58 protein-coding genes, 1 tRNA gene and 1 pseudogene (2 of these 60 running past the window's edge) are annotated in these 55,390 nt (G+C 68.7%); 34 read left to right on the plus strand and 26 right to left on the minus strand.

Annotated features, from left to right (window positions below):
• From purH to ACWCO2_RS05845, 4 genes are all read left to right on the plus strand, one after another.
• Window positions 1-1,537: the 3' portion of a bifunctional phosphoribosylaminoimidazolecarboxamide formyltransferase/IMP cyclohydrolase gene (gene purH / locus ACWCO2_RS05830; protein WP_450126557.1), read on the plus strand. Its footprint begins 29 nt before the window's first position; the window shows 1,537 of its 1,566 coding nt (coding positions 30-1,566); its start codon lies off the left edge, out of view; its stop codon occupies window positions 1,535-1,537.
• Between the two features lie 575 nt (window positions 1,538-2,112).
• Window positions 2,113-2,832: a hypothetical protein gene (locus tag ACWCO2_RS05835; RefSeq protein ID WP_450126558.1), complete on the plus strand. Its 720-nt coding sequence runs from the start codon at window positions 2,113-2,115 to the stop codon at window positions 2,830-2,832.
• On the plus strand, window positions 2,832-4,505 hold the full coding sequence (locus ACWCO2_RS05840; RefSeq protein ID WP_450126559.1) for a DNA polymerase Y family protein: 1,674 nt from the start codon (window positions 2,832-2,834) through the stop codon (window positions 4,503-4,505). The genes ACWCO2_RS05835 and ACWCO2_RS05840 overlap by 1 nt, the downstream gene beginning before the upstream one ends.
• 75 nt (window positions 4,506-4,580) lie before the next feature.
• Entirely contained in the window at window positions 4,581-7,883 is a 3,303-nt protein-coding gene (locus ACWCO2_RS05845; protein ID WP_450126560.1) for an error-prone DNA polymerase, read from the plus strand.
• A gap of 365 nt (window positions 7,884-8,248) precedes the next feature.
• Here ACWCO2_RS05845 and ACWCO2_RS05850 read toward each other — a convergent pair whose 3' ends face one another.
• Window positions 8,249-9,217 (minus strand): helix-turn-helix transcriptional regulator, encoded by a 969-nt coding sequence (locus ACWCO2_RS05850; protein ID WP_450126561.1) that lies wholly within the window; start codon window positions 9,215-9,217, stop codon window positions 8,249-8,251.
• A gap of 61 nt (window positions 9,218-9,278) precedes the next feature.
• Here ACWCO2_RS05850 and ACWCO2_RS05855 point away from each other — a divergent pair, with 61 nt between their 5' ends.
• The gene (locus ACWCO2_RS05855; RefSeq protein WP_450126562.1) at window positions 9,279-10,418 is read left to right on the plus strand and encodes an epoxide hydrolase family protein; all 1,140 of its coding nucleotides are present in this window, start codon (window positions 9,279-9,281) and stop codon (window positions 10,416-10,418) included.
• A gap of 141 nt (window positions 10,419-10,559) precedes the next feature.
• Here ACWCO2_RS05855 and ACWCO2_RS05860 read toward each other — a convergent pair whose 3' ends face one another.
• Window positions 10,560-11,843 carry an ArgE/DapE family deacylase gene (locus ACWCO2_RS05860; protein ID WP_450126563.1) on the minus strand — a complete coding sequence of 428 codons (1,284 nt, stop codon included), beginning with the start codon at window positions 11,841-11,843 and terminating at the stop codon, window positions 10,560-10,562.
• Between the two features lie 57 nt (window positions 11,844-11,900).
• On the opposite strand from ACWCO2_RS05860, the gene ACWCO2_RS05865 reads away from it, so the two are divergent.
• The 3 genes from ACWCO2_RS05865 (at window position 11,901) to ACWCO2_RS05875 (ending at window position 13,739) form a co-directional block, all read left to right on the plus strand.
• Window positions 11,901-12,368 carry a universal stress protein gene (locus tag ACWCO2_RS05865; RefSeq protein ID WP_270948471.1) on the plus strand — a complete coding sequence of 156 codons (468 nt, stop codon included), beginning with the start codon at window positions 11,901-11,903 and terminating at the stop codon, window positions 12,366-12,368.
• Between the two features lie 67 nt (window positions 12,369-12,435).
• A complete protein-coding gene (locus tag ACWCO2_RS05870) occupies window positions 12,436-13,026 on the plus strand; it encodes a pentapeptide repeat-containing protein (protein WP_450126564.1) in 591 nt (196 codons plus the stop codon).
• Between the two features lie 80 nt (window positions 13,027-13,106).
• Window positions 13,107-13,739, plus strand: a complete 633-nt coding sequence (locus tag ACWCO2_RS05875) for a LysE family translocator (protein ID WP_450126565.1) — start codon at window positions 13,107-13,109, stop codon at window positions 13,737-13,739.
• Between the two features lie 244 nt (window positions 13,740-13,983).
• Here the strand turns inward: ACWCO2_RS05875 and ACWCO2_RS05880 are convergent, their stop codons facing one another.
• Window positions 13,984-14,631 carry a GNAT family N-acetyltransferase gene (locus tag ACWCO2_RS05880; RefSeq protein WP_450126566.1) on the minus strand — a complete coding sequence of 216 codons (648 nt, stop codon included), beginning with the start codon at window positions 14,629-14,631 and terminating at the stop codon, window positions 13,984-13,986.
• Window positions 14,632-14,696: 65 nt separating this feature from the next.
• Here ACWCO2_RS05880 and ACWCO2_RS05885 point away from each other — a divergent pair, with 65 nt between their 5' ends.
• The 3 genes from ACWCO2_RS05885 to ACWCO2_RS05895 all read left to right on the plus strand — a co-directional run bounded on the left by ACWCO2_RS05885 (window position 14,697) and on the right by ACWCO2_RS05895 (window position 16,235).
• Entirely contained in the window at window positions 14,697-14,852 is a 156-nt protein-coding gene (locus ACWCO2_RS05885; protein WP_450126567.1) for a hypothetical protein, read from the plus strand.
• A gap of 300 nt (window positions 14,853-15,152) precedes the next feature.
• Window positions 15,153-16,010 carry a helix-turn-helix domain-containing protein gene (locus ACWCO2_RS05890; RefSeq protein ID WP_450126568.1) on the plus strand — a complete coding sequence of 286 codons (858 nt, stop codon included), beginning with the start codon at window positions 15,153-15,155 and terminating at the stop codon, window positions 16,008-16,010.
• Between the two features lie 24 nt (window positions 16,011-16,034).
• On the plus strand, window positions 16,035-16,235 hold the full coding sequence (locus ACWCO2_RS05895; protein ID WP_450126569.1) for a DUF397 domain-containing protein: 201 nt from the start codon (window positions 16,035-16,037) through the stop codon (window positions 16,233-16,235).
• A gap of 69 nt (window positions 16,236-16,304) precedes the next feature.
• On the opposite strand, the gene ACWCO2_RS05900 is transcribed toward ACWCO2_RS05895, so the two are convergent.
• On the minus strand, window positions 16,305-18,968 hold the full coding sequence (locus tag ACWCO2_RS05900; protein ID WP_450126570.1) for a glycohydrolase toxin TNT-related protein: 2,664 nt from the start codon (window positions 18,966-18,968) through the stop codon (window positions 16,305-16,307).
• 273 nt (window positions 18,969-19,241) lie between these two features.
• Between ACWCO2_RS05900 and ACWCO2_RS05905 the strand changes: the two genes are divergently transcribed.
• From ACWCO2_RS05905 to ACWCO2_RS05925, 5 genes and pseudogenes are all read left to right on the plus strand, one after another.
• Window positions 19,242-20,504: an MFS transporter gene (locus tag ACWCO2_RS05905; RefSeq protein ID WP_450126571.1), complete on the plus strand. Its 1,263-nt coding sequence runs from the start codon at window positions 19,242-19,244 to the stop codon at window positions 20,502-20,504.
• Window positions 20,505-20,515: 11 nt separating this feature from the next.
• A complete protein-coding gene (locus ACWCO2_RS05910) occupies window positions 20,516-21,487 on the plus strand; it encodes a DMT family transporter (protein WP_450126572.1) in 972 nt (323 codons plus the stop codon).
• Between the two features lie 6 nt (window positions 21,488-21,493).
• Window positions 21,494-22,336 carry a bifunctional methylenetetrahydrofolate dehydrogenase/methenyltetrahydrofolate cyclohydrolase gene (locus tag ACWCO2_RS05915; protein WP_450126573.1) on the plus strand — a complete coding sequence of 281 codons (843 nt, stop codon included), beginning with the start codon at window positions 21,494-21,496 and terminating at the stop codon, window positions 22,334-22,336.
• A 72-nt stretch (window positions 22,337-22,408) separates the two neighbouring features.
• On the plus strand, window positions 22,409-22,690 hold the full coding sequence (locus ACWCO2_RS05920) for a DUF3017 domain-containing protein (protein ID WP_450126574.1): 282 nt from the start codon (window positions 22,409-22,411) through the stop codon (window positions 22,688-22,690).
• Window positions 22,691-22,766: 76 nt separating this feature from the next.
• A pseudogene (locus ACWCO2_RS05925) lies at window positions 22,767-23,321 on the plus strand (GntR family transcriptional regulator); the annotation flags it as partial.
• 269 nt (window positions 23,322-23,590) lie between these two features.
• Here ACWCO2_RS05925 and ACWCO2_RS05930 read toward each other — a convergent pair.
• A complete protein-coding gene (locus tag ACWCO2_RS05930; protein WP_450126575.1) occupies window positions 23,591-24,418 on the minus strand; it encodes a DUF4253 domain-containing protein in 828 nt (275 codons plus the stop codon).
• A gap of 127 nt (window positions 24,419-24,545) precedes the next feature.
• Entirely contained in the window at window positions 24,546-25,580 is a 1,035-nt protein-coding gene (locus ACWCO2_RS05935; protein ID WP_450126576.1) for a medium chain dehydrogenase/reductase family protein, read from the minus strand.
• 75 nt (window positions 25,581-25,655) lie between these two features.
• Between ACWCO2_RS05935 and ACWCO2_RS05940 the strand changes: the two genes are divergently transcribed.
• Entirely contained in the window at window positions 25,656-25,883 is a 228-nt protein-coding gene (locus ACWCO2_RS05940) for a TetR-like C-terminal domain-containing protein (protein WP_450126671.1), read from the plus strand.
• Window positions 25,884-25,946: 63 nt separating this feature from the next.
• Here ACWCO2_RS05940 and ACWCO2_RS05945 read toward each other — a convergent pair whose 3' ends face one another.
• The 3 genes from ACWCO2_RS05945 to ACWCO2_RS05955 form a co-directional block, all read right to left on the minus strand.
• Window positions 25,947-26,147, minus strand: coding sequence for a DUF1918 domain-containing protein (locus ACWCO2_RS05945; protein ID WP_450126577.1), 201 nt, complete (start codon window positions 26,145-26,147; stop codon window positions 25,947-25,949).
• Between the two features lie 57 nt (window positions 26,148-26,204).
• On the minus strand, window positions 26,205-26,633 hold the full coding sequence (locus ACWCO2_RS05950) for a hypothetical protein (protein ID WP_450126578.1): 429 nt from the start codon (window positions 26,631-26,633) through the stop codon (window positions 26,205-26,207).
• Between the two features lie 143 nt (window positions 26,634-26,776).
• Window positions 26,777-27,604, minus strand: coding sequence for a metal-dependent hydrolase (locus ACWCO2_RS05955; protein ID WP_450126579.1), 828 nt, complete (start codon window positions 27,602-27,604; stop codon window positions 26,777-26,779).
• Window positions 27,605-27,809: 205 nt separating this feature from the next.
• Between ACWCO2_RS05955 and ACWCO2_RS05960 the strand changes: the two genes are divergently transcribed.
• The 6 genes from ACWCO2_RS05960 (at window position 27,810) to ACWCO2_RS05985 (ending at window position 31,540) form a co-directional block, all read left to right on the plus strand.
• On the plus strand, window positions 27,810-29,030 hold the full coding sequence (locus tag ACWCO2_RS05960) for an NADP-dependent isocitrate dehydrogenase (protein ID WP_450126580.1): 1,221 nt from the start codon (window positions 27,810-27,812) through the stop codon (window positions 29,028-29,030).
• Window positions 29,031-29,229: 199 nt separating this feature from the next.
• Window positions 29,230-29,538: an SH3 domain-containing protein gene (locus tag ACWCO2_RS05965; RefSeq protein WP_450126581.1), complete on the plus strand. Its 309-nt coding sequence runs from the start codon at window positions 29,230-29,232 to the stop codon at window positions 29,536-29,538.
• A 74-nt stretch (window positions 29,539-29,612) separates the two neighbouring features.
• Window positions 29,613-29,687, plus strand: a tRNA-Val gene (locus ACWCO2_RS05970).
• A gap of 67 nt (window positions 29,688-29,754) precedes the next feature.
• On the plus strand, window positions 29,755-30,099 hold the full coding sequence (locus tag ACWCO2_RS05975) for a hypothetical protein (RefSeq protein WP_450126582.1): 345 nt from the start codon (window positions 29,755-29,757) through the stop codon (window positions 30,097-30,099).
• Window positions 30,100-30,502: 403 nt separating this feature from the next.
• The gene (locus ACWCO2_RS05980) at window positions 30,503-30,976 is read left to right on the plus strand and encodes an RICIN domain-containing protein (RefSeq protein WP_450126583.1); all 474 of its coding nucleotides are present in this window, start codon (window positions 30,503-30,505) and stop codon (window positions 30,974-30,976) included.
• A gap of 324 nt (window positions 30,977-31,300) precedes the next feature.
• The gene (locus ACWCO2_RS05985) at window positions 31,301-31,540 is read left to right on the plus strand and encodes a hypothetical protein (protein ID WP_450126584.1); all 240 of its coding nucleotides are present in this window, start codon (window positions 31,301-31,303) and stop codon (window positions 31,538-31,540) included.
• Window positions 31,541-31,807: 267 nt separating this feature from the next.
• Here ACWCO2_RS05985 and ACWCO2_RS05990 read toward each other — a convergent pair whose 3' ends face one another.
• Entirely contained in the window at window positions 31,808-32,047 is a 240-nt protein-coding gene (locus ACWCO2_RS05990) for a hypothetical protein (RefSeq protein WP_450126585.1), read from the minus strand.
• Window positions 32,048-32,664: 617 nt separating this feature from the next.
• On the opposite strand from ACWCO2_RS05990, the gene ACWCO2_RS05995 reads away from it, so the two are divergent.
• Window positions 32,665-33,069: an SSI family serine proteinase inhibitor gene (locus ACWCO2_RS05995; protein WP_450126586.1), complete on the plus strand. Its 405-nt coding sequence runs from the start codon at window positions 32,665-32,667 to the stop codon at window positions 33,067-33,069.
• A gap of 315 nt (window positions 33,070-33,384) precedes the next feature.
• Here ACWCO2_RS05995 and ACWCO2_RS06000 read toward each other — a convergent pair whose 3' ends face one another.
• Complete coding sequence (locus ACWCO2_RS06000) at window positions 33,385-33,777, minus strand: hypothetical protein (protein WP_450126587.1); 393 nt, start codon at window positions 33,775-33,777, stop codon at window positions 33,385-33,387.
• Window positions 33,778-34,221: 444 nt separating this feature from the next.
• On the opposite strand from ACWCO2_RS06000, the gene ACWCO2_RS06005 reads away from it, so the two are divergent.
• Complete coding sequence (locus ACWCO2_RS06005; RefSeq protein WP_450126588.1) at window positions 34,222-34,503, plus strand: hypothetical protein; 282 nt, start codon at window positions 34,222-34,224, stop codon at window positions 34,501-34,503.
• Between the two features lie 282 nt (window positions 34,504-34,785).
• Window positions 34,786-35,103 (plus strand): hypothetical protein, encoded by a 318-nt coding sequence (locus tag ACWCO2_RS06010; protein WP_450126589.1) that lies wholly within the window; start codon window positions 34,786-34,788, stop codon window positions 35,101-35,103.
• A 97-nt stretch (window positions 35,104-35,200) separates the two neighbouring features.
• On the opposite strand, the gene ACWCO2_RS06015 is transcribed toward ACWCO2_RS06010, so the two are convergent.
• The 4 genes from ACWCO2_RS06015 to ACWCO2_RS06030 all read right to left on the minus strand — a co-directional run bounded on the left by ACWCO2_RS06015 (window position 35,201) and on the right by ACWCO2_RS06030 (window position 37,438).
• Entirely contained in the window at window positions 35,201-35,482 is a 282-nt protein-coding gene (locus ACWCO2_RS06015; protein ID WP_450126590.1) for a hypothetical protein, read from the minus strand.
• Between the two features lie 54 nt (window positions 35,483-35,536).
• Complete coding sequence (locus ACWCO2_RS06020; RefSeq protein ID WP_450126591.1) at window positions 35,537-35,842, minus strand: hypothetical protein; 306 nt, start codon at window positions 35,840-35,842, stop codon at window positions 35,537-35,539.
• A 184-nt stretch (window positions 35,843-36,026) separates the two neighbouring features.
• A complete protein-coding gene (locus ACWCO2_RS06025; protein ID WP_450126592.1) occupies window positions 36,027-36,326 on the minus strand; it encodes a MoaD/ThiS family protein in 300 nt (99 codons plus the stop codon).
• Window positions 36,323-37,438, minus strand: a complete 1,116-nt coding sequence (locus ACWCO2_RS06030) for a WD40/YVTN/BNR-like repeat-containing protein (RefSeq protein ID WP_450126593.1) — start codon at window positions 37,436-37,438, stop codon at window positions 36,323-36,325. Before ACWCO2_RS06030 ends, ACWCO2_RS06025 begins: the two co-directional genes overlap by 4 nt.
• Before the next feature lie 285 nt (window positions 37,439-37,723).
• Between ACWCO2_RS06030 and ACWCO2_RS06035 the strand changes: the two genes are divergently transcribed.
• From ACWCO2_RS06035 to ACWCO2_RS06045, 3 genes are all read left to right on the plus strand, one after another.
• Window positions 37,724-38,461, plus strand: a complete 738-nt coding sequence (locus ACWCO2_RS06035; RefSeq protein WP_450126594.1) for a GntR family transcriptional regulator — start codon at window positions 37,724-37,726, stop codon at window positions 38,459-38,461.
• Window positions 38,458-39,474 (plus strand): nucleoside hydrolase, encoded by a 1,017-nt coding sequence (locus tag ACWCO2_RS06040; protein ID WP_450126595.1) that lies wholly within the window; start codon window positions 38,458-38,460, stop codon window positions 39,472-39,474. The genes ACWCO2_RS06035 and ACWCO2_RS06040 overlap by 4 nt, the downstream gene beginning before the upstream one ends.
• 182 nt (window positions 39,475-39,656) lie before the next feature.
• Entirely contained in the window at window positions 39,657-40,334 is a 678-nt protein-coding gene (locus tag ACWCO2_RS06045; RefSeq protein WP_450126596.1) for an HAD family acid phosphatase, read from the plus strand.
• A 762-nt stretch (window positions 40,335-41,096) separates the two neighbouring features.
• Here the strand turns inward: ACWCO2_RS06045 and ACWCO2_RS06050 are convergent.
• The 4 genes from ACWCO2_RS06050 to ACWCO2_RS06065 all read right to left on the minus strand — a co-directional run bounded on the left by ACWCO2_RS06050 (window position 41,097) and on the right by ACWCO2_RS06065 (window position 43,619).
• A complete protein-coding gene (locus tag ACWCO2_RS06050; protein ID WP_450126597.1) occupies window positions 41,097-41,453 on the minus strand; it encodes a hypothetical protein in 357 nt (118 codons plus the stop codon).
• Between the two features lie 59 nt (window positions 41,454-41,512).
• Entirely contained in the window at window positions 41,513-41,746 is a 234-nt protein-coding gene (locus ACWCO2_RS06055; RefSeq protein WP_450126598.1) for a DUF397 domain-containing protein, read from the minus strand.
• Between the two features lie 333 nt (window positions 41,747-42,079).
• Window positions 42,080-42,946 (minus strand): helix-turn-helix domain-containing protein, encoded by an 867-nt coding sequence (locus ACWCO2_RS06060; RefSeq protein WP_450126599.1) that lies wholly within the window; start codon window positions 42,944-42,946, stop codon window positions 42,080-42,082.
• 178 nt (window positions 42,947-43,124) lie between these two features.
• Window positions 43,125-43,619, minus strand: coding sequence for a hypothetical protein (locus ACWCO2_RS06065; protein ID WP_450126600.1), 495 nt, complete (start codon window positions 43,617-43,619; stop codon window positions 43,125-43,127).
• 124 nt (window positions 43,620-43,743) lie between these two features.
• Here ACWCO2_RS06065 and ACWCO2_RS06070 point away from each other — a divergent pair, with 124 nt between their 5' ends.
• From ACWCO2_RS06070 to ACWCO2_RS06080, 3 genes are all read left to right on the plus strand, one after another.
• Window positions 43,744-44,421, plus strand: a complete 678-nt coding sequence (locus ACWCO2_RS06070; RefSeq protein ID WP_450126601.1) for a response regulator transcription factor — start codon at window positions 43,744-43,746, stop codon at window positions 44,419-44,421.
• The gene (locus ACWCO2_RS06075; RefSeq protein WP_450126602.1) at window positions 44,418-45,746 is read left to right on the plus strand and encodes a sensor histidine kinase; all 1,329 of its coding nucleotides are present in this window, start codon (window positions 44,418-44,420) and stop codon (window positions 45,744-45,746) included. Before ACWCO2_RS06070 ends, ACWCO2_RS06075 begins: the two co-directional genes overlap by 4 nt.
• A 155-nt stretch (window positions 45,747-45,901) precedes the next feature.
• Window positions 45,902-46,696, plus strand: coding sequence for an exodeoxyribonuclease III (locus tag ACWCO2_RS06080; protein ID WP_450126603.1), 795 nt, complete (start codon window positions 45,902-45,904; stop codon window positions 46,694-46,696).
• A gap of 7 nt (window positions 46,697-46,703) precedes the next feature.
• On the opposite strand, the gene ACWCO2_RS06085 is transcribed toward ACWCO2_RS06080, so the two are convergent.
• The 3 genes from ACWCO2_RS06085 to ACWCO2_RS06095 form a co-directional block, all read right to left on the minus strand.
• On the minus strand, window positions 46,704-47,150 hold the full coding sequence (locus tag ACWCO2_RS06085) for an SgcJ/EcaC family oxidoreductase (RefSeq protein ID WP_450126604.1): 447 nt from the start codon (window positions 47,148-47,150) through the stop codon (window positions 46,704-46,706).
• A 119-nt stretch (window positions 47,151-47,269) separates the two neighbouring features.
• Entirely contained in the window at window positions 47,270-47,854 is a 585-nt protein-coding gene (locus ACWCO2_RS06090) for a dihydrofolate reductase family protein (protein WP_450126605.1), read from the minus strand.
• 15 nt (window positions 47,855-47,869) lie between these two features.
• Window positions 47,870-48,445: a dihydrofolate reductase family protein gene (locus tag ACWCO2_RS06095; RefSeq protein ID WP_450126606.1), complete on the minus strand. Its 576-nt coding sequence runs from the start codon at window positions 48,443-48,445 to the stop codon at window positions 47,870-47,872.
• A 93-nt stretch (window positions 48,446-48,538) separates the two neighbouring features.
• Between ACWCO2_RS06095 and ACWCO2_RS06100 the strand changes: the two genes are divergently transcribed.
• Window positions 48,539-49,108 (plus strand): TetR/AcrR family transcriptional regulator, encoded by a 570-nt coding sequence (locus ACWCO2_RS06100; RefSeq protein WP_450126672.1) that lies wholly within the window; start codon window positions 48,539-48,541, stop codon window positions 49,106-49,108.
• Between the two features lies 1 nt (window position 49,109).
• Here the strand turns inward: ACWCO2_RS06100 and ACWCO2_RS06105 are convergent, their stop codons facing one another.
• From ACWCO2_RS06105 to ACWCO2_RS06120, 4 genes are all read right to left on the minus strand, one after another.
• Window positions 49,110-49,628 carry a hypothetical protein gene (locus ACWCO2_RS06105; protein WP_450126607.1) on the minus strand — a complete coding sequence of 173 codons (519 nt, stop codon included), beginning with the start codon at window positions 49,626-49,628 and terminating at the stop codon, window positions 49,110-49,112.
• Entirely contained in the window at window positions 49,625-49,849 is a 225-nt protein-coding gene (locus ACWCO2_RS06110; RefSeq protein ID WP_450126608.1) for a hypothetical protein, read from the minus strand. Before ACWCO2_RS06110 ends, ACWCO2_RS06105 begins: the two co-directional genes overlap by 4 nt.
• Before the next feature lie 61 nt (window positions 49,850-49,910).
• Window positions 49,911-51,125, minus strand: coding sequence for an NAD(P)/FAD-dependent oxidoreductase (locus ACWCO2_RS06115; protein ID WP_450126609.1), 1,215 nt, complete (start codon window positions 51,123-51,125; stop codon window positions 49,911-49,913).
• A gap of 239 nt (window positions 51,126-51,364) precedes the next feature.
• Complete coding sequence (locus ACWCO2_RS06120) at window positions 51,365-52,855, minus strand: S8 family peptidase (RefSeq protein ID WP_450126610.1); 1,491 nt, start codon at window positions 52,853-52,855, stop codon at window positions 51,365-51,367.
• A gap of 173 nt (window positions 52,856-53,028) precedes the next feature.
• On the opposite strand from ACWCO2_RS06120, the gene ACWCO2_RS06125 reads away from it, so the two are divergent.
• Window positions 53,029-55,390, plus strand: the 5' portion of a protein-coding gene (locus ACWCO2_RS06125; protein ID WP_450126611.1) for a bifunctional FO biosynthesis protein CofGH. 224 nt of this gene lie beyond the right edge of the window; only the first 2,362 of its 2,586 coding nucleotides appear in the window; its start codon is at window positions 53,029-53,031; the stop codon falls past the right edge of the window.

The raw sequence follows: 55,390 nt of genomic DNA on the forward strand, positions 1-55,390 counted from the left end.
AGTTCGCCGCGCGCTGATCGGCGTGTCGGACAAGTCGGGCCTGCTGGAGCTGGCCACCGGGCTGCACGCCGCCGGCGTGGAGATCGTGTCCACCGGTGGCACCGCCCGCACCCTCGCGGCCGCGGGCGTGCCGGTGACCCCGGTCGAGGAGCTCACCGGGTTCCCGGAGGCGCTCGACGGCCGGGTCAAGACCCTGCACCCGCGGGTGCACGCCGGGCTGCTGGCCGACCTGCGCCGCCCGAAGCACGCCGACCAGCTGCGCGAGCTGGACATTGCCCCGTTCGACCTGCTGGTGGTGAACCTCTACCCGTTCGTGCAGACGGTGGCCTCGGGCGCCGCGCAGGACGAGGTGATCGAGCAGATCGACATCGGCGGCCCGGCGATGGTGCGCGCCTCCGCCAAGAACCACGCGAACGTCGCGGTCGTGGTCGACCCCAGCCGCTACGAGTGGGTGCTGGAGCAGGTCCGGGAGGGCGGCTTCACGCAGACCGACCGGGTCGAGCTGGCCGCCGCCGCGTTCCGGCACACCGCCTCCTACGACGTCGCGGTGGCGTCCTGGATGAGCAAGGTGCCGACCGGGGACGACTCGGTGTTCCCCGGCTGGATCGGCGAGACCTGGGAGCGCCGCTCCGCGCTGCGCTACGGGGAGAACCCGCACCAGCCCGCCGCGCTGTACGTCTCCGGCGGTGAGGCCACCGGTCTCGCGGCCGCGGCCCAGCTGCACGGCAAGGAGATGTCGTACAACAACTACGTCGACTCCGATGCGGCCTGGCGCGCGGCGCACGACCACGACGAGCCGTGCGTAGCGATCATCAAGCACGCCAACCCGTGCGGCATCGCGGTGGCCGACGACATCGCCGCGGCGCACCGCAAGGCGCACGAATGCGACCCGGTCAGCGCGTACGGCGGCGTCATCGCGACGAACCGCGAGGTGTCGCTGGCGATGGCAGAGCAGGTCGCCGAGATCTTCACCGAAGTCGTCGTGGCACCCGGCTACGCCGACGGAGCGGTGGACGTGCTGAGCAAGAAGAAGAACATCCGGATCCTGACCGCGCAGCCGCCCAAGAGCGGCCGGATCGAGATGCGGGCGATCTCCGGCGGCATGCTGGTGCAGGGCTCTGACGCCATCGACGCCGAGGGCGACGACCCGGCCAACTGGACGCTGGCCGCCGGCTCCCCGGTGGACGAGGCGACCCTGGCGGACCTGAAGTTCGCTTGGCGCGCCTGCCGCGCGGTGAAGTCCAACGCGATCCTGCTGGCCGACGGCGGGGCCACGGTCGGTGTGGGCATGGGGCAGGTGAACCGGGTCGACTCGGCGCGCCTGGCGGTCTCCCGTGCGGGTGACCGGGCGAAGGGCTCGGTGGCCGCGTCCGACGCGTTCTTCCCGTTCGCCGACGGTCCGCAGGTCCTGCTGGACGCCGGGGTGCGAGCCATCGTGCAGCCGGGCGGTTCGGTCCGGGACGCGGACACCATCGCGGCGGCGGAGGCGGCCGGTGTGCCGCTCTACTTCACCGGGACGCGCCACTTCGCGCACTGACCCAGGAGTACCTCGAGCGGTGCGGACGACCACGGTCGTCCGCACCGTTTGCTTTTCCGGACTGTTGAGCGCGGCGGTGTGCTGGTGAGCCTGGTTCGGTCGGGACGTGCGCATGGGAACCTCCTGGGTGGGCGTGCGGAATCCGTTCGCCGCGCGGCTGGCTCAGCAGGCCGGTGTTGGGGCATGAGGCCCGGCCCGGTGAGCTCGGTGCGGCTGTTCCCGGGCCGCTGCTGGGGTGGTCCGGGCGGCCGTCCGGACGGGCCCGGAAACGCGGTCGTTGATCGAGTTGTAGCGGCTTTTTCCCGTTCGCTCAGCTGAATTTCGGGCGATCGAACAAATGTTCACCCAATCTGGCTACGGGCCTTGACGCGGAGCTCCGGCCGGGGTTTACTTGTCTTATTCGAACTGAGGTTCGAGTTCGGATCGGCCGATGTCGGGGTCGACTGATCCGTTGGAACCGGCGCTGCGTTCGGGTGCAGGCGCAGTGCTGGCTCCACCGCTGTCTTCCCCGCAGCGGCTTGGTGGGTGCCCGCGCCGGGGTCGGGCATCCACGTGCACGATGTGGGGAGGCAGCGATGTCCGCGATGGCGTCTTCGACGCCGCCGGGCGCGTCCGCGGTTTACGGGGTGTCCGTGGGTGTGCCGGTGGTCGAAACGGGTGGTGTTCCTGGTGCGGGCCGGGTGCTGCCCACGCGGACGGAGCTCGCTGCCGTGCTGCCATGGCCAGGTTTGCGCCGTGGCAGCACGGTGGCGGTGCACGGATCTGTTTCTCTTCTCTTCACGCTGCTCGCCGAAGCGACTGCCAACGGCTCTTGGGCCGCGGTGGTGGGGCTGGCCGGCATCAGCCTGGTCGCTGCGGCTGAAGCAGGTGTGGAACTCTCCAGGCTCGCGGTGGTTCCGCGGCCGGGCGGCGACCCGGCGGGTGTGGTCGCTGCGTTGCTCGACGGGGTGGACCTGGTCGCTGTCGGTGGTACTCGGCGGATCGCGGATTCGGATGCTCGGCGACTGTCGGCGAGAGCGCGAAACCGCGGTTCGGTGCTGCTGCCGTTCGGCCCGTGGACAGGTGCCGATGTACAACTGCGTTGCGCTGATGCCAGTTGGCGAGGACTCGGTCAGGGCCATGGCTACCTGCGAGAACGTGCTGTCACGGTGCGCGCGGGCGGACGTGGTGCGGCGTCCCGGCCGCGTTCGAGTCGACTCCTCCTGCCGGCGCGCAACGGAGCTGTCGGAGTTCCGGTGGACGAGCCCGTGGAGATCACGCGGCCGCGGCTGCGTCCGGTGGTGGGGTGCTCGTGATGTCCCCTCGTCGACTCGTCGTGTGGTGCCCGGATTGGCCGGTGGTCGCCGCCGCTCGCGCGGCCGAACTCGGTTCGTTGGTGCCCACCGCGGTGTTCGCGGCCAACCGGGTGGTGGCCTGCTCCGCGACGGCCCGCGATGGCGGAGTGCGCCGCGGCATGCGTCGTCGCGAGGCGCAGAGTCGTTGCCCGGATCTCGCTGTCTGCGAACACGATCCGGATCGGGATGCGCGGTTGTTCGAGCCGGTCGTGGCCGCGGTCGAGGACATGATGCCGGGCGTGGAGATCGTGCGCCCCGGCCTGGTGGCGGTTCCGGCGCGGGGTCCTGCGCGCTACTTCGGATCCGAGGCGGGCGCCGCTGAGCGGGTGATCGACAAGATCGCCGCGCAGGTCGGGGTCGAGTGCCAGGTGGGCATCGCGGACGGGCTGTTCGCGGCGGTCCTGGCCGCTCGGCGCGGCCAGCTGGTCGGGCCCAGGTTGAGCCCGGAGTTCCTCGCGCCGCTGGCCGTCGACGAGATCGACCAGCTCGCCGACCGGCTCACCGGTCGGCAGGTCGCGGAGCGGGCGGAGCTGGTGGATCTGTTGCGGCGCTTGGGAATTCGCACGTTGGGCGAGTTCGCCGCGCTGGATCCGTCGGATGTAGCGACGAGGTTCGGCAGGTCCGCGCTGGTGATGCACCGCGCAGCCGGTGGTCGGGAGGAGCGGCCGGTGCTGCGGCGGCAAGCCCCACCTGACCTGGTGGTGTCCGAGGAGCTCGATCCGCCGGTGGATCGGGTGGACCGGGCGGCTTTCGCGGCCAAGGTGCTGGCGGATCGGTTGCACGTCAGGCTCGGCGATCTCGGTTTGGCGTGCACGCGACTGGGGATTTCGGCGCGGACCGAGCACGGCGAGGAGCTGGAACGGGTGTGGCGGTGCGCGGAGCCGTTGACCCCGGCGGCCACCGCGGATCGGGTGCGCTGGCAGCTCGACGGTTGGCTGAACGGCCGCAGCGGATCGCAGCGTCCGACGGCCGGGGTGAGCGTGCTGAGCCTCCGGCCGGAGGAGGTCGTCGGAGCGGATGGGCTGCAGCTCGACCTGCTCAGCGCCGCGACCGGCGAGGCGGATGCCCGCGCTGGCCGCGCGTTCGCCCGGGTGCAGGGCATGCTCGGGCCGGAGGCGGTGCTGACCGGGGTGCTCGACGGCGGCCGTGATCTGCGCGATCAGGTGCGGTTCGTGCCGTGGGGCGACGAGCGCCGTCCCGTGCTGGTGTCGGACCACCCGTGGCCGGGGCGGATCCCGTCTCCGTCTCCCTCGGTGGTGCCGGATTCTCCTTGGCCCGCAGTCGTTCTCGACGTCGAGGGGCAGCCGGTGGGGATCACCGACCGGGATCGGTTGACCGCCGCGCCGAGCCGCGTCGAGGTGGCGGGTGGCCGGTCCCGCGCGGTGTCCGGCTGGGCCGGGCCGTGGCCGGTGGCCGAGCGCTGGTGGGCGGAGCTGCTGGCCGATGGGGCCGGGCAGCCGGCCCCGGCGACGCAGATGCCGCCGCGGTCGCTGGTGCGGGTCCAGGTGGTGCTCGAAGCCGACTCCGGCACGGTTGAGCCGGGAGCGCCGGGCGCCGATCTAGAGGCGGGTGAGGTGGCCTTGCTGCTGGTGCACGAGCAGGGCCGTTGGTGGGTTCAGGGCGCCTATCGATAGTGGCGAACGCTCGTTCGAGTGGTTAGTCGGTATTTCGGTGGCATCGCCGAATCGAACAGGAGTTCACTGGTTGTCATGAGTTGGTTCAACCCGCCCCAGACCTGGTCGGAACTGGAGACCGCGCTTTCCGGCCGGCCCTCTTCCGCCGATGGGCGGGGTCCGCGCGACGAGCGGAACCCCGGCGACGGGAACGACAGTCCGGCGTGGACTCGGCGACGTGCCGGGTACCGGGCCGACGTCGTTCCCGCGGTGTCGTCGGTCCCGTACGCGGAGCTGCACGCGCATTCCAACTTCAGCTTCCTGGACGGGGCGAGCCATCCGGAGGAGCTGGTGGCGGAAGCGGCGCGGCTGGGGTTGGAGGCGATCGCGCTCACCGATCACGACGGGCTGTACGGGGTGGTGCGCTTCGCCGAGGCCGCCGCCGAGCACGGGGTGCGCACGGTGTTCGGCGCGGAGCTGAGCCTGGGGCTCTCCGAATCCCAGAACGGGGTGGCCGATCCGGAGGGCCAGCACTTGCTGGTGCTGGCTCGGGATCTCGACGGTTACGCGAGCTTGTGCCGGGCGATCAGCACGGCGCAGTTGGCCGGGGAGGAGAAGGGACGTCCGGTCTACGAGTTGGAGGAGCTCGCCGACGCGGCCGAAGGGCATTGGCAGGTGCTCACCGGCTGCCGGAAGGGAGCGGTGCCGGCCGCGCTCGCGGCGGGCGGGTTCGACGCGGCTGCGGCGGAGCTGGACATGTTGGTCGCGTTGTTCGGCCGGGACCACGTCGTGGTGGAGCTGACCGACCACGGCCTTCCCACGGATTCAGAGCGCAACGATGCGCTGGCCGAGCTCGCTGACCGCGCCAGCGTGTCCACAGTGGCCAGCACCGGGGCGCACTTGGCCCGGCCGGAGCGGGCCAAGTTGGCCGGTGTGGTCGCTGCGATCCGGGCTCGTCGCAGCCTGGACGAGATGGACGGCTGGCTGCCCGCTTGGGCGGGCAACTACCTGCGTTCCGGGGCCGAGATGGCCGAGTTGTTCGCGCGGTACCCGGGGGCCGTGCAGCGAGCTGCCGAACTCGGCAAGGAGTGCGCCTTCGACCTGCGGTTGGTGGCTCCGCAGCTGCCGCCGTTCGATGTGCCTGATGGGCGAACCGAGGTGAGTTGGCTGCGCGAGCAGACTTACCAGGGCGCGCTGCAGCGGTACGGCCTGCCGCAGCAGAATCCCGCAGCCTACCAGCAGATCGAGCACGAGCTGGCGGTGATCGAGGAGCTGGAGTTCCCCGGCTACTTCCTGATCGTGCAGGACATCGTGGAGTTCTGCCGCAGCCGGGGAATTCTGTGCCAGGGCAGGGGATCGGCGGCGAACTCGGCGGTGTGCTTCGCGCTGCGGATCACCAACGCGGACCCGGTGCGCTACCAGCTGCTCTTCGAGCGGTTCCTGGCGCCGGAGCGGGACGGGCCGCCGGACATCGACCTGGACATCGAGTCGGACCGCCGCGAAGAGGTGATCCAGTACGTCTACCGCAAGTACGGCCGGATGCACGCCGCCCAGGTGGCGAACGTGATCAGCTACCGGCCGCGGTCAGCGGTGCGCGACGTCGCCCGCGCGCTCGGCTATTCGCCCGGACAGCAGGACGCCTGGAGCAAGGAGATCGAGCACTGGGGCCCGTTGCCGGAGGATTCCGAGATCCCAGCGCCGGTGCGGGGGCTGGCCGGTGAGCTGATGGGGTTTCCCCGGCACCTGGGCATCCACTCCGGCGGGATGGTGATCTGCCACCAGCCGGTCGGCGAGGTCTGCCCGGTGGAGTGGGCGCGGATGCCTGGCCGCACGGTCCTGCAGTGGGACAAGGACGACTGCGCGGAGGTCGGTCTGGTCAAGTTCGACCTGCTGGGGCTGGGCATGCTCTCGGCGCTGCGCTACGCCACCGAGATGGTCCGCGAGCACCACGGTCGCGAGGTCGATCTCGGCGAACTGGACCTGGCCGACGATGCGGTCTACGAGATGCTGCGCCGGGCCGATGCGGTCGGGGTGTTCCAGGTGGAGAGCCGGGCCCAGCTGGCCACGCTGCCGAGGTTGAAGCCGCGGAAGTTCTACGACCTGGTGGTCGAGGTGGCGTTGATCCGGCCGGGGCCGATCCAGGGCGGTTCGGTGCACCCCTACATCCGGCGCCGCAACGGCGAGGAGGAGTGGGACTTCGAGCACCCGTTGATGAAAGGCGCGCTGTCGAAGACCTACGGGGTCCCGTTGTTCCAGGAGCAGCTGATGCAACTGGCGGTGGACGTGGCGGGGTTCTCCCCGGCGGAGGCCGACCAGCTGCGCCGGGCGATGGGGGCCAAGCGGTCCGAAGAGCGGATGGCCCGGCTCAAGGGGAGGTTGTTCGAGGGGATGGCGGCCAACGGCATCTCCGGTGAACTGGCCGAGCAGATTTATCGACGGATGCTGGCCTTCTCCAACTACGGCTTCCCGGAGAGCCACGCGTTGAGCTTCGCGCTGCTGGTGTTCGCCAGCGCGTGGTTCAAGCACTACTACCCGGCGGCTTTCTGCGCGGCGCTGCTCAAGGCGCAGCCGATGGGCTTCTACTCGCCGCAGTCGCTGGTTGCAGACGCCCGGCGGCACGGTGTGCGGGTGCGTGGCCCGGACGTCAACGCAAGCCGGGTGGAAGCCGATCTGGAACCCGATGCCGCCAGTGAGGGGCGGCAGGCGGTGCGGCTCGGGCTGGCTTCGGTGCGCGGAATCGGCGACGGTGCCGAGAAGTTGGCCGCCGAACGTGCGGAGCGCGGTCCGTACACCGGCATGGCAGATGTGGCTCGACGCGTGGGGTTGACCGCAACGCAGATGGAGGCGTTGGCAACGGCCGGCGCGTTCGGCTGCTTCGGGCTGTCCCGGCGCGAGGCGCTGTGGAACGCCGCTGCCGCAGCCGGGGACCGGCCGGACCAGTTGCCAGGAACCACGGCTTCGGCGGCGGCTCCGGCATTACCGGGCATGGACGGCGTCGACGTGGCTGCGGCGGATGTTTGGGCCACTGGGGTTTCTCCGGACAGCTTCCCGCTGCAGTTCGTTCGCTCCAGGTTGGACTCGATGGGCGCGCTTCCGGCCGATCGTCTGTCCGAAGTGGAGCACGGGACCAGGGTGCTGGTCGGTGGTGCGGTGACGCACCGGCAGCGACCAGCCACCGCGGGCGGGATCACGTTCCTGAACCTGGAGGACGAGACGGGCATGGTCAACGTCATGTGCTCGCCGGGTTTGTGGGCGCGGTACCGCAAAGTCGGGCGCTCCAGCGCGGCATTGCTGGTGCGCGGAATCGTCGAGCGAGCGGAGGGGGTGATCAATCTCAGAGCTGACCGGCTGCAGAAGTTGGAGGTCCGCATCCCCTCGACCTCGCGCGACTTCCACTAGCGGCCAACACAACTCGGCGTCGACCGGCCCGACCGGCAGCGGACGAACACCACTCCCTCCCAGGGTGTTGCATCCGGCCATTGCGCGGGCGATCGAACGACGCCGGGGTCCGGACGCGGCGAACCCACCGTCGCCGCGTCCGGACCCACCGCTAAGAATCTGTTTTTGAACTCGTTTTGCGTGGCGGTGCGGGTAGCGGAACCTCAGACGTTCCCTGGACTGCGGGTGCCCTGACTTATGTATGCCAATTACACGGCGTCAGGGCCGTCCTCGCCAGGAAACGTCTGAGAACCCGCGGCGGTGCCAGTTGCGAGGGTGGGCTATGCGGCTTCGGCGCATCAAAGGCAAAGGATCAAAACAGGCACTCAGGTGCGCTCACCCGAGTTTCGGGAGATCGCATTGGTGAATCGATTGGCCAGTTTGTGCAGGTGTTCAGCGAGTTCTGGAGGTGATTCGACTTCGAAGTCGGCATCGAGCATGCCCACCACGAGCGCGACGAGGTCGTACGAGTCCGAGGCGAGTTCCAGCCGGCACGTGCTTTCGTCCACCGGGGTCACGATGCCGTCGATTCGGCTGTTGATGTTCGCTGCGGGCGCGTGCACGAGCAGGTGCGAGCGCAGCGGCCACATCTCGAATCCCATGGTTCTGCGCAGGTATGCCGCGACATCGCCGTCCGGTGGTTCGCGGTGTGCGAAGCGCGGTCCGTTGGGGGTTCGCAGGGTCATCCGGTCGACCCGGAAGGTGCGCCAGGCGGTTCGTTCGACGTCCCAGCCGACCAGGTACCACTTCCGGCCCCAGCAGACGAGGCGGTGCGGTTCGACGTTGCGCCGGGACGCGGTGCCGTTGTGGTCGAGGTAGTCGAACCGCAGTGTTTCAGCGGCCCGGACGGCGGCCGAGACCGCAGTGAGCACCGCTGCCCGCACTCCCGGCTCGTTGCCGGGGGACATGGTCACGACTGCGTTCCTCAGCGTGGTGACCCGGTGCCGCAGCCTGGACGGCAGGACCTGTTCGAGCTTGGTCAGGGCCCGCAGCGAGGCTTCTTCGGCCCCGGTGACGTGGCCGGCCGCTGCCGTGTGCAGGCCGACCGCGACTGCGACCGCTTCATCGTCATCGAGCAGGAGCGGCGGCAACGCCGCACCGGGACCGAGCCGGTACCCGCCGTTCGGGCCGATCGTGGTGTGCACCGGGTAGCCCAGCTCGCGCAGGCGATCGACGTCGCGCCGCACGGTCCGGGTGGTGACCTCGAGGCGTTCGGCGAGCTCCGTGCCGGACCAGTCGCGGCCCATCTGCAGCAGCGACAGCAGTCGGAGCAGACGGGCGAGTGTTGCCAACATTCGCCCACCTTGCCAGTGGAGTAGGACCGGAGCTGTCCTGCTCGGGCGCGAGCCTGCGCGCATGAACGCACCAGAACCGTTTCGGATCGATGTTCCGCAGGAAGCCCTGGATGACTTGCGGGGGCGGCTGGCCCGCACCCGCTGGCCGGGGGAGATCCCCGGCGTCGGCTGGTCGTACGGCGTGCACCAGGACTACCTGGCCGACCTGGTCGAGTACTGGCGCACGGATTACGACTGGCGCGGGCACGAGGCCCGGCTCAACTCGTTCCCGCAGTTCACGATGGTCATCGACGATCAGCGGGTGCACTTCCTGCACGTCCGTTCCCCGGAGCCGGACGCGACGCCGCTGATCATCACGCACGGGTGGCCGAGCACGGTCCACGACTTCGTGGACGTCCTCGGGCCGTTGACCGATCCGAGGGCGCACGGTGGTGATCCGGCGGACGCCTTCCACGTGGTCGCGCCATCGCTGCCGGGGTTCGCCTTCTCCGGGCCGACCACGCGAACGGGCTGGGGTGTGCACCGGATCGCGCATGCCTGGATCGAGCTGATGCGGCGGCTGGGGTACGACCGGTTCGGGGCGCAGGGTGGTGACTTCGGCAGCATCGTGTCGCCGGAGCTCGGCCGGATCGCGCCGGAGAACGTCCTCGGCGTGCACGTGAACGCGCTGGCGGACGCCTCGATGACGAGTGATCCCGGCGATCTGGAGGGGCTGTCGGCGGCAGAGCGCGAGCAGGCCGTGCAGAACCAGGCCCTCTGGTACCAACACTCCGGATATGCGGTGCAGATGTCCACCCGGCCGCAGACGTTGGCCTACGCGCTCAACGATTCTCCGGCCGGTCAGCTGGCGTGGAACCTGGAGTGGTTCGTGGACTGGGATCCCACGCGCACCGAGCAGACTCCGATCGACCGGGATGCGATCCTCACCAACGTCACGATCTTCTGGCTGACCGGAACAGCGGGATCAGCGGCGCGCCTCTACCTGGAGTCCGCCGACGCGTGGGGTCGGCGCCCCGAACGCACAACGGTCCCGACCGGAGTGGCGAACTTCGCCGGAGACGGTGCGATCCGAGGCCTGGCGGAGCTCTCCCACGAGATCACCCGCTGGAGCTGCTTCCCCGCGGGCGGGCACTTCGCCTCGCTCCAAGCTCCGGATCGGCTGGTGGACGACATCCGAGCCTTCTTCAGAACCCTGCGCTAGCACTGTGTTCCGCGGCCTTCGGCGCCCGCACGGCCGAGCGACGGCCCCGGCTTCGCCTCAGCCAGGGCCGTCGTGCAGTCGCTGCATTCGGTCGTCCGCACGAGGCTGATACCGCCAAGTCAGCGCGGTGCGTGCGGGACGTCAGGCGATGCCGCAGCGGCGGATCGCCAGCAGGGCGTAGGTGCGGGTGGCCTGCTCCAGCTCCTCGACCGCGACGTGCTCGTCGTGGGCGTGCGCGTAGCGGATGTCGCCGGGGCCGTACTGGAGCGTCGGGATGCCCGCGCCCGCATAGAGCCGCAGGTCCGTGCCGTACGGCGCACCCAGCGCCGTCGGGCGGGGAGCTCCGGCTGCGGCTGCGGCTGCGGCGTCCTGGGTTTGGCCGAGCAGCTCGTGGCCCTCGGGCAGCCGTCCGCTGGCGAAGATCCCGCCGGGCCAGCTGACCTGGACCGGGTGCTCGGCCAGCCAGGGATCGGCGGCGCAGGCTCGTGCGATGGCGTCGGTGAACTCGGCCTTCGCGGACTCGACCGACTCGCCGATCCGGACGCCGTAACGGCCTTCGGCGATCGCCAGGTCCGGCACCGTACTGGCCCAGTCGCCGACCCGCGCCATGCCGATGGACAGCGGGTACGGCACTTCCAGGTGCGCGACCAGCGGATCGGGGTCCGCGTTGCGGCGGGCTTCCAGTTCGCGCAGCGCCGGCAGCAGGCTGGCGAGCTTGTCGAGCGCGTTCACACCCCGGTAGCGGGTGGAACCGTGCGTGCTCTGACCGGCGATTTCGAGGCGGAACGTGAGCGACCCGCCGTTGGCGGCCACGATCGTGCCCGAGCTCGGCTCGGCCAGCACGCACGCCGCCCCGCGATGCCCGCGCCTCAGCGTGGCGAACGCGCCGAGCCCGCCGTCCTCCTCGCCGACGACGGCGTGCACCGCCACCGGCCGGGCGAGCTCGATCCCGGCCGTCCGCAAGGCCTGCAGCGCGCCGAAGACCGCGGCCAGCCCGCCCTTCATGTCGCAGGTGCCCCGGCCGGCGGCGATGCCGTCCTGGACGCGCAGCACGTACGGGTCGCGAGCGGGCCAGCGGTCGAGGTCGCCGGGCGGTACGACGTCGGTGTGCCCGCAGAAGATCAGCGCGGGCTCCGGGCCGTCGCCCCGCACACCGACGCAGCCGTAGGCGATGTCGCGCTCGGCTTCCTGGCCGGGGAAGCCGTCCTGCTCGGCGAGCTCGCGGACGTCGATGCGCCAGTGGTCCACCTGGTGCCCGAGCGCGCCCAGCCGGTCGGCGCACCACTGCTGGGCGTCGTGCTCGCCGCTGGTGCCGCCCACGCTGGGGATCGCGACGAGTTCGCGCAGGTCGTCCAGAACGCCGTTGAGGTCCACCGCGTCGAGCGCGCGACGTTCGAGGTCGGAGGGGGTTCGAGCGCTTTCCACGTTTCGAGTGTGTCGCATGCCTCCAACGCCCCAGGCCGCGCCCACTACCATCTCCGCGTGGCCGAAGGCGACAGCGACAACACCGAGCGGGAATTCGAGATCGGCAAGGACGGTTTGGGCGGCATCGTCGTGGGCATGGACGGCAGCCCGGCGAGCTTCCACGCCGCGGCCTGGGCTGCAGGCCTGGCGCGACGTGAGCGCGCCCGCCTGGTCCTGGTCTACGTCGAGGCAGTGGGCGGCGTCGCCTACTGGTCACCGATGGGCGTGGCGGTCGCCAGCGAGGCGGCCGAGAGCCTGGTGGAGGAGTTGAAGAAGGAGGTCGTGTCGCACCTGAAGTGGGTGGACATCGACTGGGACTTCGTGCACCACCGCGGCGACCCGGCGGTGGGCCTGGAACAGGTCGCCGAGCAGTACCGGGCGGACCTGATCGTGGTGGGCCGCTCCCGGCGCCGCGGTGGTCTGCTCGGCACGGTGCCCGCGACGTTGGTGGTCGAAGCGGTCCGGCCGGTGGTCGTGGTGCCGTGACCCTCGTCGGGTGATCGCGGTCGGAGCTGGAAGCGGCCCTGTCGGGCAGGCGTGGCAGGCTGGACCGATGACTGACGTGGTGGGTGAGGACTTCCAGGACGCGGTGCTCACGGACCAGGAGTGGGAGGGGCGCTCCTTCGCGGGCTGCGACTTCACCGACGCCGACCTGACCGGCCTGAGCACCCGGAACTGCGTGTTCACCGACTGCGTCTTCACCGGAACGGACCTCAACGGCTCGCGCCACGTCGCCACCGCGTTCCGCTCCTGCAAGTTCGAGCGCACCGTGTTCGGCAAGTCCACTTTGGACGGGTGCAGCCTGCTGGGGTCGAGCTTCGTGGACTGCCGCCTGCGCGCGTGGCAGTTGCGCGAGACGGACCTGACGCTGGTCGGCATGGGCCGGGCGGACCTGCGGGGCCTGGACCTGCGCGGAATCCGCTTCCGCGAAGCCAACTTGGCCGACTGCGACCTGCGCCGCTGCGACCTCCGCGAAGCCGACCTCACCGGTGCCCGCCTCCTCGGCGCCCGCCTGGCCGAGTCGGACCTTCGCGAAGCCCGCATCGACGCGGACGCCCTGGTCCAGGCGAACCTCAAGGGAGCCCGCATCGACACGATGCTCGCCCTCGCGTTCGCCGCAGCCCACGGCCTCCGCATCGACTGAGAACCTGTGGTCCGCGGGGTCGTTCCTGCTGATCAGCGCGTCGGAAAACCGCTTCAGCCGGAGGTGGTTCCCGTGGTTGCATGGTTGCCGCCGTTCGACTGCTCGCGTTCGCCGCGGGGCCGTTCCTGCTGATCGTGATTCCCGGTCCGAGCGTGCTGTTCGTCGTCGGGCGAGCCCTGGCGCAAGGCCGCCGCGCCGCGCTCACCACGGTCGTGGGCAACACGCTCGGGGCCTATGTGCTCGTCGTCGCCGTCGCGTTCGGGGTCGGAGCTCTCGTGGAGCGTTCGGCTCTGAAGCTGGTGGGCGCCGCGTACCTGGTGTACCTGGGCATCAAGGCGATTCGGCAGCGCAGGGCGCTGCACGCTTCGTTCACCAGCGGTGGGCCCTCCGCGCACGGCGGCCTGCGCACGTTGTGGGACGGCTTCGCCGTCGGCGTCGCCAACCCCAAGACGATGGTGTTCTGTTCTTCGCCGTCGTGCTGCCCCAGTTCGTTGACCGCGATCAGGGGGCACGTCGCGGTGCAGATGCTGCTGCTCGGCCTGATCTTCAAAGTCCTCGCGGTGGTCTCCGAAGCGGTGTGGGGGCTCGCCGCCGCCACTGCGCGGAACTGGTTCGCGAGCTCACCGCAGCGGCTCGCCGCCGTTGGCGGGGTCGGCGGACTCGCGATGATCGGCCTCGGCGTCTCCATCGCGGTGACGGGCCGCAAGGACTAGAAGAGCGCAGGAGCACGAGACCCCCGAACTCGTGCTCCTGCGCTGGCCCCCCGGATCAGGGCTTCCCGCAGGCGAGGTCGCGTCGCGGACGAAGGGCAACTGAGGCGCCGAAGCCGTGAACACGGCGGTGCTCCGTATGGCAGCGGCGATCGCCGCATCCACCGCCGCCGTCACGGTCACCACCATCGCCGGCACGTCGTGAGCGGCGATGGTCGCTCTTACGGCCATCGCCACTCCCGACCCTTCAGCGGTCGATTCCGAGCAGTGGAAGGCAGGGCGTGAGCCCTTCGGCTTCGACTGGGACAGTGCGGTGCTGTGCCCAGTCTGCGCGGGTGAGCCGCAACCGGTGCTCGACGGCCAAGGTTCCGCGGACGGCGCGGCGCTGGCGGCCATCGGGCTGGTAGCCGAGCTTGCGGGACACGGACTGGGAGGCCGTGTTGTCCTCGAACGCCGATGAGACGGCTTCTTCCGCGTCGAGGCAGGCGAAAGCGAGGTGCAGCACGGCCGCGCGCATCTCGGTGCCGATTCCTCGCCCCTGGTAGCGCTGCCCGACCCAGGAACCCGTGCTCACCTCGCGGGTGATGGCCAGATCGCGAGCGCCGATACTTTGCTCCCCGACGACGACTCCGCCGTGGAACGCGGTGAGGTTGAGCGACCAGTCCTGCGGAGACCATGCGCCCAGATGCCGCCAGTGGCGCTGGATCAATCCCAGCGCGATCTGGCCGGGCGGCTTGTCCGTCCACGGATCGGAGAACGGCATGACATCCGGGTCGTGGACACCGCAGGAGGCCAGCTCGGCCAGCTCACCGAGTTCATCGGCCGACGGCAGGCGCAGTTCGAGCCGCGGCGTTGTCAGTTTGAGCCCGACGAGCGGGAAGTGATCGGCCAACATCCGTTCATCGTGGCGGCGAAGCGCCCGCGGAGCACCCGATTTTCCGCTCAGCGTAAACGAAACTCGTGAACCACCTGGATCTCCCCGACGATGTGCGCGTTGAACTCGTCCAGTTCCTCGGCGGGAACCCAGAACTCCAGGATCATCCCGCCGCCAGCCTGCTGTTGTCGGCCGACAACTGCTGCCCGCACAACATCGAAACCGTCGACCCGGTCGGATAACCGCCGCCAGGACGTGGATCCAAGCTCGCATGCCGCCGACCGTCTGCCGGAGCCCAGTGGAACGGATACGGCACCCTCATCACCACCTCATGCGAAAGACCTTCGGAACAAAGGGGAATTCTGAAGCGGATGCCTCATCGATGTGTCCCTGTGCGTCGATGAGGCAGCCGTTCGTCCACTGTGTCCATGAGATCGACCTGCTGCAAGCTCGATCATGTGATTACATGAGACTTCCGCCCGATCGTGCGACAGACCTGGTGTGATGACGTGAAGTAGCCTTGGAAAGTGGGGAGATCATCGATGACCGAGGCCGGGCCAGGGCCGAACGTGCGCCGCCGCCAGCTAGGGCGAGAGCTGCGCAAGTTGCGAGAAAACGCCGACATGGCCCTCAAGGACGCAGCCCGGTTCGCCGGTCTGACGAGCACGACCATTAGCCGGATCGAAGGCGGTAAGCAGACGATCCTGGCGCGCAACGTCCGTTTGCTCTGCCAGTGCTACGACGTCGGTGCGCCGATGCTCGACACGCTCCTCCGGCTCGCTGCGGAATCCAACGAGCGCGGTTGGTGGACGGACTTCAGCGATAGCCTTCCGGACTGGTTCGAGTCGTTCGTCGGGCTGGAGTCCGACGCCGACGAACTCTGGAACTACTCGCCCACGTTCATCGACGGATTGCTGCAGATCCCCGAATACACCGATGCGTTCTTGGCGCTCCGCACCGGTGGCAAGCAGGATGCCGGGCTGCTGCGCGGACTTCGGCAGGCACGGCAGGAGCACGTGTTCAGGAAGAGCAAGCCGATCAAACTGCGGATCGTGCTCGACGAAGCCGCGCTGCGGCGGAAGGTCGGCGGCGTTGAAGTGATGCGCGACCAGGTCAAGTACCTGGCCGACGTGGGGACGCGGTCGAACATCACGATTCAGGTCCTGCCGTTCGAGGTCGGTGCGTATCCCGGAATGCAGAGCCCGTTCTACATGCTGCGGTTCGCTGCGGACCTGGAAGGCATGGACGCGGTCTACCTGGAGAACCAGCGCGGGGCGGTCTGGATGGAACGACCAGCTGACATCAAGCACTACGCGCAGGTCTTCGAGCAGATGACCAAGGCTTCCCTCAGTCCGAAGAAGACCCTGGAGTTCCTGGATAGCCTGGCTACGTCCCTGTGAGCGCGTCCGAGGGAGTGGCAGGAAGTGACGGATATTTCCAGTGCGTTATGGAAGAAGAGCACTCGTAGCACCGAGCAAGGTCACTGCGTCGAGCTGGCGTTGAACGTGGTGGGTGTTGGTGCGGTGCGGGATTCGAAGGCTCCTGAGCAGGGGGCTCTCGTCTTCGCTCCGGAGCAGCTGCGCACCTTCATCGCCGCCGTCAAAGCGGATCGGTTCGGCCGCTGATCGTAGCGTCAAAAACGAGTGAGGGGTACCCGCGGGAAATCGCGGGTACCCCTCATTGTTCAGACGCGGTTACTCCATGGGCGGGCGTTCCGTGGCGGGCATTTCCGCCAGGGTGCCGTCCGCGAGGAGGTCGCTGATCGGTGCCGGGAGCACGAACGCCGTGCCGCCGCCCGGCTGCTCGAACCACGGGACCGCCGTGCCGCGCATCGCCTGGATCGGGCGCTGGATGCGGTAGGCGAAGTACGAGCGGTTCGACCACTGCGGCGGGAGCGAGCGGTGCGTGTACGGCGTGCGCATCGTGTACAGCACGTTGCCGTTCGGCTCGCCGAAGCGGTCCAGCTCGGTACCGGGCTGGAGCATGATCACGCGCCGGTCGCGGTACAGCGTCAGCGGCGGCTCGCCGTTGAGCGGCTGGATCTGCTGGCCACCCGGCGGACCTGCCTGGCCACCGGGCTGCTGGCCACCGCCCTGCGGCGGACGCGGCGGTCCGGGCGGCGGACCCTGCCGGTGCGGACCGGCCATGCCCGGGCCACCGGGGCCGGGACGGCGTTCCGCGCCACCCACCGGGCCCGGAGCACCTTGCTGCGGCGCGAGGTTTCCGCCCTGACGCGGCTGGCGCTTTGGCAGCGGCGGCGGTGCACCCGGTCCACCAGCCGGCGGCTGCTGGACGGGCTGGCCGACCGGAGGGGACGGCGGACCAGCGGCAGCCGGGCGGTCCAGCTGCGGCGCCTGCTGGAGACGGGGCGCCTCCTCGCTCGGCTGGGCTGCGGGCGGGGCCGCTTCCTGCTGAACCGGCGGCTCGGGCTGAGTGCTCGGGCCGGACGGCTCCTGGTTCGCGGTGAACAGCGGGTTGGCGGCCGCCGGTTCCGGCGTGCGTTGGGGCAGCTCCGGCTCCGGCGCCCGCTGCGGCTGTGGCAGGGCGTCGCCCGGCGTGCGCTGCGGAAGCCCGGGCTCCGGCGTCCGCTGCAGCAGGTCCGATGCCGGTGCCCGCTGGGGCAGATCGGATTCGGTGGCCCGCTGCGGAAGGTCGGACTCGGGCGTGCGCTGGGGCAGCCCCGACTCCGGTGCGCGCTGGGGCAGGCTCGGTTCCGGCGTGCGCTGCGGCAGGTCCGCTTCCGGACGCTGCGGCAGTTCTGCCTCCGGTGCCCGCTGCGGCAGGGCTGCTTCGGGCGTGCGCTGCGGGAGGTCGGATTCCGGGTGCTGCGGGATGTCGGACTCGTCGTCGGACAGGTCCGCTTCCGGCACGCTCGGCTCGGCCACCTGCGGGGCGTCAGCGGCCGGCTCCTCCAGGAGCAGGCTGCCGAGCAGGTAGGCCGCGGCGTGGTCGATGCGGGCGAACCGGACGTCCTCGCCCCGTTCGGCGGTGACGACCCAGTCCGGGCCCTCCTGGACCAGGCACCGGGCGTTCTCGCTGACGCTGCCGATCCGGTAGCTGCCGCTGTCCACCTGGAATTCGGTGAGCCGGTCGTGCAGCTTGCCCAGCACGGACTCGGTGTCGGGCAGTTCTTCCTCGTCGTCCAGCACGCGCCGCGATCCGCCGGTCTGCTCGACCTCGTCGTCCTCGACGACTGCGACAGCAGTGACCTCAGCGGCTTCCGGCTCGGCGAAACCGCGCGGCTCGTCGTCGAAGTCCTGCGCTTCGCCGGCGTAGCTCGGGACGCCGTCGGCGATCATCGGCTCTGCGTTGGCGACCTCCGGGGCCTCGACGGCGGAGCTCTGCGGCTCGTCGTCGAAATCCCCCGGCTCGTCGTCGGTGTCGGTCGGCTGGTCGATGAGCTCGCTGACCGCGGCGTCGCGGGTGGCGTCGTCGACCTCGGCCAGCTGGAAGCCGCGGCGACGGACGTGCGCGACGAGCTCGGGCTCCGGCGGAACCCCGTACTGGGCCAGGTAGAACGCGATCGCGCCCGGCCACAGCCAGGTGCCGTCGGTGTGCCAGGTGCCCGGCACGACGGTGGGACGCTCCGGGTCGAGCTGGTCCTCCTCGTCCTCGCGGGCGGCGAGCACGACCGGAGCGTTCTCCAGGTACTCGCGCAGCTGGGCGATTTCCTCGGCCGGGATCGGCTCGCGGTCGGCGACGACCGGGCGGCCCAGCTCGTCGAAGTCGTCGAAGGTGTTGGCCACCTGGAACCCGGTCGGCTCGTCGACCTCGGGTTCCAGGGCGCCGACCTGCTCGGCGACGGGCGGTTCGACGACCGGCGGCACCACGGCGTGCGGTTCGGCGACCGAAGACTCGGCCATCGGGGACTCGGCCATCGGCGACTGGGCAACCGGCGCGCCGTTGACCGGGGCATTGGCCGCCGGACCGTCGATCCGGTCCCGCATCCAGTCCGGGATGTTCTCCGCGGCGCGCGGGTAGTGGCGCAGTTCGTCGACGTAGGCCGCGCGCGGCAGTGGGCGCTGCCAGCCGGGCTCGGTGTCGAAGTTGATGTCGATGCGGTAGCTGGACGGGCGCTCGACCACGTACAGCGCGCTCAGCCAGGTACCGACGTCAGGCCGGTACATGCCCTCGCGCAGGCTCTCGAAGATCTCCCGCAGCTCTACCGGTGGCTCCAGCGACCGGGAACTGCCGTCCTGCGCGGTCACCTCACCCAGCAGGTCGTGGTACTCACCGGTGGCGCGGTACTCCACCGTGATCTCCTGCCAGTCCTCAGGAGCCCCTTGTAACAGCAGAACACCGATCTTGCGGGCGATCTGCTCCTGTTCTTCCGGACTGATCGCTGTCGGACGCGACATGGGTGACATCCTCCCCCTCTCGACGAGGCAACCCGACTCCACCCCGCCAAGACGCTACTCGACGCGGGCCGTGACATGTGTGCTGTGTAGGACTTCAGTTCCGTTGATCCAGGACACGTGCGCGCGTTCAAGATCCATGTCACCGCGTGCTGTGATCTCGTCACGAAAGCCTGCCGGTTTCTCGTCCGGATGAACATCACACCACCAGGTGGATTGGCTCAGCGGTGGGTCGTCGGCGGTCAGCGGTCGGCGTAATTCAGTAGCGGTACACCCGTGCCAGAAGAGACAGTGGACGACGTGCTGCGTCCCTACCGGCTTCTCGCGGCGGTGCCGCATGCGCCGAACCTGATGTTCTTCAGCCTGCTGGGACGCCTGCACATGCCGGCGCTGGGAATGGTGCTGGCCTTCCTGGCCGTCGACTGGACCGGTTCGTACGCGATCGGCGGCGTGATCGGCGCGACGATCACGGTCGGGCAGGCCATCGCCGGACCGCTGCGCGGGCGCGCGGCGGACCGCAGCTCGCCGCCTCGGCTGCTGGTGGTGACGGGTCTCGGGTCCGGGCTTGGGATGGTCGCCATCATCGCCGTGACCAGCTGGGTCGATCCGGCGCACTGGTGGTTGATCCTGCCGGTGGCGCTGGGCACCGGGCTGTCGCACCCGCCGATCGGCCAGATCGGGCGGGCGATCTGGCCGCTGCTGGCGGACGGCCCGGCGCGGGAGGCCGCGTTCGTCGTGGAGGCGACGCTGCAGGAGCTGCTGTTCGTGGTGACGCCGATGCTCGCCGCGTTCGTGGTGGCGATTTGGGGTCCGGTCGTGGCGATGTTCGCCTGCGCCGTGTGGGCGACGTTCGGTGCGGTGCTGTTCGCCGTTGCGTTGTGGCGCGCGGGTTTGAACGAAGGCCTGGGAGAAAGAGGACAAAGCGAGCGGAAGCCCGGCTCTTTGTTCCGCACGCCCGGTTTCGTCTCGTTGCTCGGTTTCTTCGTATTGTTCGTCGGTGGGCTGATCTCGATCGATCTGGTTCTGGTCGGGTGGGCGCGCGAGCGCGGTGAACCGGAGCTGGCCGGGGTGCTGGCGATGGTGTGGGCGGTCGGTTCGCTGGTCGGCGGGCTGGTGATCGGCGGTTCGGCCAGGCGCCCCCGGCTCTGGTTGCGAGCGTCGCTGGCTGCGCTCGGCCTGGTGGCGCTGGTTCCGGTGCTGCCGCCGATCGTCGATCCGGGCTCGCCGCTGCTGGTCGGGGCGATCCTGATGATCGGCGGGACGGCGGTGGCCCCGACGCTGGCCGCCAGCAACGGGCGCCTGGCCGACATCGCGCCGCCGGAGCGGCGCAACGAGGCGTTCGGCTGGATGGCCAGCGCGACCACGTTCGGCGGAGCGCTCGCCGCGCCGCTGTCCGGGATGATGCTTGACCTGGCCGGTCCGGCGGCAGCAGCCGCGGCGGCTGCCGGGCTGGCGTTGGGGGCGGCCGGACTTGTCGCATCTCACAGCGCCAGGGCGTCGCGCGGTGCACGGGATGCGGAGAAGACTGCGGTCACGTGACTCTTTCGCCAGTGAAACTTTCCGGTCCGCAACTCCGCCAGCGCGCGCTCGGCATGGTCGGCGCTGCCGCGGTGGGTCTGCTGCTGGCGATTCAGGCCCGGATCAACGGCACGCTCGGGGCCCGGATGGGCGACGGGATCGCGGCCGGGCTGATCTCGTTCTGCTGCGGATTCGTCGTGCTGCTCGCGGGTTCGCTGGTGATTCCGCGTGCCCGTCGCGGCTTCAAGAAGCTGGCCGCGGCGTTGCGCGAACCGGACGGCTTGCGGCCCTGGCAATGCCTCGGCGGCGTGTGCGGCGGATATCTGGTGTTCACCCAGGGCGTGGCCGCGACCGCGCTGGGCGTCGCGATGTTCACGGTCGCGGTGGTGGCCGGGCAGGTGAGCAGCGGGCTCGTGGTGGACCGCCTCGGCCTGGGCCCGGCCGGGCCGCAGCACGTCACCCCGACCCGGTTGTTCGGCGCTGCGCTGGCGGTGGTGGCCGTGCTGATCTCGGTGTCCGCGCAGCTGGGTGGTGCGGACGCGAGCTGGTTGGTGCTGCTGCCCGCGCTGGCCGGGATCGGGTTGGGCTGGCAGGCGGCGGTCAACGGTCGGATGAAGCAGGCAGCCGATTCGGCGGTGTTCGCCGCGATGGTCAACTTCGGAGTCGGGATGACGGCCCTCGGCCTGGCCTTCGCGGTCGAGGTGCTGCTCCGCGGCCTGCCCGAGTTCCCCACCGAGGGTTGGCTCTACATCGGCGGTTTCCTCGGCATCTTCGTGATCGGCGGTTCGGTCGCGCTGGTCCGCTACACCGGGGTGCTGATGCTCAGCCTCGGCATGATCTCCGGCCAGCTGATCGGGGCGCTGCTGCTGGACGTGTTCGCGCCGGCCACCACGGAGGGGATCGCGACGTCCACCGTGGTCGGCGTGCTGCTCACGCTGGTGGCCGTGGGCGTGGCGGCAATGCCGGACCGGGCGGGACGGGGCGTGCGACGTCTGCCACGATGAACAGCCGTGAGCGCGACGATTCTGGACGGCAAGGCCACCAAGGAAGCGATCTTCGACGAGCTGCGGCCCAGGGTCGCCCGGCTCGCCGAGCGGGGCAGCGCCCCGGGACTGGCCACGGTGCTGGTCGGCGACGACCCCGGTTCGCAGTCCTACGTGCGCGCCAAGCACAACGACTGCGCCAAGGTCGGCATCAAGTCGATTCGCAAGGACCTGCCGGCTGACGTCAGCCAGGCCGAGGTCGAGGCGGTGCTCGACGAGCTCAACGCCGACCCGGCCTGCACCGGCTACATCGTCCAGCTGCCGCTGCCCAAGCACCTCGACGCCGGTCCGCTGCTGGAGCGCATCGCGCCGGAGAAGGACGCCGACGGCCTGCACCCGATCAGCCTCGGTCGCCTGGTGCTGGGCGAGGAGGCGCCGCTGCCGTGCACGCCGCGCGGCATCATCGAGCTGCTGCGCCGCTACGACGTGCCGCTCGACGGTGAGCGGGTCGCGGTCGTCGGCCGCGGCATCACCGTCGGCCGCCCGATCGGTCTGCTGCTCACCCGGCGCAGCGAGAACGCCACCGTCACGCTGTGCCACACCGGGACCAAGGACCTCGCCGCTGAGGTGAGCCGCGCGGACGTGGTGATCGCGGCGGCGGGCAAGCCGAATCTGATCACCCCGGACATGGTCAAGCCGGGCGCTGCGGTGCTCGACGTCGGCGTGACCCGCACCGAGGACGGGCTGTCCGGCGACGTGCACCCGGACGTCGCGGAGGTCGCCGGCTTCATCTCGCCGAACCCCGGCGGAGTCGGCCCGATGACCCGCGCGATGCTGCTGACCAACGTCGTCGAGGCCGCCGAGCGCTGAGCCTCTCGTGAGTGGCGGTGGTGGTGAGAGCCACCGTCGCCGCTCGCGAAGTCCGGAACCGACAGGAGGAACGTGAGCGAGCAGTTCGGCGGAAAGTCGCGCCTGTCGATGCACGTGCCATTCGGCCTCGTGCTGTTCATCGCACTGGTCGGATTCCTGCTGGTGGCGATGCAGCACTGGCGCCGCGGCGCGGCCCTGCTCGCGCTGGCGATGCTGGTCGCGGCGGTCCTGCGCGCGGTGATCTCGCAGGACCGGGCGGGCCTGCTGGCGATCCGCAGCCGCGCCGTGGACGTCCTGCTCTACAGCGGTTTCGGCGTCGTGATCCTCTCCGTGGCGATGACGATCAAGTGGTGACCGCAGCTGCGGGTGAGAGGTGTCCGGGTTTTCACGGTGTGGGAAGTCGGGGGCTTTGTCGCAGTAGGGTTGGTTCGTGCGTCTCGACCACCGGGCGGATCAGCCGGTTCGCGCCGGGATTCCCGAACATGGCCGATTCCGCGCTACTACGCGGTGAAGATCGAGCTCCTCTACCTGCTCGAGGAGCTCGGCGAGGGCTCTGCGTTGCCGAGCGAGCGGGAGCTCGCCGAGCGGTTCGAGGTGTCGCGGGTGACGCTGCGGCAGGCGATCATCGAGCTGATGCTGGAAGGTCGGCTGATGCGGCGGCAGGGGAGTCGAACCGTTGTCGCGCCGCCGAAAGCTCGCGCAGCCGATGGCGCTGGCCAGCTACACCGAAAGCGTCCGCGGGCAGGGCTTGGAACCGGGGGCGGTCGATGATCGACACCGAATCCCGGTAGGCCGACGCGCAACTGGCGGCGGACCTCGGGATGGAGCCGGCGACGAGGTCGTGCACCTGGAGCGCGTGCTGCTCGCCGACGGCGAGCGTGTCGGGCTGGAGTCCAGCTACCTGCCCAAGCACCGGTTTCCGGAACTCCTGGGGGAGTTCGACCCGACCGGCTCGCTGTACGCGTTCCTGCAGGCCTTCGTCGGCCACCTACCGGCTGGACACCAATCTGCGCTCGGCAACGCTGCTGGGCCTGGTCGGCGCGGGTGGCATCGGCACTACCTGCTCAACGTCTCGCGAGTCCTCGAATTCGGCGTGGTCACAACGGTTCTCATCCTGACCTTCGCCGTGGTGATGCTCGTCGAACTCCTGGCCAACTGGCTCGCCGAGTGGTCCGCTAGAACGCGGTGAAGCGCCTCCTTGGGGGGTGGTGGTCGGGCGACGGGTGGGTCCGGCCAAAAGTGCCCTTCACGCCGTCATTCCCACCAGAAGGACCAGGTGCGGCGGCCGCGGATTTCCTGGGCGTAGGCTTCGATGGTGCCGGTTTCCTGGAGGATTCGGTCCGGGCAGAACGTCCAGTGCTCCGCCGCGACTGCGGCAGCATGGTCGTCGTCCTGGGGTGGGGCTGCGACGCTGAGGTCGAGGCGGTCCGGTCCCAGCCGCAGGATTCGGGCGCCGAAGCGTTCTTCCCAGCTGCGCGCCATCGCGGACAGACCCGCGGTGCGCGAGACGTGGTTGGACGCGCCTGACCAGCCCAGGGCGGTCAGGACATCCGCGCCACGACGCACCGGGATCAGCGCCAGGCGGATGTCGTCCTCGATGAACTTCGGCAGTTGCTGGGTGGCCAGGATGTCCGCGTCCGCCAGCAGGTTCCCGGCGCGCGCGGGGCCGGGGCAGCGGTAGTTGAACGGCGCCAGGACTTCCAGGTCGTAGGCGGGGCCGAGCTCGTCGTCGGCCTGCACCAGGCCGTCCCAGATCCGGGCCATCACGTCGACGACCCGCCACCGATCGATGTGCTCCAGCGGCTCCGGCGGCACGACACCGACGGTGCAGCGCTCGCCGTAGACCTCATCGCTGTCGCACAGCAGCAACGGCCACAGCCCGCTCTGCGGGTGCTCGGCGCGCAACGTGGCGACCAGTTGCGGCGCCGGCGGCTCGTCGCTGATCCAGCACAGCGGCGTGGGGTTGCCGGACAGAGCCGATTGCTCGGTGAGGATTTCGCCAGGTGGCAGCGAAACGGACACCCCGGTGCCGAAAACCGTGGACAGATCGCCCGGTGCCCCCGCCCCCTGGTCGTACAACACTTCCTCACCGCCTCCTCGCCAAGCACCCCTCATCGCGACCACCTTAGAGCCTGCCTCGTGCCGCCCATCGCGTGGCGCGACGACCGAGAGCGCGGGGCGTAGCCGTTTCGCGCGAGGTCGTTGCGCTCTATTCGGCGGAAAGTCCGGGGACGAGCACGATGCGCCCGGTTTCCCGGCCGGAGATGTGCAGGTCCAGCGCCTGGGCTGCGGATTCCAGCGGGAACCGCGCGGCGATCAGCGGCCGCAACCGTCCACTGGCGACCATCTGGAACAGCTCGGCCAGGTCGGAGCGGAACTGGGCGTCGGACTTGATGTAGTACAGCCGAGCCCGCCGATCACCGGTGCTGCCGATCAGCCTCAGCAAGCGCCACTTGGCGAGCCGTCCGGCGACCTTCAGATAGGGCTTCCACCACGGCCCGGAGTCGTGCAGCGTCCGGGAACTGCCGTAGCTGACCAGGGTGCCGCCGGGCGCGAGCATCTGCCACGACTCGTCCAAGCTCGTCGGGCCGAGCGGGTCGAAGATCGCGTCCACCCCGCCGGGCGCGAGTTCGGCCACCAGACTGCGAACGTCGGAGGTGCGGTGGTCGATCAGCTCGATGCCGAGGTCGGCGAGCGCGGCGTGCCGACTGGCCGACGCCGTCCCGATCACCCGCAGCCCAGCGTTCACCGCGAGCTGCGCGAGCAAGATGCCAACACCGCCGCCAACGCCGTGTATCAGGACTGTCTGTCCACTCCGGACTTTCCCGGCGCGCAGCAGCTGCTGCGCGGTGACTCCGTTGAGCACCACCGCGACCGCCTCCGCGGCGTCCAGCTCGTCCGGCACGGCGACCAGGTCCTGGTCGCGGAGCTCGACGTACTCGGCCCACGCGCCGGTCACCGGCAGCGCCGCCACCCGCTGTCCGACGCGCCACGCCGTCACCTCGGAGCCGACCGCCACGACCTCGCCGACCAGGTCGTAACCGGGGACGAACGGGTTCTTCGGCTGCGCGGGGTAGCGCCCGCGCAGCATCTGGACCTCGGCGAAGGCGACCCCGGCGGCTTCGGTGCGCACCAGCACGTGGTGCGACCCCGGCGCCTGGAGTGCGCTGGTGCGAGTGGCGACGACCTCGGTGCCGCCCAGCTCGGTGAACACGACCTCGACGCCGCTGTTGGGCACCGCCATGACTACCTCCGCAAGAAGCTCAAACCTTAGTTCCAGCCGCTGCTGGACGCGCTGGCCGAGCTCGCACCGGCGGAACTGCCCGCGGCGCGCACCGAGCTGGACCGGCAACTGGTCGAGTGGCGGGAGATGCGCGGCGCGGAAACGCTGCCGTTCGCGGTGTTGCAGCGGGGGTTGCAGGCGTGGACGCGGCTGCACGGGCTGGTCAGCCTCGAGGTCGAGGGCCAGTTCGCCGGCATGGGCATCGATCCGGAGCCGCTGTTCCGCGCTGAGGTGGCGTCGGTGCTCGACCAGCCCTGGGGGTGAGTTGTTTCGCCTGCGGCCGGCCCGGGGTGGGAGAGCCGCACCGGCCGCGGCGGTAGCTGCGGGTCAGCGCCCCTGGCGGGGCACGTGGGCCTCGATCTCACAATCGCCGCCCGGGTACACCAGGCTCTCGTGCCCGTCCTTGAAGCGCACGAAGTACGGTGGCGCCCCGTCCGGCCCGCGAACCTCCAGGATCTCGGCGACCTGATCGGCCTCGTCGACGTGCTTGCTGTGCACGTGCAGTTGGTCACCCACGGCTGCTCTCATGCCCATCACCTCCGCAGGCCCAGACTAAGTGACTGGCACCACACTCCGCAGCGGAGCTCAGCTGCCGAGTTGGGAGCAGGTCGTGGCGACTTGCTGGTACTTCTCCAGTTGCGCGGTCGCCCAGTCGTTGCTGGCGTCCATGCTGATCTCGCCGTCGGCGACCTGCTGGACCGACTGCTGCACGTCGAGCAGGTTCTGCCGCAGCGTCTGGTCGCTGGTCTTCTCGGCCAGCTGGCGGAGCTCGTCGACCTTGGCCTGGGCATCGGCCTTGGCCTTCTCCGGATCCGCGAAGTTCGGCATGAAGCTCGCGACGTTGAGGGCGTGGAAGCAGCTGGACGCGATGTCGAGGCCTTGCTTCGTGTCCTGGAACTGCTCGTTGGCCTGCTCCAGGCCTTGCGTGGCCTCCTGCGTCTGGCCGCACGCCGCCAAACCGGTCAGCACCGGCAGTAAAAACGCCGCTGCCACGAACTTCTTCCGAGCTCGCATCGTCCCTCCGGGGCTAAGAGCGACACCGGGGGGTAGTGCCGCTCTTGTACCCTATCGGCCCGTCGGTGACGGGATGGGCGAAATATCCCTTCTGGGGTTATCCGAGATCGATTCGGTGTTCTTTGGACCGCTGGGCGAACCGGCTACGGGTTGATCCAGGCCATGATCTCCGGCGGCAGGTTCAGCTGGGCGATCCACGGCGCCGCGCCGATCCGGTAGAGCACCACCGAGCTGAGTACCACGGCCGCGATGGTCAGGGCGGGGCCGACGATGGCCATCTCGACCCGGCCACCGGTGGTCATCCGCATCGACTTCGGCGGGGCGATCGGGTACCAGGTCTGGCCGGCCAGCGGCACCGGCCACAGCATCGGGCAGCCGTGCTCGGTGATCGCATCGCCGAGTAAGTGCGCGACGCAGCCGAGCATCACCGCCACTCCGAACGCTGCCGGGTTGGTCGGCTGATCGCCTGCCCACGCCCAGCAGGCGACGGTGAGCAGGAGCGAGGCCACCGCGATCAGCAGCGCGTCCTTGCGTGAGGATTTGACGTGCAGGAGCCCGCGGACCGCGAGAGCGGCGAAGAAGAACATCAGGACGCCGACCGCGGTGTCGTTGCCGGTCTGCGCGATGGCGGTGGTGATCAGTCCGGCGAGCACGGCGAACACCACGGTGTGCGTGAAAGCGCGGTGCGTGCCCTCGCGTTTGCCGTCGCGCTTGGTGTGGGTGAGGCGGTAGAGGAATCCGCTGATGCCGCTGAACACGGCCGATATGCCGCGCGACACCGCGCCGAACGTGTTGGCCACCGTCGATTTCGGGTGGTCGATGTCGGGCAGCAGTGCCGCGCCGGAGCACAGCGTGGCGCCCACCACCCAGGTCTTCGGGGATAATTGCCCGAGCGCGTGCGTATCGGCCAGGGCGGTAACGCCCGCCCATAGGGCCAAGCCGCTCATCGCGTGGGTCGGTCCGGTCGACACGAGCCCCCTCCAAGATCGTCCGATCGAATGATCGCTTGCATCGGGTCGAGCCTAGAAGAAGATCACGACACGAGATCGACGCGCCGAACAGTGGCGCATCGCGCGCCGGTATGGCTGGTGGTCGGTGCAGGGTAGAAGGCACAATCGAACCCGATAGCAGTACGCTCGTACCGCTTGCATTCTCGCGAGAGGAGCACCCCGCCACATGGGTAAGATCAAGGTTCAGGGCACCGTAGCCGAGCTCGACGGCGATGAGATGACCCGGATCATCTGGTCCTTCATCAAGGACAAGCTGGTCCACCCGTACCTGGACATCAACCTCGACTACTACGACCTGGGCATCGAGCACCGGGACGCCACCGACGACCAGGTCACGGTCGACGCGGCGAACGCCATCGCCAAGCACGGCGTCGGCGTCAAGTGCGCCACCATCACCCCGGACGAGGCGCGCGTCGACGAGTTCGGCCTCAAGAAGATGTGGCGGAGCCCGAACGGGACGATCCGCAACATCCTCGGCGGCGTCATCTTCCGCGAGCCGATCGTCATCTCCAACATCCCGCGCTACGTCCCGACCTGGACCAAGCCGATCGTCATCGGTCGTCACGCGCACGGTGACCAGTACAAGGCCAGCGACTTCAAGGTCCCCGGCCCGGGCACCGTCACGATGACCTACACGCCGGAGGACGGCAGCGAGCCGATCGAGTTCGAGGTCGCCAAGTTCGGTGAAGACGGCGGCGTCGCGATGGGCATGTACAACTACCGCAAGTCCATCGAGGAGTTCGCGCGGGCGTCGTTCCGCTACGGCCTCGAGCGCGGCTTCCCGGTCTACATGTCGACCAAGAACACCATCCTGAAGGCCTACGACGGCATGTTCAAGGACGTGTTCCAGGACATCTTCGACGCCGAGTACAAGGCCGCGTTCGACGCCAAGGGCATCACCTACGAGCACCGCCTGATCGACGACATGGTCGCCAGCGCCCTGAAATGGGAGGGCGGCTACGTCTGGGCCTGCAAGAACTACGACGGTGACGTCCAGTCCGACACCGTGGCGCAGGGCTTCGGCTCGCTGGGTCTGATGACCTCCGTGCTGATGACCGCTGACGGCAAGGTGGAGGCCGAGGCCGCGCACGGCACGGTCACCCGCCACTACCGCCAGCACCAGCAGGGCAAGCCGACCTCGACGAACCCGATCGCGTCGATCTTCGCCTGGACCCGGGGCCTGCAGCACCGCGGCAAGCTGGACTCGACCCCCGAGGTCATCGGCTTTGCCGACAAGCTGGAGCAGGTCGTCATCGAGACCGTCGAGAGCGGCAAGATGACCAAGGACCTGGCGCTGCTCGTCGGCGGCGACCAGCAGTTCCAGACCACCGAGGAGTTCCTCGCGACGCTGGACGAGAACCTGCAGAAGAAGATGGCCAACAGCTGATCTTCCTCCGCGAGGTCCTGAACGCCGCTCCCGCCAGGGGGCGGCGTTCTGCTTTCCCAGGGGATGTCACGGGGTGCGCACGAGCACCTGTGGGCGACACCCGAGGCGTTGAACGGGACGTGCTGACGGGTGCTTCGGGTTCTCGCTGCCGGGCCACGGCGTTAAAGCTGAGGTGTCGTGCCTGACCAGGAGGTTCGCCGTGTTCTTCGTGCCCCGTTCACTGCTGCTCATCGGTGCCGGTGCGATCGGCGCGCTCTACTTGACGAGCACCCACGAGGTCGGCAGTGCTCCCGATCCGTCCCAGCACTGCTCGTTCCACGTCGCCGCCGACGTGCTCAACGTCCGCTCCGGACCCGGCCCGGCGGAGCGCAAGGTCGACGCCCTCCGGCAGGGCGATCAGGTGAACGCGCTGCCGAACGTCGTGGACGGCTTCCGCGACCTCGGCGGCGGGCGGTGGGCCGCCCAGCAGTTCCTGCTGCCCGCGCCGGGGAGTGCCTGCGCACCCTGACAATCCCCGGGGTGGTGTGAAGCCGCGATCAGGCCTCCGCTAAGCTTTGAAGGCACGCGGACGAACACCGCTCCGCGCGATTAGCTCAGTGGGAGAGCGCTACCTTGACACGGTAGAGGTCACTGGTTCAATCCCAGTATCGCGCACCAGATGAGAGCCCCGGCTGATACCAGCCGGGGCTTCTGTCTTCCCGGGCCGCGCCCCGCGGTGTCCCTTGTGGACCATCTGCCATCGACGCTTCCGGGCAACCTGCAGGGGCCGCTGACCGAGCTGCCGCCGGCGGCCACGCCCGCCGAGGCCCAGACAGCGCTCGAACCGTCGCGCCGCCGGGGCCACGTGGTGCTCACCCCGGCTCCGACCCCGGTGCCGCAGACCTACGAGTTCGGCTTCGCCGCTTCCACCGGCCTGTTCACCGACGTCCACCTCATCCGCAACGTGGTCATCGACAGCGAGCAGCCGCGCCCCCGAAGCCGCCGCACTGCAACGACCACCAATGCTCCAAGCCTCCGCAGCACCGCCCGGAGAAGCCGCAGGAAGGAATCGGTGGCTAGGGCGGGCTGATGTGATCTCCTGGAATAGGAGAGTGAAGAGAGCGGCGAGGCATTCACGTTTCTCGTGAATGCCTGGCCACTTCTTGTGCCTGTGTAGTCCAAAAAGGATGATCATTCGAGGAGGGACATTTTCTCAACAGTTGGTTAGGTTTTCGGCCAAGTGCAAGGTTTTCCGAACGAGTGTCATATTCGTCTCGTGGCCGTCCAGATCGGAATGATCCAACGGGCCACGAGAAAATCGATCATTGACCGGGTTTCGCTGCCACACGTTGTAGTGACACGATGCGAGATTTCCCGTCAGCACTGGTAGAGATCTATTTGGGCGACCGAAAAGGCCGTCCAAATCTGAAATTTCCTTGCATGGAGGAGTAGTTATGATGCGCGCTCGCTGGACGCTGGGTGCTCTTGGTGCCATGGCTACGCTCGCGATGGCACCCGCTCTGCCCGCCTCGGCGCAAGCCGGTTGGGGAAACTCCACGGAAATCACCAACGTCGCCGACGGGACGCACTGGGTTTCCCCGGGCGCGGGCCGAAACGTCGAGAGCACCACCCAGACGACCGGGCCGTGGGGCGCGTGGACGCTCGAACGGCAGCAGAATGGCTCGACCGTCTTCCGCAACCGGGCGACGAACGAGTGTGCTGAGTCCACCATGCAGGCCAACGGGCCGGTCTTCACCGCACCGTGCGCGGCATGGAAGCAAGGCCAGCAGTGGGATCTGATCAACAGCCCGTACGGTGGCTTCGTCATCACGCCGAAGAGCCAGTCGGGCCTGGCGGTCGTCGCCAGCCAGTACAACCGCGGTACCGAGCTGATGCTCGGTGAGCGGCCGCTGGACACGGGCGGCAACTCCGACACGCCCAACGCGGTGTTCCGCTTCAACTTCTGAATTTCCCGGGGCGCTCCCGATATTCGCCCCTGATCGGCTCTGAAGCCCGTTGGTCCGACGCGGTCGTGCCGGACCAACGGGCTTCGCCATGTCCGCAATCACCGGTTGGAATGATCGCTGGTGTCGTTGCACGGGCGGGCACGGTGCTTCCCGGTAGGTTCCGGCTGCCCGTTTTAGCTAGCTGGGCAGCCCGGATTTCGAGTTGTGCATTCTCGCCGGATCCGCTCCGGAAACTCGGAAGTGCAAGGAAGGGAAGCATTTGATGCTTACTGCTAAGCGCACGCTCGCCGTGGCGGCTCTGGGCCTGCCACTGCTGCTGGGGTCGTGAGCCCGGCGCTGGCGGCCAATGGCAAGGGCCCGTCGCGGCCGCCGAAGGCATCGGAAATCGTGAAGCAGCTCCAGTCGCAGGACGCGCAGAACCACACGGTCCAGAACAACATCAACATCTCGCCGGTCACCCAGGTCAACAACGGCAAGGGCGAGCAGAACGCCATGACCTGGACCCAGCAGGGCAACGACAACGACACGGAGCAGGATGAGGGAGCGTTCCAGGACGAAGACTGAAAGTCCTGTCTGGCGCACTCGTTTTGCTTGTCGGTGCAAGTGGCGGAACCTCGGCGCCGACGACAGGAGCTCCAAAAGAACTGCTCGGCCCGGCGATCGTGTCGCCGGGCCGAGCAGTTTTACCACTGGGTTTGCTCAGTGGTGGTTGGTGCGACTTCAGTCCTCGTCGCTCTGGAACGCGCCTGCGTTCTCCTCGGTGGAGGCGTTGTTGTCCTGGTCGACCGCGTTCACGGCGTTCTGCTCACCCTTGCTGCCCACGTGGAACTGCTAGATCGGCGAGACGTTGGTGTTCGCCTGGTCGGTGGTGGCGTCCTGGTCTTGGGCCTGGCTCTGGTCGTCGCCGTTCTCGTGACCACCGGCGAACGCCATTGTCGGGGCGCCGAACATGATCGGCAGGCCGAGGGCGGTAGCGGCAATGACGCGCTTGGCAGAACGAATCTCAGAAATACCTTTCCTGCAAATGGTGAGTAGTGCCGGATGAAATCCGCACGTCAAGGCCATGGGCATGTAACGCGCGAGTCCTGGTAGGGATTTCTGGGGAACCCCGCGGTCGGCAGGATCACTCGAAACGTTAGCGCCCCGAGAGCGGCGTGCAACCCGGAACTATTTCCTCTCACCTCATGTGGTGATCGAGAACTCGACTTTCCCGAGCGCTGTTTCTCGGTGATTACCGTCAACCGGGGCGCGGCGCTTCCGGTCCGCTGTTGATTCCCGGCAGTGCCGGGGTGCGCTAGTCAGACGATTGGCGTTCGATCACCGTGCTGGTGGGCTGCGAGATCACCGTGGGTTAGCCGAGGCCGCGCGGATTCGGATTTGCGCTCCCGCGCGTCTGTCGAGCCAGATTCGGGTAATCCTGCTGGATTCCTGTGGGCATGCCGCCATTGGGTTACTCATGATCACTGGCCGTTGCGCTGGATGTCGATGTTGCGGCCGGACGTGGAGATCGAGGTTCTGCGGGATTACGCGCGAGTGCGCAGATCAGCTTCGTGCTCAGCGGTGCGTTGCGATTACCTCTTCGGGTCCGCCCAATCAGTGATCATCTCTTGCTCGCCAGGAGAGATCGTCTGCGGTGCGGTAGAGAAGACACGGGTTTGTTTTTCCGCTCGGACGGAGGATGACGCAAAATGTCCGATATTCGGTTGCTCGGCCGGGCCGCGGCGGGTGTTGCGTGCGCGATGGCAGTGCTGGTCCCCGGAGCCGCTGCGGCAGCAACGGACAACAGCGCGGAGCAGAGCGCCTTCACGTTGTCGGTCACCGAATCCAACCAGCAGACCAGGACGGTGACTCTGAACTGCGATCCGATCGGCGGGGACCACCCGCAGGCGGCCGCGGCGTGCAACCAGCTCCAGCTGGTCAACGGCAACCTCCAGCGCCTGGACGCCCGGGCCGGCAACAACTGCACCAAGGACCGCCGGGTCGTCAACGCCGAGGCGAAGGGGAACTGGCGCGGCAAGCCGGTGGAGCTCAAGCTCTCGGCGCCCAACCCCTGCGAGCTCAAAGCCCGCACCGGAGCGCTCTTCGACTTCTGATCCAGCTGTCGGGGCGGATTTAAGACTTGCCGCTTTTGGCAAGGAACGAGGCGTGAAAGCCGCCGAACTCGTGGCCCCCCTCTCGCACTCCACGGGTTCGGGGCCAAGGTGGGTTTGGGTGCCGGGCGTGACTCGGCCCGGTGAGCTGCCTGCGTCGCGTTCTCGGTGGCTTCACCGACTTCGGTTCGGTGAAGCCACCACCTCCAGTCCGGGTTGGCGTCAGCTCGGAGGAAAAACAGGAATTGCTCGGTCACAACGAGAATCGGGGAGCAGGCCGGTGGTCTGCTCCCCGATTCTCGTTTGCCATCAGGCCGATCAGCAGCGGCCGGTCACCATCCGGTCGACGACGATGGACTTCCCGCTGGTGACGAGGAGCCGGGAGGCTTTGCCGTTGTCCACGCTGATGCCGTTGACGGCCGTCCCGCCGCCGCTAAGGGTGCCGGCTGCGCGCTCGGTGCCGTTCACGGTGACCGAGTAGTCGGTCCGCTCGTTCTCCTTGGCCGTGCTGCGCATCGTCAGCGTGACCATCGGATAGGTCCCCTTCACTGGGGCAGGAATGAGAGGCACGTCGGCGTGCAGGCACTGGGCCTCGTTCACCTCCACGTTCAGCGGTGGTGCGGCCCAGGCCGTCGCGGCGACGACCGAGCTGCCAGCGGCCAGCGTTCCCAGCGCGGCCAGCAAAACTGCTGCCTCGCGGCGAATTCCCATGATCTTCCTCCTGTAGGACATCGGTACGGGATCGCTGATGAACGCTAGAGCTCAACCGCGCGTTGTGCACGGCGAACATCGTTGACCTCGGGGTCAGCCGATCAGTGCGAAAGTCCCCGGCTGGTACGAGATTTGCTCGTGTCTTGTTGTTGATCATCCTGTGATCGGATGCGGATCCTACTTCTTGCTCCTTATTGCGGCAGGCCGCTTTCATCATCTGATCAGTCAAACCGCGCTCTTGGGAATCGGTGGTTTGAACGACACAGGGTGATCGCAGGGCCGCATGGGTGGACGGGGTTCCCCTTTGGTGTGGCTGGAAATGCGAAGCTCGTCGAATCGGTGGCAATGTATGTCTTGCAGGTCGGCGCACCCCCCCAAATTCCGGAAACTTCCGGGAAATACTGCCGACCTGGTGGTGATCCAATCATGGATGGGAGTCAAAGGATGCGTACTTCGCTTCGTCTTATCGGTGTCACTGCTGCTTGCGCCGCTGCGCTGGCCATCGGCTCGCCCGCGTTCGCCAGTGGCGGTCACGGAAAGGACTACGGCGACAACGCGATGTCCGAAGCGACCGGTGGTAACGGCGCCGGCGGGAACGGTGGTCTGGGCGTGAACCTGCTCAGCGGCCTGAGCGTCCTGTCGAGCGGTAACGGCGGGAACGCTTCGGCCGGTGACGGTGGTGCTGGTCTCGGTGGTGACGCTTCCTCCGTCGCGGGCAACGACTGACGCGACCTTGAGGCGAACATCGCCGTGATGTGCAGTTGACGAATTGTGCCGATCCGCTCCGCGGGTCGGCACAATTCGTTTTTCCTGAAGTTCTGCGGGTTTTCATTGCGATGACAACGAGGAGTCTTCGCACCACCGGGTGATCATGGGAGCGACCGGCATGTCGTTGAGGTAGCGCGGGAGGTTCTGGTGGGAGGGTCCACCCGTCGATCACGGCGTCTTCCGCGGGTTTCGGTGCGGGGCGCCGGACGGCAGTGGTTCCCGATCTGATTGGAGTCTAGAGTGCGCAGTACTGTGCGTGTCCTGTTTGCCGGTCTCTCCGCGGCCGGCGTGCTCGCCATGGGGGCGTCCCCGGCGTTCGCCGCGAAGGGCAAGGAGTCGTCCGACGACGACTCCACGGTCACCGCAGCTTCCGAGGGCGGCGCCGGTGGGATCGGCGGCAACGGTGGTTTCGGCATCAACATCTGCCCGGCGATCGGTGTGCTGTCTCCGGCTTCGGCGGAGTGCGGCTCGGGCAATGGTGGCAGCGCGAACGGTGGAGACGCGGATTCGTACGCCGAGGACGACAGTCACGACAAGGTGTACAAGCGCCACAAGTGAGCGCTGCGCTAGGAGATGCTCCCTCCTGGCTGCCGTAACGAAATGGGTCGGCTCCCGCTGGGGAAGCCGACCCATTTTCGTGCTGGGTGCTGAGGATTCAGCCCTCGTCGTCGCCGTCCGCGACGGTGACGGATTCGGAACCGTCCGCGCTCTCACCGCTCGGCCCGGCCGAGCACAGTGCGACCAGCGAGCCGCCGGTGAGTGAGATCGGCCGGCAGAGGCTGGTCCCGCCGCCTTCCTCGCCCGACTCGCCCGCGGTGCCGCGCGTGGCATCGGCGGACGGACCGGCGACTGCGGCGGGGATGGCGAGAACGCTCGGAGCAAGCACGCCGAGACCGAGCACGGCGGCGCTGCTGAGCAGACGGAAAGAAGTAGTCACTCTTGCTCCGTTCCTGAACCTCGTGCGGGATTCACCCGCGCCCGAGGGGATTCCTCACTCTTCTTCGGTGTCCTGGCTGTCGTCTTCGGCGTAGGCGTCGGCATCGCCGCCGTTGGCTCCGCCGCCGTTGCCTGCTCCGCACTTGGCCTGGGCCTTGGCCAGCAGGCCGATCGCCGGGCAGATGTTGATGCCGAAACCGCCCTTGCCCCCGTAGCCGCCGTCGCCGCCCTGGGACGCGGCGGTGACGAATGAGTCGTCGTCGGACTCCTTGTCCTTCGCGGCGAGCGCCGGGCTGGCGCCCATCGCGAGCACCCCGGTCGCGGCCGCTCCGGCCAGGAGGAAACGAATCGTGTTGCGCACTTCGGAAACTCCGATCTGATTGCCTGCCATTCGCTCTCAAACCGGCTACGGGCCCGAACTTTCGGAGCCCGGCCGGTGAGACGCGGCAAACCTTCCACCGGGGCCATCGCGCGCACGGCCAACACGCCGCAGCGTGTTGGCCGACCACACTTTCGGTTAACTGGGCGCGCTATGCGTAGCTGTGTCAGCCCCCGGCCATCGCTCCGATGATCAAGTAGGGCTCCGATCCGGCGGTGACTTCTGGTGGGAGCGGGGCGTCCGGTGATTCGTGCGAGAGGTCCTGTTCGCAGGCGAAGAACCGGATGAACGCGCGGCGCTGCTTGGTTTCGTGGTCGCGGACGGTACCGCGCAGCACCGGGAACCGCGCTTCCAGCGCGTCGAGCACCGTGCGCTGCGTCGGCTGACCGGCGACCTCCAGGGCGACCTCGCGGTCCTCGATCCTGGCCAGTGTTCGCAGGTGGTTGGGCAATCGGACGCGGATCATGGCAACGTCTGCACTTCCACCGAGAGCACCGCGGGCAGGTCGCGGACGATCGGCTGCCAGCTGTCCCCGGCGTCGGCCGACGCGTAGACCTGGCCGCCGGTGGTGCCGAAGTAGACGCCGCACTCGTCGAGCGTGTCGACCGCCATCGCATCGCGCAGAACGTTGACGTAGCAATGGCTTTGGGGAAGTCCGTTGGTCAGCGGCTCCCACTCGCCGCCGCCGGTCCGGCTGCGGTACACGCGCAGCTTGCCCTCCGGCGGGTAGTGCTGCTCGTCGCTCTTGATCGGCACCACGTAGACGGTGTCCGGTTCGTGCGCGTGCACGTCGATCGGGAAGCCGAAGTCGGTGGGCAGATCGCCGCTGATCTCGTACCAGGACTCGCCCGCGTCGTCGCTGCGCATCACGTCCCAGTGCTTCTGCATGAACAGCACGTTCGGCCTGTTGCGGTGCAGGGCCAGGCGGTGCACGCAATGGCCGACCTCGGCCTCCGGGGCGGGGATGCCCTGCGAGCGCAGGCCGCGGTTGATCGGTTTCCAGGTCTGGCCGCCGTCGTCGGTGCGGAAGGCGCCGGCCGCGGAGATGGCGGTGTAGAAGCGGTTCTCGTCGTCCGGGGCCTGGATGATCGTGTGCAGGCACATGCCACCGGCGCCGGGCTGCCAGCCGGAAGCCGATCCGTGCTGGCGCAGGCCGGGCAGTTCGTGCCAGCTCTGCCCGCCGTCGGTGGTGCGGAACAGGGCGGCGTCCTCGGCCCCGGCGTACGCCGTGTCCGGATCGGTGGGCGACGGTTCGAGGTGCCAGATGCGGGTGAACTTCCACGGCTGCTGGCTGCCGTCGTACCACTGGTGGGTGCCGGGCGTGCCTTCGTAGGAGAAGTGGTTGTCGACCGGCTGCCAGGTCCGGCCGCCGTCGTCGGAGCGCTGGAGCTGCTGACCGAACCAGCCCAGTGACGGCGCGGCGTAGATCCGGTCGGGGTCGGTGGGGGAGCCCTTGAGGTGGTAGGTCTCCCAGCCCCCGAAGTGCGGCCCGCTGATGTCCCACTCCTGCCGCTTGCCGTCCGCGGTCAGGATGAACGCACCCTTGCGGGTGCCGACGAGTATTCGGACGCGGCTCATCGCTAGCTCCTGTTCTCATCGGCCGAACTCGTCGGCCTGCGGTTTTGGGCTTGGGGCGACCGCTCGGGGGTACTGTTTACTCCGTTCGCACGCACCTCGCGAGGCCAGTCTGTCCAGTTGGACCAGTGCCGGACCGGAATCTCATCGGTCGAGGGCGAGGATTCGACCGGTTGCGCACGCCTTGTCTGACAAGCTGTCGGTCCTCGTGGTGATTTGGCACATAGAGGGTTTGACGGGTGGCTTCGGGCTCTCCTAGCTTGTCTGACAACAGCGAGGGAGTTCGGCATGGTGGCCAGGCGCCCACAGCGACGACCGGTCGTGGACCTCTACGAGCGGATCGTCGAGGCGATCCGGCGGGGTACCTACCCGCCGGGCTCGACGCTGCCCTCCGAACCCGAGCTAGCCACCGACCTCGGGGTGAGCCGACCGGCGCTGCGCGAAGCGCTGATCCTGCTGCAGGAGGACGGTGTGATCACCGTCCGGCGCGGCGTGGGGCGGACCGTCAACGACCGCCCGGCTCGGCGCGGGTTCGAACGGCTGCAGCCGATCGAGCAGCTGCTCGGCGCGGACGGTGTCGAGGTCCGGCCGCTGGTCAGGGCGGTGGAGGAGCCGACCGATCTGGTCATGCAGCACCTGCCGGTCCCGGCGCGCTGCGACATCCGCTTCTGGGAGAGCCTCGTCGTCGTCGACGGTGTGCCGAGCTGCCTGGTGGAGGAGTGGTGCGTGCCCGACGAGGCGCTGGCCGCCGTCGACCAGGCACTTCCCGAGGTGCTGGCGGCCGGCGGAGCTCGCACGATGCTGCACGCGGTGTCCGTTCTCGATCTGGGCCTTCCGCTCAGCGGGGCCAGCTCGGTGGCCGCAACTGTGCTCGGTCGACGCCGGGGCGAGGTCCTCGGGCGGTCACCGGACACCCCGGTCGTGCTGATCACCCAGGTCGTGTCGGTCGAGCGAACTCCGCTGATCGCGGCGAAGTACGCGCTGCCCAGCGGCGCACCCGGCATCCCGGTGCGCCAATCCCGATGAGTACTGCAATCCGAGAGCAGAAAGGCACGCAACCGATGGCGTCCGAGGAAACCCTGATCGTCGACTGCGACACCGGCATCGACGACGCGCTGGCGCTGCTGTACCTGCTCGCCGACCCGAGCGTGCGGATCGGTGCGGTGACAACGGTGTTCGGCAACACCGATCCGGAAACGGCGGCGCTGAACACGCTGCGGGTGCTGGATCTGGCCGGTCGCACGGACATCCCCGTGGCCATCGGAGCGCCCCACAACCTGCGCGGTAGCAGGCACCTCGCCCCGGACGTGCACGGCGAGGACGGCTTGGGCAACACGAACCTGCCGGTCCCGGCGGTCGCGCCGATCAGCGAACCGGCGGCTGAGCTGATCGTGCGCATGGCGCGGGAGAACCCCGGCACCGTGCACCTGCTCGCGGTCGGTCCGCTGACGAACCTGGCCGCCGCGCTGGAGCTGGATCCGGAACTGCCCCGCCTGGTCAAGCACGTCACGATCATGGGCGGTGCGATGATGCACCCGGGCAACGTCACACCGGCCGCCGAGGCGAACATCAGCAACGACCCCGAAGCCGCGCGGATCGTGCTGCGGGCCGGCTGGCCGGTGACCCTGGTCCCGCTCGACTCCACCATGACCGAGGCGATCACCGAGGAGCAGCGGCAGCGGCTGGCCGACTTCGGCTCCCCGGTCACGACCTTCACCGCCGCGATCCTGGACCTGTACCTGGACTTCTACGCGCGCAACGCCTTCGGCGAGCGCAAGGCCGCCTGCCACGACCCGCTGGCCGCGGCGATCGCGGTGGGCGACGTCGAGCCGCTGCTGGCCCCGGTCGTCCCGGTCGACGTCGAAACCGGCGACGGACCGGCCCGTGGCATGACAGTCGCGGACCTCCGCGGCCAGTACCGCGGGTTCCCGGCGGACGACAGCGCGACCGTGCGCGTGGTCCTGGAAACCGACCGCACCTTCGGCGAGCGCCTGGTCAACCGCTTCTGCGGCGCGGAGGAGACCCGTGGCGCTGCGTAGTCGGGTATCAGGTTTGCCTAAAACTGTCCGGGCACGCAGTTTTAGGCAAAACTGACCACGGGCGCGGTGCGAAATCGCCCATTTCGGCGAGGTTTGGGCACGGGCGTGCCAAGCGTGCGAAACTCCGGCGCAGCGAGTTCTTCGAGGCTGCTGACGTGGTTTCTCACCAGGAGGTTCCGCACGTGCGCATCAGATCGTTCGCCGCAATAGCCCTGCTGGGCGCGCTCGTCTCCGGCTGCGCCACGGCGCAGGGCGCCGGACCGGCCGACCGGCTCCCGAACCTGTCCGAGCTCAAGAGGTCCATTGTGGACTACCACGAGTCCGGTCGCTGGGACGCCGACATCGCCCGCGAGGACGAGCGCGGCCAGCACTACCTGGCCCAGCGACTGAAGCAGGGCGTGGAAAAACCCGCGATCGTGCTCGACATCGACGAGACCAGCCTGTCCACCTACGGCTACGAGGCCGACCACGACTTCGGCTACTACAAGGCGGCGTTCGACGAGTACGTGCTGTCCCGCCAGCCCACCGCGATCGCCGCGACCCGCGACCTGGTGCAGTTCGCGAACTCGAACGGTGTCGCGGTTTTCTTCGTCACCGGCCGCCGAGAAGCCCCGGAGATGCGCACGGCCACCGAGCAGGACCTCCGCGAGGAGGGCTACTCGGAGTTCAGCGCCCTCTACCTGCGGCCGACCGACGACCACGACCCGTCGGTGGTGCAGTACAAGAGCGGAGCGCGAGCCGACATCGAGAGCCAGGGCTACCGGATCGTCCTGAACATCGGCGACCAGAACTCAGACCTCGACGGAGGCCACGCCGAACGAGGCGTGAAGCTCCCCAACCCGATGTACAAAGTGGACTGAGCTCCCTGTCGTTCGCGCCAACGGGCATCCCGCCATTTGGGTGGGTTTGGCGGAACCGGACTTTTCATCGCAGTACTTCCGGAACACGGGCTCGATCCGGAAGTCGGATGGGAACAGCTCGGTTCGCGCGTGGTAAGGACGCCATGCGCAGGGGAGGAGCGGCGGGCGATCCCGCCATCGCCGGGCGTCCACCCGGTGGCGGTGCTGGCGGAGGCGCTGGCCGCTCGCCACCACCGGGTGATCCGGGATTCGATGGTGTTGACCCTTTTCCTGGCGCTGGCGGCGACCAGCTTCGTGTCTGTGCTCGCGTGGGTGGGTGGGTGCGGTCGGTGCCGGTTGGCTAGTGCACTCCGGGCTGCGGGGTTGGGCTCGACGCCGTGGACGTGAGCGCTTGCCCGCCGGAGGTTGGATCGTCGTTCTGCTCACCGGCGCGGTCGGCTACGTAATGGTCGGCTTCATCGGTTACGCCGTGTTCATGGCGTACTTCTGCCCAGCGCTGGAAAGAGCTCACCGCTCGCGACATCGCGGCGCTCGAAGCCGCCAGTCAGCTGCACGCCTGCACGGTGGGAACGCTGGGCCAGCGCGCCTGACGTTGGCCGGTGGGGTTTCCAAATTTCCCTAAAATTGGGAACTTCCGCCCCGATCGAGTTCCCGCGCCATGTCGGGGTGGCGCGGGAACTCGATCTCTTCGGGGTTCCCGGTGCGTTGAGTCCGCAGAGGACATCGGCGCCGGGGTCGGGGCGGGGATCTGGGGTGCGGGGCTCAGGCGGAGGCGGCCAGCCAGGCCGAACGGCCGGCGTTGGTCGGCATCCAGAAGCCCGTGGCAGGTGATCCCATGTCCGGGGCGGGGTCGCTGAGCGTCAGCAGCTCGTTGATCACGTCGCGCGCCGGGCCGGTGGTGCGCCACAGAACCTTGTTCGGGAACAGCACGTCTGACTCGTCGCCGGGGACTCGGGCCGCGTCGGCGTCGGTCTCGCCGAACAGCTGCAGGATGTCGAAGACGCCGCGGTGCACCCGGATGCCGACCACGGCGACTAGCCCACCGTCGGCATCACGTGGGTGCGCGAACTGGAAGTCGCGCGCGACCAGTGCTTGCAGGCCGTTCGTAATGTCGTACATGGCGCCACCGATATCCGTCGTGAGGGTTGCGACCCCGCTCGGCGCGAGGTCTCCGCCGCTCAGGCGATCAGGTCGTCGAACTCGCCGTCCTTGGCTCCGTGCAGGAAGGCGGCGAGCTCGTCCCGGCTGTAGACCAGGGCCGGCCCCTCGGGGAAGCGGGAGTTCCGGACCGCCACTCCGCCATCGACCGGTGTCAGCTCCACGCAGTTGCCCACCGCGCCGCTGTGGCGGCTCTTGCGCCACAGCGCGTTGGGAACCTGCTTGGCTGACATGCCGTTCTGGATGTTCGGCATCCGAACCCCACTTCCCGCGAACTAACGCTGCACGACCATCTGCACGTGCAGTTGATCGTGCATTCAAGTTAGCAGGTGCAGATGCACGATTGAATGCACGTGCACGCGGGTGTGATGTTGATCATGGTCGGCATCGAGGGCGTAACCGGGCGAACGCGGCGTCGTTGGGTTCCACCCGGAAGGTGCGATTCGGGCATGCAAAACCGCTATGACCAGCGTGTTTTGGTGCTCGATGTGAGTTCGACGCGAAGGTGGGGCAGTGCGCGGGCGGGTGCCGCTCAGTGCTGAAAACGGCAAAAAGTGGTCAGCGCTCGTCCGGGCGGATGACGCCGCTCAGGCCTGCTGCAGGGCGGCCTTGAGGGTCTTGCGGGTCTGCTCCGGTGTCTGGGCATCGACCGCGAGCCGGTGGCTGGCCTTGCTGTAGACCTCGACGTCGTCCGGTTTGTCCAGGTAGAGCGCGCCGCAGAGGTGCTCGAGGTAGACGATGTCCGGCAGCTCCGGCTCGGCGAAGCGCAGGACGGTGAACGCGCCCTCCGCGCCTGACCGGCCCAGCTCGAACGGCAGGATCTGCAACGTCACCGCGGGCAGGCTGGTCGCCTCGAGCAGGAACTCGATCTGCTCGCGCAGCACCTCGCGGCCGCCGATCGGCCGGTGCAGCACCGACTCGTCGATCACCGCCCACACCCGCGGCGCCTTCGGCTGGCTGAACAGCTTCTGCCGCTGCATCCGCAGCCGGACCCGGCGGTCCAGCTCGTCCTCGGTGAACTCCGGGCGGCCCTGGGTGGCCACTGCGCGGGCGTAGCGCTCGGTCTGGAGCAGGCCTGGCACGAACTGGATCTCGTAGGTCTGGATCCGGGAGGCCGATTCCTCGAGGCCGACGTAGTCCTGGAACCAGGAGGGCATCAGGTCGTTGTAGCGGTGCCACCAGCCCGGTTCGTTGGAGCGGCGCACCAGGTCCAAAAAGGACTCGCGTTCGGTGTCGTCGCTGACGCCGTACAACGTCAGCAGGTCGGCGACGTCGCGTTCCTTGAAACCGACCCGGCCGAGCTCCAATCGGCTGATCTTCGAACCGGAGCCGCGGATGGCGTACCCGGCGTCCTCGCGGGAGATGCCGCTCGCTTCGCGCAACCGGCGCAGCTGACTGCCGAGCACGAGGCGGCGCGCAGTGGGACCGCTGCTCGTGGCGCTGTCCGGGGCCACGCGAGACCTCCTGAAGGGGGGACACTACGACAGCTAGTCGTGATCCAGCTGTGGAACGTTACGCGAGGGAATAGTAGTGGAATCCGTGCCAAGGTCGAGCGCCTTGCCCGGATTGGATGCACCTACCGGGCCATAACCAGGAGAAATCGATCAATTACCGTGCGTTCGTCGTAGCGGTTCAGTTCTCGAAGGTTTGGACCGAGGTCGGGCCGTCGTGCCAGGTGGCGATCAGCGAGGAAGCTGCGCCGTCGGTGGTGAACTCGACCCGCAGCCAGCCGGGCTGTTCCCAGGTCTGCACCGTGTACCCCGCGCGCGGGGTGGCTGAGATCAGCGTTGCGCGCTCTGGGAGTACTTCGAGCACGACCGTGCCGCCGGTGACGTCGTAGGCGCGCACGTCCTCGGCGTCGTCTGGTTCCTCGATCGGTGTGGTGACTTCGGGAGCCGGAGTGTCCACTGTGGTTGGTTCTGCGGCGGTGGTGGTCGGCGGTGGCTCGGGGGGCGGCGGCTGCTCCGTTGGTGACACGGTGACGGCGCGGGCCACCGGCGGTGGATCCGGTTGGTCGAACACCGCGCCGTGGATGACGTCTCGCACGCCGAGCCAGGTCACCGTGACGGCAGCAGTGGTCGCCGCCAGCCACACGCCGACGTAGGTGAAGGCTCGATGGATGCGCACGGGAGCGCAATCATCCACGTCCGCGCCGACTCCGCGCAACCAGCCGAACCTGCACCGCTGTCGGCGACGTGGGGAGGTTCACCGAAACACGAACGACTCTCACTGCCCCGTTATGGTGCCCGCCATGGCTGTGGTGCTGGTTGTCGAGGACGATCCGGTGGTGCGCGCTGCGCTGATCCGGGACCTGACCGCGCGCGACTGGGTGGTCCGCAGCGTCGGCACGGCCCTCGACTCGCTGCGCGAAGTGTCCGAGCACCCGCCGGACGTCATCATCCTCGACCTCGGGCTGCCGGACCTCGACGGCGGCGAAACCCTCAAGATGATCCGCGGCGTCTCCGACGTGCCGACCATCGTGGCGACCGCCCGCGACGACGAGACCGAGATCGTGCGCCTGCTGCGCGCCGGCGCCGACGACTACCTCGTCAAGCCGTTCTCCAGCGAACACCTCAACGCCCGCATCGAAGCCGTGCTGCGCCGCGCCCGCGGTGTGCAGCCGGCGCAGCTGATCACCGTCGGCGGGCTGCGCATCGATCCGGAGAGCCGGGTGGTCGTGCTCGACGACGCCGAGCTGGAACTGACCCGCCGGGAGTTCGACCTGCTGACCTACCTCGCCTCGCGGCCGGGGCGGGTGGTGCCGCGCCGCGAGCTGCTGTCCCAGGTGTGGCGGCAGTCCTACGGCGACGACCAGACGATCGACGTCCACCTGTCCTGGCTGCGCCGGAAGTTGGGGGAGAGCGCGGCCGAACCCCGCTACCTGCACACGGTGCGCGGCGTCGGGGTCAAGCTCGTGGAACCGGAATGAGACGCACGGTCGTCCTGGTGGCGCTGGCGGTGACCTCGATGGTCGCGCTGGCGTTCCTCATCCCGCTCGGCCTGGTGGTCCGCGAGATGGCCCGGGACCAGGCGATTTCCAACGCCGAGCGGCAGGCCGTCGCGCTGGCGCCGGTGCTGGCGACCACGGACGACCACGGGCTGATCGGCAAGGCGGTGGCCAGCACCGGAGCAGGCCAGCTGGGCCGTCTCGCGGTGCACCTGCCGGACGGCGGCGTGATCGGAACGAGTCGGGCTGGGGAGGTTCGCCTGGCGTTGGCGGATGCGCGGACCTCGACCGTCGAGGTGCCGGGCGGGGCGGCGTTCGTGCAGCCGATCGCGCTGGACGGCGGACGTACGGCGATCGTCGAGGTCTTCGTCCCGGCGGCGGATCAGACCCGTGGTGTGCTGCGGTCTTGGCTGATCCTCGGCGCGGTCGGGTTGTTGCTGGTCCTCGGCTCCTTGCTGGTCGCAGATCGGTTGGCCGCGCGGATGGTTCGCGCGACGATCCGGCTGGCGGATGCTTCGTCGGCGTTGGGTGCGGGGGAGCTCAGCGTCCGAGTGGATCCGAGTGGCCCGCCGGAGCTGGTGGCGGCTGGGCAGGCTTTCAACACGATGGCTGACCGTGTGCGTCAGTTACTTGCCGCGGAGCGGGAGATGGCGGCGGACTTGTCGCATCGGCTGCGCACTCCGCTGACTGCGCTTCGCTTGAATGCCGAAGCGCTGGGCGATGATCAAGCTGCCGAGCAGACCCGGATCGCCATCGACCGGCTGGAACGCGAGGTGGACTTGGTCATCAACAGTGCTCGCCGCGCCGGTCCGGGTGAGGATGCGGACTGCGACGTCGCGGCACTGCTGCGCGAACGGCTCGAGTTCTGGTCGGCGCTGGCTGAGGACCAGCAGCGGCCGTGGGGCTTGCGCGGTGCGGACGGATCCGTCCTGGTTCCGGTGCCGAGCGCGGAGCTGGCAGCGGCGGTGGATGCCGTGGTGGGCAACGTCTTCCGGCACACCCCGGAGGCGACCGAGTTCGTGGTGTCGTTGCAGCGCAACGATGGTGTGGTCGGCGTGATCGTGGAGGACGCGGGCCCGGGCGTGGCGGAGCTGTCCGAGGCCGTGCAGCGCGGCCGCAGCAGCGCCGGATCGACCGGTCTGGGCCTCGACATCGCGCGCCGGGTCGCGGAGTCGACCGGAGGTCGCCTCGCTGTCGACCGCTCCAGCCTCGGCGGAGCCCGGGTCTGCATGTGGCTCTGGCAGCGCCCGGCGGCACCGCGGACGACCCGCCGACGTGACCGCCGCCGCACCCGTCCGCATCGGTGAGCCTGGCTGGTCGGGACCCGTGAGTACTTTGGGTCGCTAGAGCACCCCAAAGTGCTCACAGCCGCTGAACAGCGGAAACGTGCGCTCGGCAGGTGTCCCCGAGTCGGCGTGACCACGTGGGGTGATCATCAGCGGTGGTGGTTACGCTCACGGACGTGCTGATTGTGTCGACCGTCAACGTCAACGGCCTGCGCGCTGCCGCCAAGAAGGGCTTCGTGGAGTGGCTGGCCGCCACCGAAGCGGACGTCATCTGCATGCAGGAGACGCGCGCGGAGCCCGACCAGCTCACCGCCGCCGTTCGCGAACCCGAGGGGTGGCACACCCTGCTCGCGCCCAGTTCGGCGAAGGGCCGCGCCGGCGTCGCGATCTACAGCCGTGCCGAGCCCGAAGCGGTGCGCATCGGTTTCGGCTCCGCGGAGTTCGACGAGAGCGGCCGGTACGCGGAGATCGACCTGCCGGGTCTGGTGATCGGAAGCCTCTACCTGCCCAGCGGAGAGGTCGACACGGAGCGCCAGGACGAGAAGGAACGCTTCATGAAGGAGTTCCGCGCGTACCTGGACGGCCTCTGCGCGCGCGCCGCGGCCGAAGGACGCGAAGTGCTGGTGTGCGGTGACTGGAACATCGCCCACCAGGAGGTCGACCTGAAGAACTGGAAGGCCAACCGCAAGGCAGCGGGCTTCCTCCCGGAGGAGAGGGCCTGGCTGACCAGCCTGTACGAGAGCGGCTACACCGACGTGGTCCGCCACCTCCACCCGGAGGGCCCCGGCCCGTACTCCTGGTGGTCCTACCGCGGCAAGGCCTTCGACAACGACTCCGGCTGGCGCATCGACCTCCACGTGGCCACCCCCGGCCTCGTGGAGAAGGCGACGTCGGCGCTGGTCGAGCGGGCCGAGACCTACGACCAGCGCTGGTCCGACCACGCGCCGGTGACGGCTGTTTTCGACGTCTGAGGTTCGTTCAGGACTTGGTGGGGGTGTTCTGGCGGGCAGCGATCCACCAGCGGCCCTGTTCCTTGACCAGGACGTAGAGGGCGACCATCGCGGGGTCGACGTCGATGAGCTCGCCATCGGGCTGGGTGGCTCGGGCGTGCTTGTGCGCGAGAGCGACGTCGGGGCGGATGAACGTGATGTCGCTGAGCTCGTACTTCACGTGCTTGTCGCGGAGGAATCCGGCCAGGCCCTTGCGGTTCGCCTCGAGCAGCGCGTCCCAGCCGGACAGCTGCACACCGACGGCGTTGACGACCGTGGCGTTCCGCGCGAAGTGCGCTGTCATGAGATCGGGGTCGTTGGTGTTGAAGGCCGTCTCGGTGTCGGCGATCACCTGCGCGATCGCTGCGACGTCGTGCTCGTGATCGCTGGTGGTGTCCTCGATGACCGGGGTTCGCGTGGTGTTATTCATGGTCATGAGATTGCTACCTCGATCAACGTAGAGGTCTACGCGATGTGTGATGCGTCACGTCGCGGCTGTGTCGTGCCGGTGCCTCCCCGAGCCGCTGATCGGTCTCGGCTCGGGGATCGCGGTGGTCATCGCTTCTGGTAGGTCAGGTGGATGACGCCTCCGGGTTTGGGCTCGGCGGCGGTCAGGTCGAACTGCTCGGGGCTGAATTCGCCGTCGAACAGGGGGATTCCGGCTCCGGCGACGACCGGGCTGAGCTTGATGATCAGCTCGTCGATCTCCGGGCGGAGGGCTGCGGCCAGCTGCGCGCCGCCGACCAGCCAGATCTTCTTGCCCGGCTCGGCTTTCAGCTCGCGGATCTTCTCGATCGGATCCGTCGCGACGAGTTTCACTCCGGGGTCCGGGCTTTCGGTCAGCGTTCGCGAGAACACGTAGTGCTTCAGGTGCGCGTACGCGTTGGTCACTCCCGCTTTCAGGCCGATCTCGTAGGAGTTGCGGCCTTCGACGACCGTGTCGAAGTGCTTCGGCTCGACGTCGGCGATGCCGAGCGGTTCGCGCAGGTGGGTCGGGATGATCTCCGGGAGTTCGGCGAGCAGCGCCGGAATGTACTCGGGGGTCGGTGCCATGAGCCCGGTGCTGCTCGGGTCCGAGCGGTCGGGGGCGGCGATGAAGCCGTCGATCGTCATGGCGGCGCAGTAGGTGAGCTTTCGCAAGGTGGTCTTCCAGGTTCAGCGCTTGGTGTAGGTGAGGTGGGCGACGCCGCTGTTGAAGGTCTGGGCGTTGGTCAGGTCGTACTGCTCGGGGCTGAATTCGCCGTCGAACAAGGGGATTCCGGCTCCGGCGACCACCGGGTGGAGTTTGATGATCAGTTCGTCGATCTCCGGGCGGAGGGTTGCCGCGAGCTTTCCGCCGCCGCAGAGCCAGATGCCCATGCCGTCCTCGCGCTTGAGCTTTCGCACGTGCTCGAGCGGGTCGGTGGCGACGAATTCCACTGTGGGATCGGGACTTTCGGCGATCGTTCGGGAGAAAACGATGTTGCGCAGGTGCTGGTAGGCGTTCGTCGTGCCGTCCTGTACGCCGATCTCCCAGGTGCTGCGGCCTTGCAGAACCGTGTCGAAGTGCTTGTTCGGCGCGTCTTCGAGGCCGAGCAGCGGGCGGAACTGCGTCGGCATGATCTCCGGGAACTCGTCGCGGGTCGGTTGGGCGTGGTCGCCCTCGTGCAGGAAGAAGTCCGGGTTGGTGTTGTCCGGGCCGGTGATGAAGCCGTCGATGGTCGAGGCGATCAAGTAGGTGAGTTTTCGCATCCGCGCCTCCCTGGCCAAACCACTTCGTTCGTAGTGCTTCAAATGTAGTACTATGTGTGTAGTGGTTGTCAAGTGGCAATGTTGGAGGACGCGATGGTGCAGAACCAGGAGCGGCGGTTCGCGCTGGTCGACGCCGCGATCGAGGTGCTGGCGCGGGACGGCGCGCGCGGTCTGACCTTCCGCGCGGTGGACGCCGAGGCGGGTGTGCCCAAGGGCACCGCGTCGAACTACTTCGCCAACCGCGATGACCTGCTCAACCAGGTCGGCGCGCACATTCACCACCGGCTGACGCTCGACCCGGCGGAAGTCGAATCAGCGCAGATGCCGCCGTCGCCGGAGTTGCTCGCCGAGCTGATGCGCGCGCTCTACCACCACATCTCCGGCGACCGCACCGGCTGGCTGGCGCTGCTGGAACTCCGCCTGGAGGCCACTCGTCGCCCGGAACTCCAAGCGGCGCTGACGAAAACCCTGCGCGACAACCTGAACATGAACGTCGAAGGCCGCCGGGAGTCCGGAATCCCCGGCGACGACATGACCACCGTCCTGCTCTACTACGCGATGACGGGCCTGATCCTGGAACACCTGACGGTCCCCGAAGTCCTGGCGGACTACGACGAGAATGACCTGATCGCCACCTTCGTAACCCGCTCCCTCGCCACCTGACTCAAGCGCCCAGCAGGGTCGTGAATTCCTTCCGGTTCTCGTTGTCCCGCAACATGTTCCGAGCTCGAACGAGATGGTTGGTAGCGGCGATCTCGATCTCGAAGGCGTCCACCGATGGCCGCGCGTCGAGGTGTCGGGTTGACCAATCGGCCACCTGGGACCAGGAGTACAGCGACCAGCCGTCGCCGGACAGTGCCGTTGGGAATCCGCCTGGCCCGCGACGTGCCGCGGCCAGCAGGCGGACGCTCTCGTAGCTTCGGTCCAGTCGATCCGCGATGGTGCGCAGGGAGACCAAGTCATCGGTCTGCACGCCTTCCACTCGGAACCCGGCGCGTTCGGCATCCTGGATTGCTGTGACCAGTGCGTGGGCCAGGGTTGGGGATTCCCTGGTGAAGTCCAGCAGTGTTGCGCCGTTGCGGATCTCGACAACGGCGTCGTCGCACCCCGCCTCGAACAACGCGTCGTACTCCTCGTCGTTGGGGGTTCGGTCGAGGATCAGCGTGAACTCGTGGCTGTTCATGAACACTCCTGGTGGCGGCTGCGGAACCTGTTTATCTTCGCGACGTCATTTTCCGGCACTCTGGGTGTGCACCAGATGGACATCCTCTCCTTGCACTGCATGCAGACGATGGCACCCCAGCGGTGTCCGGTGTGTCGTTCGATCGCGATGAGTCCGTCTTCCTTGGCGAGGCAGATCGCTTTCACGATTTCCTTCTTCGGGTGCCGACCGCTGCTGATCATGTTGCGAGTGTGCAACACTGCGTTGGGAGTGTACAACGCTCGATCGGGCGGTTCCAGGGGTTTAGTGGGCGATTAGGTCGTTCAGCGGGGTGTTGGGGTTGGCCAGGGCTTTTGCGTCGACCGTTGTTCCTGAGGTGATCAGGGTTTTCAGCTGGTCTTGGACGTCCCAGACGTTGACGTTCATCGCCGCTAGGACTCGGCCTCCGTTGAGCCAGAAGGCGATGAACTCTCGGGTCGGCACGTCGCCTCGGAAGATCACCTGGTCGTAGTCCCCCGGTTCGGCGTAACCGAGGTACTCCATTCCCAGGTCGTACTGATCTGTGAAGAAATAGGGGAGTTCTGAGTACTCCGCGTCTCGGCCCAGCATCGAGGCCGCCGCGGTCGCCGGTTGGTTCAGCGCGTTCGCCCAGTGCTCCACGCGGATCTGCTTGCCCAGCAACGGGTTGAAGGCGTTGGCCACGTCGCCGGCCGCCACGATGTTCGGGTCCGGGGTGCGCAGCGAGGCGTCCACGAGGATGCCGTTTCGCACTCGCAGACCGGCTTGCTGGGCCAGCGCGACGTCCGGGTCCACGCCGACCGCGACCAGCACCGCTTCGGCGGGGATGTCGGCGCCGTCGGTCAGCCGGACGCCGGTCGTGCGGCCGTCGGTCACGTGGATCTCGTCGACCGCGGAGCCGAAGCGGAAGTCGACGTCGTGCGCGCGGTGCAGGTCGGCGAACACCTGGGCGACCTCGGGGCCGAGCACTCGCAGCAGCGGCAGTTCTGCCGTCTCGACGACGGTCACGGCCACGCCTGCGGTGCGGGCTGCGGCGGCGACCTCCAGGCCGATCCAGCCCGCGCCGACCACGACGAGCCGCTCGATCTCGGCCAAGGTCTGCTTGATGCGGTCGGAGTCCTCGACTCGGCGCAGGTACAGCACGCCTTCGGCGTCGACGCCGGGCACCGGCAGGGATCGGGGGTGCGCACCGGTGGTGAGCAGGAGCTTGTCGAACTCGATGCGGGTGCCGTCGGTGAGCTCGATCTGGCGGAGGGCGCGGTCGATGCGCTGCACCGTCATCCCGAGCTGCAGGTCCACCCGGTTCTCGAGGTACCAGTTCTCGTCGTGCACGTAGGCGGCGTCGAACTCGGCGTTGCCCAGCAGGTAGTCCTTGGACAGCGGCGGTCGCTCGTAGGGGCGGTGCGGTTCGTCGCCGAACAGCGAGATCCGTCCGTCGAACCCCAGCGCCCGCAGCGCCTCGGCGCCCTTGGCCCCGGCCATCCCGGCGCCCACGATCACGAATCGCTCCGAGTCCCCCACAACCGACCTCGCTCCCCACCGGTTTCCACTGGCACCGAGCGTCCGTCCCCGGGTTCTGCCCGGCAACCCAGAACGGCGAAGGGCCCCTCCGGCCGATCGAGTCGGAGGGGCCCTTCGCTCATCACCTGTTCGGGGTCCGGGATCTACAGTTTCAATTGAAACTGTGATCCGCCGTGAGGGAGTTCTACAGTTTCAATTGAAACTGTGGTCCCCGCGGGTCACCGGACGGCGTCGAGGGCGTCGATCAGGCCTGCGCCGTAGAAGCCGGTGCCGTTCTTGCCGCCCGAGCAGACCGCGTCCGGCTTGCCGTCGCCGTCCGGGTCGTAGTTCGTCGGGCACTCCAGGGTGTCCGCCTGGTTGGCCAGCGCGCCCATCGTCTGCTGGGCGTTCCACTCCGGGTGGCTGCTGCGCAGCAGCGCGACCACGCCGACCGCGTGCGGACCGGCCATCGAGGTGCCCTGCATCCAGCCCCAGCCGCCGCCGGGCACGCTGGACAGCACTCGGCCGTTCTTCGACGGGGTGTCCGGGATCTGGTTCTTGTCACCGCCCGGGGCGGTCACCGTGATGGAACCCGTCCCGTAGTTGGAGTAGTACGACTTCACCGCGTCGGCTCCCACCGCGGACACCGACACCACGCCCGGCAGCTCGCCCGGCAGGACGTGGCACTCGTGCCCGGTCTTGCGGTCCTGCGTCGGGCCGCCGTTGTTCGGGCTGTCGGTGTCGCGGATCGGCTTGGACAGGTCCCAGTTGCTGTTGCCCGCCGACGTCACGGTCACGACGTCCTTGCCGTTGGCGTAGTCGACCGCCCGGCGCACCGCCTCGGCTGCGGCCTTCTGGTCCGGGTCGGAGTCGCACCACAGGTACCAGGGGTCGACGAAGTAGGAGTTGTTGGTGACGTCGATGTCGTGCTCGGCGGCCCAGACGAAACCGCAGATCGCGTACTCGGGGTAGATGAACCCGTCGTCATCGATCACGCGCACCGAGGCCAGCGAGACGTCCGGCGCGACACCGACGATGCCGGCGCCGTTGCGCGCCGCGGCGATGGTGCCCGCCACGTGCGTGCCGTGGGCCTGCGTCTCGTCCTGCGGCTGCCAGGCCTCCTGGCGGGTGTCCGGGATGCCCTCGTTGGTGCAGCTCACCGACTTGGACAGGTCCAGGTTCGGGCTTAGGTCGGGGTGCGTCGGGTCGATGCCGTAGTCCAGCACGCCGACGGTGACGTCCTTGCTGCCCTGCGAGATCGTGTGGGCCTGGTCGGCCTTGATCTGCCGCATGTCCCACTGCTCGGCTTCCAGCGGCTCCTGGTCGGCCTGCGCGGCGAAGGTGTTGGCGCCGGTGGTGCCCTCGAGCGCTTCCAGTCGCGTCGACTGCGTCGGCGGGAGCTGCTCGGCGAGGTTGCGGCTGTTCCCGGCCTGCTCGACCGCGGGCTGGGTGCGCACGGCGTCGGCGAATCCGGGGTCGGTGGAGGTCGCCACGACGACCCCGATCTGCGGCCAGCTCTGCACGACCGTGCCGCCGACCGCGCGGACCGAGTCCTCGGTCTGCTGCAGACCGTCACCGGTCGGTCCGACCACGACGAAGTGCGCGGGAGCGGCGGTGGTCGCCGGCGCGGGGGTAGCCGCGCTGACGATTCCGGCCGGCACCAACAGGGCCAGCGCGAGGGCAGAACCGGCGATGCGCGCAGTTCTGCCACTCATTCCTTTGCGTGACACGTGTCCCTCCTATGGAGACAGAGTGTGTGATCCACCCAGGTATCCGTCGGATTCTGCGCCTGTTTCGGCGACGCCTGGTAGGGCGAAACGGAGTAATTACCTTGCCGAAAGTGAGCGCTGAGCCACGTCTTCGGTGGCTGCGAGACCCCCCACATCGGCCATAGAGTCGCCTGGTGTCGGTCGTAGATCTGCAACTCGCCCTGCCGGAACCCACCCCGAGCGAGTCGGCCATGCGCCGAGCTCTTCGCCGAGCCACCGACGGCGTCTCGCTGGACGCCGCGGAGGCTGCCGTGCTGCTGCACGCCCGAGGCGACGACCTGGAGAAACTGCTGGCCGCAGCGGGTCGCGCGCGGGACGCGCACCTGGTCGCGGAGGGTCGGCCCGGCGTGGTCACCCACGCCCGCAACGTGTTCATCCCGCTGACCCGGTTGTGCCGGGACCGCTGCCACTACTGCACCTTCGCCACCGTGCCGCACCGCGTCGAGTCGGCGTTCCTGGAGCGCGAAGAGGTCGTCGAGATCGCCCGGCAGGGTGCCGCGGCCGGTTGCACAGAAGCGCTTTTCACCCTGGGCGACCGGCCGGAGGAGCGCTGGTCGGCGGCCGCGGAGTGGCTCGAGGCGCGCGGTTATTCCTCCACTGTGGACTACGTGCGGTCCTGCGCGATCGCGGTGCTGGAGGAGACCGGACTGCTGCCGCACCTCAACCCCGGCGTGCTGTCCTGGTCCGAGCTGACCAGGCTCAAGCCGGTTGCGGCCAGCATGGGCATGATGCTGGAGACCACCGCCGAGCGGTTGTGGCGGGACAAGGGCGGACCGCACTTCGGCAGCCCCGACAAGGAACCCGCGGTCCGGCTTCGCGCGCTGGAGGACGCCGGGCGCGTGGCGGTGCCGTTCACCAGCGGAATCCTCATCGGCATCGGTGAAAACCGCACCGAACGCGCTGAATCGCTGCTCGCGCTGCGCAGCGTCGCCCGCCAGTACGGGCATCTGCAGGAGATCATCGTGCAGAACTTCCGGGCCAAACCGGATACCGCGATGCGCGACGTGCCCGACGCCGATCTGCAGGACCTGGCCGCCACCGTCGCCGTCGCGCGGCTGCTCATGCCCTCCGGGGTCAGCGTGCAGGCGCCGCCGAACCTGGTCGGCGACCAGCAGCTGCTGATGCTGCGCGCCGGGATCGACGACTGGGGCGGGGTTTCCCCGGTGACCCCGGACCACGTCAGCCCCGAGCACCCCTGGCCCCAGTTGGACGACCTGGCCGCGACCACCGCGGAAGCCGGGTTCGAGCTGCGCGAACGGCTCACCGCCTACCCGCGCTACGTGCGCGCCGGGCTCGCGGGCGACAGCACGCAGTGGCTGGACCTGCGGGTGGCCGGACACGTTGCGGCGCTGGCCGCCGAGGACGGCTTGGCGCTGCCGGACGCCGAGATCGTCGGCCGCGAGTGGCAGGAGCCGGACGGCGGGTTCGAATCCATCGGCCGCACCGACCTGCACCGCAGCATCGACACCTCGGGCCGCACCGACGACCGCCGCGGCGACTTCGACACCGTTTACGGCGACTGGGACGAGCTGCGCGCCCAGGTACCCGCCGACGCCGCCCCGGAGCGGCTCGACGCCGACGTGCGCGCCGGGCTCCAGCTGGCCGGATCGAACCCGGCGGCGTTGCTGGACGAAGCGAATCACGACCTGGCAATGGCCTTGATGACCTGCGACGGAGCCGCGCTGGACGAGCTCGCGCGGATCGCCGACGAGCTGCGCCGGGAGGTCGTCGGCGACGACATCACCTACGTGGTCAACCGCAACATCAACTTCTCGAACATCTGCTACGTCGGCTGCCGGTTCTGCGCCTTCGCGCAGCGCGAGCGCGACGCCGACGCCTACCGGCTCTCGCCGGAGGAGGTCGCCGGCCGCGCCGACGAGGCGTGGCGGGCCGGCGCCACCGAGATCTGCATGCAGGGCGGCATCGATCCGCGGCTGCCGGTGTCCGGCTACGCCGACCTGGTGCGGGCGATCAAGCAGCGGGTGCCGGAGATGCACGTCCACGCGTTCAGCCCGATGGAGATCGTCAGCGCGGCGGCCAAGGCCGGGGTGAGCGTCGCGGACTGGCTGGTCGAGCTGAAGGAAGCCGGGCTGGGCAGCATTCCGGGCACTGCGGCGGAGATCCTCGACGACGAGGTGCGCTGGGTGCTGACCAAGGGCAAGCTGCCAGCCGCCGAGTGGATCGAGGTCATCAGCACTGCGCACCGGCTGGGCATCCCGTCCTCGTCGACGATGATGTACGGCCACGTCGACACGCCTGAGCACTGGCTGGGCCACCTCCGAACGCTGGCCGGGGTGCAGGACACCGCGGCCGAGCACGGCAACGCCGGGCTCACCGAGTTCGTGCCGCTGCCGTTCGTGCACCGCAACGCGCCGATCTACCTCGCCGGGCTGGCCCGCCCGGGCCCCACGCACCGGGACAACCGCGCGGTGCACGCGATGGCGCGGGTCCTGCTGCACGGTCGCATCGACAACGTCCAGTGCTCCTGGGTCAAGC

This window comes from Saccharopolyspora sp. NPDC002376, from assembly GCF_053593195.1.

Coding starts and splice junctions, on each gene's coding strand:
- ACWCO2_RS05835 (WP_450126558.1), top strand. CDS start 2,113: ATGTCCGCGATGGCGTCTTCGACGCCGCCGGGCGCGTCCGCGGTTTAC.
- ACWCO2_RS05840 (WP_450126559.1), top strand. CDS start 2,832: ATGTCCCCTCGTCGACTCGTCGTGTGGTGCCCGGATTGGCCGGTGGTC.
- ACWCO2_RS05845 (WP_450126560.1), top strand. CDS start 4,581: ATGAGTTGGTTCAACCCGCCCCAGACCTGGTCGGAACTGGAGACCGCG.
- ACWCO2_RS05850 (WP_450126561.1), bottom strand. CDS start 9,217: ATGTTGGCAACACTCGCCCGTCTGCTCCGACTGCTGTCGCTGCTGCAG.
- ACWCO2_RS05855 (WP_450126562.1), top strand. CDS start 9,279: ATGAACGCACCAGAACCGTTTCGGATCGATGTTCCGCAGGAAGCCCTG.
- ACWCO2_RS05870 (WP_450126564.1), top strand. CDS start 12,436: ATGACTGACGTGGTGGGTGAGGACTTCCAGGACGCGGTGCTCACGGAC.
- ACWCO2_RS05875 (WP_450126565.1), top strand. CDS start 13,107: ATGGTTGCCGCCGTTCGACTGCTCGCGTTCGCCGCGGGGCCGTTCCTG.
- ACWCO2_RS05880 (WP_450126566.1), bottom strand. CDS start 14,631: ATGTTGGCCGATCACTTCCCGCTCGTCGGGCTCAAACTGACAACGCCG.
- ACWCO2_RS05890 (WP_450126568.1), top strand. CDS start 15,153: ATGACCGAGGCCGGGCCAGGGCCGAACGTGCGCCGCCGCCAGCTAGGG.
- ACWCO2_RS05900 (WP_450126570.1), bottom strand. CDS start 18,968: ATGTCGCGTCCGACAGCGATCAGTCCGGAAGAACAGGAGCAGATCGCC.
- ACWCO2_RS05935 (WP_450126576.1), bottom strand. CDS start 25,580: ATGGCGGTGCCCAACAGCGGCGTCGAGGTCGTGTTCACCGAGCTGGGC.
- ACWCO2_RS05945 (WP_450126577.1), bottom strand. CDS start 26,147: ATGAGAGCAGCCGTGGGTGACCAACTGCACGTGCACAGCAAGCACGTC.
- ACWCO2_RS05950 (WP_450126578.1), bottom strand. CDS start 26,633: ATGCGAGCTCGGAAGAAGTTCGTGGCAGCGGCGTTTTTACTGCCGGTG.
- ACWCO2_RS05960 (WP_450126580.1), top strand. CDS start 27,810: ATGGGTAAGATCAAGGTTCAGGGCACCGTAGCCGAGCTCGACGGCGAT.
- ACWCO2_RS05980 (WP_450126583.1), top strand. CDS start 30,503: ATGGCTACGCTCGCGATGGCACCCGCTCTGCCCGCCTCGGCGCAAGCC.
- ACWCO2_RS05990 (WP_450126585.1), bottom strand. CDS start 32,047: ATGCCCATGGCCTTGACGTGCGGATTTCATCCGGCACTACTCACCATT.
- ACWCO2_RS05995 (WP_450126586.1), top strand. CDS start 32,665: ATGTCCGATATTCGGTTGCTCGGCCGGGCCGCGGCGGGTGTTGCGTGC.
- ACWCO2_RS06000 (WP_450126587.1), bottom strand. CDS start 33,777: ATGGGAATTCGCCGCGAGGCAGCAGTTTTGCTGGCCGCGCTGGGAACG.
- ACWCO2_RS06005 (WP_450126588.1), top strand. CDS start 34,222: ATGCGTACTTCGCTTCGTCTTATCGGTGTCACTGCTGCTTGCGCCGCT.
- ACWCO2_RS06025 (WP_450126592.1), bottom strand. CDS start 36,326: ATGATCCGCGTCCGATTGCCCAACCACCTGCGAACACTGGCCAGGATC.
- ACWCO2_RS06030 (WP_450126593.1), bottom strand. CDS start 37,438: ATGAGCCGCGTCCGAATACTCGTCGGCACCCGCAAGGGTGCGTTCATC.
- ACWCO2_RS06035 (WP_450126594.1), top strand. CDS start 37,724: ATGGTGGCCAGGCGCCCACAGCGACGACCGGTCGTGGACCTCTACGAG.
- ACWCO2_RS06040 (WP_450126595.1), top strand. CDS start 38,458: ATGAGTACTGCAATCCGAGAGCAGAAAGGCACGCAACCGATGGCGTCC.
- ACWCO2_RS06050 (WP_450126597.1), bottom strand. CDS start 41,453: ATGTACGACATTACGAACGGCCTGCAAGCACTGGTCGCGCGCGACTTC.
- ACWCO2_RS06055 (WP_450126598.1), bottom strand. CDS start 41,746: ATGCCGAACATCCAGAACGGCATGTCAGCCAAGCAGGTTCCCAACGCG.
- ACWCO2_RS06070 (WP_450126601.1), top strand. CDS start 43,744: ATGGCTGTGGTGCTGGTTGTCGAGGACGATCCGGTGGTGCGCGCTGCG.
- ACWCO2_RS06075 (WP_450126602.1), top strand. CDS start 44,418: ATGAGACGCACGGTCGTCCTGGTGGCGCTGGCGGTGACCTCGATGGTC.
- ACWCO2_RS06085 (WP_450126604.1), bottom strand. CDS start 47,150: ATGACCATGAATAACACCACGCGAACCCCGGTCATCGAGGACACCACC.
- ACWCO2_RS06095 (WP_450126606.1), bottom strand. CDS start 48,445: ATGCGAAAACTCACCTACTTGATCGCCTCGACCATCGACGGCTTCATC.
- ACWCO2_RS06100 (WP_450126672.1), top strand. CDS start 48,539: ATGGTGCAGAACCAGGAGCGGCGGTTCGCGCTGGTCGACGCCGCGATC.
- ACWCO2_RS06105 (WP_450126607.1), bottom strand. CDS start 49,628: ATGAACAGCCACGAGTTCACGCTGATCCTCGACCGAACCCCCAACGAC.
- ACWCO2_RS06110 (WP_450126608.1), bottom strand. CDS start 49,849: ATGATCAGCAGCGGTCGGCACCCGAAGAAGGAAATCGTGAAAGCGATC.